The sequence below is a fragment of the Streptomyces sp. NPDC059895 genome (genome assembly GCF_042731035.1).
Taxonomy (GTDB): Bacteria; Actinomycetota; Actinomycetes; order Streptomycetales; family Streptomycetaceae; genus Streptomyces.
This window is the reverse complement of record NZ_JBHWKO010000043.1, coordinates 1-57,062: the sequence shown is the minus strand read 5'-3', so window position 1 is coordinate 57,062 and position 57,062 is coordinate 1. Positions and strand designations below refer to the sequence as shown.

Genomic DNA, 57,062 nt, shown 5'->3' with positions numbered 1-57,062 from the left:
AGCCCCTACCAGCGCGGTGCCTCCCGAAAGTCACTGCTCACCTCCCTCGACCACAGCCTGCGCGACCTCTGCACTGACCATGTCGACATCTTCTACAGCCACAGTCCCGACCCCGAGACCCCGCTGGAGGAGACGGTCGGCGCTCTGGTCTCCGCGGTAACGTCGGGCAAGGCCCTGTACGTGGGGCTGTCGAACTATCCGCCCGAGCAGGCCCACCGGGCGGCAGAACTCCTGCGGGCCGCCGGCGTGCCACTCCTGGTGCACCAGCCGCGCTACTCCCTCTTCGACCGCCGCCCGGAGCTCAACGGGCTCCTCGACCTGTCGGCACAAGACGGCTTCGGGCTCGTCGTGTACAGCCCGCTGGCCCAGGGACTCCTCACCGACAAATACCTGGGGGCTTCGATCCCGGCCGGGGCCCGCGCGCTGGACAGCGCCTTCCTGTCCCCCGATGCCATCGACGACACCTATCGTGAACGCGCCGGGGCCCTCAACAAGATCGCCCTCGGGCGCGGGCAGTCGCTCGCGCAGCTGGCACTCCAATGGGTGCTGCGGCGGCCTGAGGTGACCAGCGCACTGATAGGCGCCAGTTCGGTCGCCCAACTGGAACACAACACACGGGCACTGGAGTTCCCCGCCTTCACAGAGACGGAACTGCTGCTGATCGACAAGCACGCCGTACACGGGACTGCTCTCAAGCTCTGACTCCCCGGACGTCTGCCGTCCGGACGAGAAAGACGACCTGGACTGCCTGGTAGCCCATCAGCAGGAGATTGCGGGCGGCTCCATAGACCACTATGGGGCAAAGGCGGGCCGTCCTCCCCCTCCGACGAGCAGCTGGCCGAGCTCGCCGCACAGGCAGAGCGGGCCGCCGGCGTGGCGCATGTCCCGCTCGTCGGGCGGATCGCCGCCGGCCCGCCTGTAGTGGCCGACCAGGAGGTCCAGGCTGTCCTGCCGATGCCGCGTGCGGTAGTCGGCCACGGCGACCTGTTCGCGCTCAAACTGGAGAGCCGACAGGTTCGTTTCGGTGCAGTGTGCGAGAGCTGCGGCTGCTCATGCAGGTCGTAGCCGCAGTGAGGCGCTTCACTCGGTCGCGTGAGGTTCTGACGATTCCTCACAGATTCCAGGAGTTCTGTTTCAGTCCGAACCCGGCCAGTGAGGAGACGTGGGTCACACCTCTCCGTGTCACAGGAACGCGGGCCGTCTCGTCTCGGGGGGTGAAGACACCGACGAGCACGGAGGAGCACACGATGGACGCGCGACTCAACTACTTCGCCAGCCCGACCGCCGGGAAGGCCCTCAAGTACTTCATGTCGGCGGGCCGGGAGCTCAAGGAATCACCGCTGTCGGCCACCACGCAGGAACTCGTGGCATTGCGGGTGAGCCAGATCAACGGCTGCGCCGTCTGCCTCGACATGCACACCAAGGAGGCTGCCGCCGCGGGCGAGACCTCGGTGCGGCTGAACCTGGTCTCGGCGTGGCGGGAGGCCACGGTCTTCACCGAGGCCGAGCGTGCCGCGCTGGAGCTGGCGGAGCAGGGGACTCGGGTTGCGGACGCGGCCGACGGCGTCAGCGACGAGGTGTGGGCACGGGCCGCCGAGCACTACGACGAGGAGCAGCTCACCGCGCTGGTAATCCTGATCTCGTTCATGAACACGGTGAACCGGCTGAACGTCATCACCCGGCAGCCGGCCGGGGACTACGAGGTCGGGCAGTTCCACTGAACCGCCGCCGGCCCCGGCCCGAGCCGGGGCCGGCGGCGGTCGTGGGCCGCGGCACGCGGTCACGGTGCGCGAGCGTTGCCCGCCCCGCCCACGCATCAGATGATCTTCGAAGGATGTCTCGCTGGCGCGGATCCGGCCAGACACACGGACTGCAAGAGGGAGACGGCGTGGGCAAGGTCGAGGAGTTCGAGGAGCTGCGGCCTCTGCTGTTCTCGATCGCGTACCGGATTCTGGGCAGCGTGGGCGAGGCGGAGGACGCGGTGCAGGAGACATGGCTGCGCTTCGACTCCTCGCCGACAAGGCCCGTGTCGGTCAAGGCGTTCCTGTCAGCGACAGTAACTCGTATCGCTATCGACGTATTGCGTTCGGCCCGGGTACGGCGGGAGGAGTACGTCGGACCGTGGCTGCCCGAGCCTCTGCTGAAAGATCCGTACGAGGACCCGGCACGCGCGGCGGAGCTGGCCGACTCAGTGTCGATGGCAGCGCTGCTGCTCCTGGAGCGGCTCAGCCCGCTGGAGCGGTCGGTATTCGTGCTCCGGGAGGTGTTCGCCTTCGGCTTCGACGAGATCGCCTCGACGGTGGGGCGCTCGGAGGCAGCATGCCGTCAGTTACTGGTACGAGCGCGTCGCCACATGAACGAGGGACGGCCCCGGTTCGAGGCAGACCACCAGGAGCGACAGGAACTGGCGAAGCGGTTCTTCGAGGCACTGTCGCAGGGGGACGTGGACGGTCTGCAGAGACTGCTGTCCGCCGATGTCCAGCTCGTCGGGGACGGCGGCGGTAAGGCCCCTCAGTTGGCCAGGGCCGTCATCGGCTCCGAGAACGTAGCCAGGCTGCTCGCCACCGTCCACCCGCTGATGACCCGGGTCGACGTCACGTTCGAGCCGCACGAGGTCAACGGCCGGCCCGGCGCCGTCTTCCGCGACCGGGAGGGCAGGGTCCTCCACATCCTCGCCCTCGACGTGCTCGACGGGCAGATCCAGACCATCCGCTCGGTCATCAACCCCGACAAGCTCGGCCACCTCGGGCCTGTCGCCGACGCCTGGGCCGTCGACCAGGAAGTGAAGCAGACCCGCAAGCGGACGCAGTGACCTCAGGACCAGCCTGACAGCACAGGACCGGACGTTCCCGAACAGTTGCAGGCCAGCACCCTTCGGAGACCTGGGCCGCATGACGCTCACCAGTGGGGGCACAGTAACCGGCGAAAGCGCCTGGCCCTCCGGGGTGTTCGATGTCCCCGCCGAGGACACCGCGTCCGAACTCCCGCGTACGTTCAAGCTCGGCCAGCCCGCCGCAGTGTGGACGCGGTCCACCCGAACCGAGACTACGTGGAAGTTCCGTTCGAAGCGGGACGAGAACGTGTACACGCAGGGGATTCCTCTGCTCTTCCCGGGCTACGGCCTGGCGACCGACGGGCTCACGTCCCTTCCGGCGAAGGACGGTCAGACGATCGACCTGAGCGTCACCGGCCACGCCGGCTACACCCCCGGGAAGCTGGCCGCCGCCACGGTCTCCTACTCCTACGATGACGGCGCGACCTGGAACCAGGCCACCACCGCCCAGCGCGGCGGCCACTGGACCGCGATCGTGAACCACGAAGGAACGGACGGCAATCTGGTCACGCTGACGACCGAACTGACCGATACCGACGGCAACTCCGTCGTCCAGACCGTGACCGCCGCGTACGCCGTGCGCTGATCACGCCCTGATCGGTCCCGCCGGGCGTCCCTCTCGCAGGAGGCGCCCGGCGGACCCTTTTCATGGCGCTGGTTGGTCAGACCTTGCGACGGCGGGCAAGAAGGACGACGGCCGCGCCGAGGGCGACGACGAGGGCGCCGGCGATGGCGAGCGGGCCGGCCATGCCCGCGCCGGTCAGGGCGAGGTCACCGGAGGCGTCCGAGGCCGTGTCGGCCGGAGCCGAGGCGTCCTCGGTGGGGCTGCCGGAGGTGCTGGACGCGTTGTCGCCCGAGGATGCCTCGCTGTCCGTTCCGTCCGTTGCGGAAGAGGCGTCCGAGGAGGGGGTGGGGGCGTCGTCGGAGTCGGTCTGCGGCGTGTCGCCGGTCGCGGTGCCCGAGGGGGTGTCGGCCGACTCGCCCGTGGAGGAGTCGTCCGAGGCATCCGGCAGGCAGCCGGTGAAGGGGTAGTGGTGGGTCTCGGCGCTGCCGGTACCGGTGAGGGACCTGGCGATGACCGAGCCGTTGACCGGGCCGCCGCTGCCGAGGTCGAAGGCGGCCTTCGGGGCGAGGATGCTGCCGGGCCAGGCGTTCGGGCTGTTCTTGGCGACGGAGGTCGCCTCGGGGAAGTTCCACAGCAGCTTCGCGCGAATCTGCCCGCCGGAGGCGCTGGAGGTCTTGTCGTCATTCACGTACGTGCCGGTAGCCGCGTCGTACAGACGGAAGGAGCTGGTACCGGCGGTGGCTTGGTCGTAGGAAGTGCCGGTGACGTTGACGATGGTGACGGCGCCGACGGGCACCTTGATGCGGACTTCCTTCGCCTGGACGAGGTCGCTCGCGGGGATCACGAAGGAGTTGCTGTCGGCATCGGTGCCAGTGAGTTGCAGGACGGTGCCCGCGAGCGAGTAGGCGGCGCCGTCGGACTTGGCGCTCAGCCGGTCGGAGACGTTCCGCAGCTTCGCGAACTCGGCCGTGAAGTCGATCGGGGAGGCAGCCTGGGTGACACGGCCCTGGTGCATCTCGATCTTGCCGTCGACGATGCCAGTGTGCAGGGCGTTGCCCTTCATCACGTTGACGGTTCCCTTGATGTCACCGCCGACCACCAGCGCGTTGCCGCCGGGCAGGTCGTTGACCTCGGACGCGGTCAGCTCCTGGCCGACGGAGAAGCCGCCGGTGAAGTCGGCGTTCCCGCCGACTGCGACGGCCCCTTCCGCGTCCGGAGTGTGACGCAGGCTGGTCTCGATGAACTCGCCGTAGCCGTCGGCAACGCCGAAGGGCGATTCGCAGGTGGTGGTCGCGGCCGCCGCGACGGGTGCAGCAAGAACACCGAGGGCGAGGGACCCTCCGAGCGCGGCCGTCAGTGCGAACGACAGCTTCCTGACCGGTATGGGCATGGCAACTCTTTTCACTTGGTGCGTGTTGGTGCTGGGTGGCCGGTGCGATCGCTGCACGGAGGCCGTCTGGCCCGGGCAAATCACCGGTGGCTTGGTCGGGTCCGTTCAGGACCCGGGTGTCGGCGGGACCGTCATTGCCAGTCGGGCCGCGGCGCGCTGACGTCCCGCGGCTGGCGCTCGTAAGGGGCGGGCCGATGGCTCAGCTGTACGGCGATGGACGCCCGCTGCTGGTCGGAGGTGCCGCCGCCCGCGGGGTCTCCGCCGACGAGGATGGGGTCGAACATCACGATGACGGCCGCGAGCACGAGGAAGAGGAAGGGACCGGCGAGCATGGGGACCAGCAGGTCACCGGCGGACTGTCCCGCGCTGTGGCCGCCCGTGGTATGGAGGTGGACACTGACGGCCGCCATGCCGGTGTAGTGCATGCCGGAGACCGCGATGCCCATGACCAGGCTGGCGGCGAGGGAGGGCAGGAAGCCGCGGATGCTGACCGCGGCCCACAGAGCGGCGGTCGCCGCGATGACCGCGATCACCACGGACAGCACCACCAGCGGCACGCTGTAGTGGAGCTCGCCGCGCACTCGCAGGGCCGCCATGCCCAGGTAGTGCATGGCCGCGACCCCCAGGCCGGTGAGTACGCCCGCTGCCAGCAGGACGCGCTTCGTGGCACCTCGGTAGCCGACCATGAATACGCCGAGGCTGACCACGGCGACGGCAACGGCGAGACTGAGCACGGTCAGGGGGACGTCGTACGTGATGGGGGCCTGGTTCACCTGAAAGCCCATCATCGCGATGAAGTGCATCGTCCAGATGCCGACTCCGAGGCAGGCGGCTCCGAGCGCGAGCCAGGCGGCCCGGCCTCTCTGCGCCTGGTGCATCACCGTGCGCGTCACGCAGCGGAGTCCCAGGGACGATCCCAGACAGGCCATCAGGTAAGCCGCCACAGGTGTGACCAGCCCATAGCTGAAGCTGTCGACTGCGCCTGACATGTGCTCGTTTTCTCCTGATCATTCAGTCAACTTCGAGTACCGCTGGGAAAATTACCTCCCCTTTTATGAAGGAGGTGCGGTTACTTAGGGTTATGCACGGAATGTTACTCAAGCGTTAGGGGTCTGCACGGCGTGGGACCGCCCCACACAGCAGGGCTGCGGGCGAGCGGATCGTCATCCGCCGAGGATGGCGACGAACCCGTAGATCGGGCCCCTTTCCGCCGCACCGTCGACGACACAGCGGCAACCGCGTCGGCCTCCACGCCCAAGCGACGTCACCGCCGCTGCTCGTCTCCCAGGATCCGAGACGCGGTCTTAAGCACCTCTGATCCAGTCCTTAAGTGATCCATAAGCGGTACTGCCGCGACGGCGGTGATCCTTTTTCACGCCTCCGGATCGCTACCGTTCTCCGCAGAACACGACCGGGGACCGGGACCACGGCACAGCCGTACGGGCCGAACGCGGCAACCCTCGTACGCGGTGGACGGCAACGCATCGTGAGTGCGGCCGCCCCGTACGCGGCGGCCTGGCCACCAGATCCCAAGGAGACACACTCAATGCCGCATGGGCGATCCACCCTGCTCGCCGGCACGTGTACGGCTCTCCTGCTGAGCGCGCTCGGCTCTCCGGCCAGCGCCGAGGAGCCCGTACCGCTCGGTGTCGTCCGAGGGGCGGGCAGCCCTCACGCCATCGACAACTCGTACATCGTCGTGCTGCCGTGAGGCAACCGGGACTGATCCACTCGGAGACGGCCGTGCCGTGGCTGGGGGAGCGCGACGCTCACTGCGGGAAGTCCACATCGACGGCCAGGACCAGACGTCCGCCGTCGAACACCGTGCTCGGCCGAGCGGCTGTTCTGCCATGTCTATGGCCGGGCGTGGGCGAGAGCGGGCCAGGCGGCGAGGTTGGCCGGCGGGTCGGAGAGCAGTTCGTCCCAGCCGTGCAGGGCCGCCGTGGTGGAGGGCGTGGTGCTCACCGCTGCGGCGTAGGGGGCCGGGGCGGGGCTGGAGGTGAGCTTGTCCAGCAGGGCCCAGGTCTGTTCGGCGTCGGCGGAGGCCGGGGAGAAGTCGGGGTGCGGGCCGTCCAGGTGGGCGATGACGACGGCGGTCCAGTCGGCGGCGCGGTGGATGCCCAGCAGGTCCGGGGCCGGGGCGCCGGGCGGCAGCGCGTCGAGGACGGCGGCCTCGTGGACGTTGGCGGCGGTGAGCGGGTCGTCGTCGGGGGCCGCTTTGACGAAGGCCCGTTTGCCGTCGGCCCGACGGAGAGCGGCGGCGAGCTGGTGGCCGAAGCCGCCTTGGGGAGGACCGTGTCGGTGACGGGTGCGCCGAGGGCGTCTTCGAGGCGGGCGCGCAGGGGCGTGGGGACGTCGGTCCATTGCAGACGGCCGCTGGGGGGCGGTACAGGCATCGGGGCAGCCTCCCTCAGCCGAGATCTGGCTCACCCGTCCACAACCTCCCAGGACAGAACACCTAGGGCCCTTCTGATGGATCTCCGTGGGAGAAGGAGCGGCGTCCGGTGCGTGCTCTCGGTGTGCCGGGCGGAAGCTCGCGTACTGGTTGTACGTGGGCTTTCGCCCGGTGCGGCGAGAGGGCGTGCCGGGCGTCGCGACGCCGCGGAGATCCGTCAAAAGGGCCCTAGGGGCAGGTGGCGTAAATGTCACCGCCGAGGGAGGTCAGGGCCGGCGGCCTCGACCGGTCCTGGATCAGCTGGTGGCGCGGAAGCCGATGACGGCGATGTCGTCGCTCGGTACGTCAGGCAGGGTGAGAACGTCTTCGATCAGGTCGGCCAGGGGCAGGCTACGGGCGTGCGGTGATCCGACGCGGCCGGCGAGCCGTTCGAGGCCGTCCGTGATGTCCGTGCCGGGCACTTCCACCAGCCCGTCCGTGTAGAACAGCAGTGTGTCGCCTGTGCCGAGTTCCGTCGGCCAGTCCCTCCGCGCCAGCCCCGGGGCCACGCACAGCGGAGGGTCGGGTTCGCCGGGAGTGTGCAGGTAGCGGGGCGGGGACGAGGCGGGGATCAGCAGGGGCGGGGGGTGACCGGCGTTGCACAGCACAGCGTGCCATCGCCCCGGCCGGTCTCTGCGCAGGGCGGCGTGGATGATGGTGACCAGCGGGGCGATATCCAGTCCCTGTGCCACTTCGTCCAGGCGGCCCAGGATCTGTGCGGGATCCTCATGCGGGGTGCGGTCGTAGACCATGCCACGCAGCATGTTGTGCAGCCGGCTCATCGCGGTGGCGGCCCTCAGATCGTGGCCGGCGATGTCTCCGATGGTGAGGGTGACCGTGCCGTCGGGCAGCCGGAGTGCGTCGTACCAGTCGCCGCCGATCTCCGCGTAGGAACTCGCGGGCCGGTAGGAGGCCACGATCTCGGCGCCTTCGACCGAGGGAGGCGCGATCAACAGGGACCGCTGGAGTGTCAGCGCCGTGTCGCGGACGTCCTGGTACTCCAGGGTCCTGCAAGGGACCTCCCATCCGGTCCAGCACTTCCTTGAGGAGCTGGAGATCCGTATCGCTGAACGGCGGGTTGCCATGGCAGGTGGCGGCCGCGGCGAGCGCCACGGACTCGCCACCAAGGCGAATCGGGATCAGGGCGACACTGGTGGTCCCCGCCTTCGCCATCCATGCGGCGGAGGCCGCCGAGACCAGCTCACGCGGAGGGCCGCCGGGCGGGAAGGTCAGCATCCTGGTGACACCGTCCGCGATCGCCTTCTGCGCCATCGACCCCAGGAACATCTCCCGCATCGGGGGCAGCGGTGGCAGGCCGGGGGCCAGGGCTGTACGCCCATCGGTGTAACCGGCCCCTGAGCGCTCTCGTGACGGAGACGGGGCGGACCGGTCGAGCCGGAATATGGCGAACGCGTCCACCAGCTCGGGCACCAGGGCGGCCGCAGTCGTCTCGAAAGCCTCGCATATGTCGCGTGCCGTCGGTACCTGGCTCATCGCTGCCAGCAGGCGCTCCCGGGTCCGCAGGTACCACCTCTCTTCCGCGTCGCTGGTGGTGCCGATCCACTCCCGGACGGTCCCGTCCTGGAGCACGGGCACCGCCGTGACCTGTACATGCCGGTAGCGGTGGGTATACCCCAGTTCCTGTACCCGGACAACGATCTCGAAAAGACCGGCGGTCTCGGTCGCGGTCTGCCACGCGTGCTCCAGCCGGGGCAGGTCTTTCGGGTGCACAGTGCTCAGCCAGGTCTCGAGGGACTCCGGGTGCCCGAGCCGGACGGTGGGGTCCGAGGGGCTCCTGGCCAGTACGGTGACGAGGCCTTCGGAAGACATCGCCCACACGAGCTGCCGGGTCGCGGACAGCAGCGTCTCGTACCGCCGCAGATCTCTGAGCACGCCCTCCGACGGACGGTCGTCGACTCCCCCGGGACCCCACAGGGGATCGCTGTACGTCACACTCCGATGATCGCCCGAACTCGCCGACCGGGCACCCGCTGCACGGCGTGCGGGCCGTCTCGCGCTGCCGGCACCGAGTCGCACCGGCTTCTCGCGGGGGTCGGCAAGGACGTCCGCCGAACCTGAGACCGAGTCGTTGATCACCTGGGCCGCCATCACGCTCAGGACCAGGCGAACCACCCGCCGAAGCTCCCGCGGAGGCGGGCAACCGGGCTCTCGCGAAGCGCAACGGGACTGATCAACCTGGCGGTGGCGGTCACCACCGTCACCCTGAGGCCACCTGATCCCCGGGGCCGGACCCCGTCGTCCCGTCACCACCGTGAGGCCGTCATCGAGACCGCCGACGCTCGCCCACCTCAAGCCCTCGTTCGCATTCCGATCCGCGCGAACGCTCGACTGCCCCTCCGTGAACAGGCATTGCCACGGTGATCGCGTCGTCCCAGCTCACCTCCACGAAGGCGTCCGCGCCTCTGGCCGTGTCGTGGGCGCGCGGCAGGCCGTCCAGCCAGCCCTTGCGCACGGCGGGGCGCAACACGCGAGCGCTGTCGTCGACGGCTGTCACCATCCCGGGGCCGATAGGCGACGGCGCGGGGTCATCGCCCCTCGGTTCAATCCGGACCAACTGGCCCGAATCAACCACCGCGACAAAGCTGCCCCAGTGCGTCGCAACCGGCAGACGTCGCTCCACCATGGCCTCGGCTCTCCCCTTGGCCTCGTCGGCGCTGCGCGTGATCGGCTACTGATCGCCGCGCAGATAGCGAGTGACCATGGCCACCAGTTCGTTCTCGAACGTCTCGACCTGGGTGGTCCGCGGGTAGGCCATGAGCTTGTGCGAGTTCGCCTCCACGGTGAACACGATCAACTCGGCCGCGGCGTCGAGGTCTCGTACGTGGACGTCGGGATGGCGGGCGAGGAGGTCGCGCACCTGATCGACACGCTTCCTTTCGTGCCGGGCAATCGTGTCGAGCAGTTCCTGCGAGACCGGCGCCTCCTCGAACATGATCCGCAGCAGCTGCGGATCGTCGCGATGGTTGTCGATCGCATCGCGGACCAGTGCTCGAACCGTCGCCTCCAAACTCCCGGCGGACAGATCGAGTTGGTCGGCCTGCGTCCATCTGCCGCGGTCGATGTGCCGCACCAGCAGCTCGACGAGGATGGCGTCCTTGTTCGGGAAGTACTGGTAGAGCGAGCCGATGGAGATACGGGCGCGCTCGGCGATGCGGTTGGTGGTGCCCGCGGCGTAGCCGTGCTCGGCGAAAACGTGAGCAGCCGCGGTGAGGACGCGCTCGCGAGTGAGTTCCGCGCGCACCTGGCGGGGCATGCGACGTGGCTGAAGACGGCGGTCGGCCGACGGCATCCGGGGGCCTCCTCAAGGCGCGAAAAGCGAGTAGCCAAAGAACTGAGCTACTCCTCACAATAGTGCCATGACCTGCGAAAACAAGGCCATGCCGGATGTGGGGCGCAGGCCGTGATCCCCAAGGTGTACCCGCCCGAGCAACGCACGATGATCACGGTGGAGGTGCGCCGCCGTGAGTTCCTCACGCCGGGCTTCGCGAGCCTCACCCTGGGCGGCCCGGCCGTACGGGACCTGGTCGTCGCCGGCAACGACCAGGCGGTTCGCCTGTTCTTCCCACGCGAGGGACAGAGCGCGTTGCGGATGCCGACCGTCTCGAACGAGGCATGGATCGCCCAGCTGATGCTGCTGCCGAAGTCGGTGCGCCCGTTGGTCCGCAATCTGACGGTCCGGCGGGTGCGGCCCGCGGACGACGAGATCGACATCGAATTCGCCATGCACGGTGACTCGCCCATGTCGTCCTGGGTGCGCCGGGCCGAGCCGGGCGACCCGGCGGGGATCTTCGACATCGGCACCATGTACCGGCTGCCGGAGCACGCGGAGGGGCAGCTGCTGGTCGGCGACGAGACCGCGCTGCCCGCCATCCTGTCGATCCTCGACGGAACACCGCCCTCGTTGGCCACGGAGGTCTACCTGGAAGTGGCGGCCGCGGCCGACATCCGGTCCGTCGAGGCGGCCGCCGGCGTCCGCGTCCACTGGTTCAGCCGCGACGACGAAGATCTGCGGCCCGGCACCTTGGCGCTGGACGCGGTGCGCCGCGCGTCGCTGCCGTCCGGCCGCTTCTACACATGGGTCGCGGGCGAGTCCCGGCTGGCCACGACGTTGCGGCGGCATCTGGTCAACGACCGTGGCGTGCCCAGGCGAGACATCTCGTTCTTCGGCTACTGGCGCCTGGGCCGGTCGACCCCCGGCTGAAAGGAATCCTTGTGCAGCAAGAAAACCAGTTGAGCGCCCTGGGTCGGCTGACGACGGTGGACGAGGTCGAGGCCACCGTCGGCCGCCCGGCGTCGGCGGTCGTGCTCAAGCAGATCAGTGCCCTCGACGAGGGCTGCCGGACCGTCCTCGCCCTGTGCCCGATCGCGGCCCTCGGCTACCGGAACGCGGACGGCACCAGCAGAACGACCTTCATCGGCGGCATACCGGGGTTCGCACACGTCCACTCGCCCACACGGATCTCGTTCTCCCTGCCCGAGGCCGGCGACCCGCACGGTCCGGTCTCGTTCTTCTTCCTCCTGCCGGGCGTCGGGGAGGTCCTGCGCGTCAACGGTTCGGTGGCCGCGCGGAAGGGCGCGGAGACGACCGTCGACATCGGGGAGGCGTACGTGCACTGCGCCCAGGCCGTCCTCCGGTCCCGCCTGTGGCAGCCGCCCGCCCCGGCCGGGCCGACCACCGAGATCGCGGGGGACGGCCCGCTGTGCCGACCCGGCGTCGTCGAGTTCCTGGCCGCAGCACCGTTCCTCGCGTTGTCCACGTGGGACTCGTCCGGCGGGAGCGACACGAGTCCCCGCGGGGACCGGCAGACGGCGGCCCGGATCCTGGACAGCCGCACGCTCGTCGTCCCGGACCGCAAGGGCAACAAACGCGCCGACACGCTCCACAACCTGCTGCAGGACGACAGGCTCTCGTTCGCCGCGCTCGTACCGGGCCGCAGCGGTGTGCTGCATGTCCGCGGTCGCGGCGCGATCACCGACGATCGAGCGCTGCTGGAGACGATGGCGCTGCGCGGGATGCCCCCGCACCTGGCGCTGCTCATCGACGTCGAGCACGCCGAGGTGACCGGCAACGACGCCGTGGCACGCTCACGGCTGTGGACCCCCGGCGCACACCTCGACCGGAGCACGGCGCCGGATCTGATAGCGCTCGCGGGAGAACACCTCGCCGTCAGTTCGGCCAACGCCGAGGACGGTCCACCCGCCTTCCTGCTGAGGCTCGTCGGGGCGATCCCGGGGGCGACCCGGCTGCTACGGCTGGCGACAGACCGGCTCTACCGCTCAGGGCTGCGGAAGGAGGGCTACGAGGACGTCGAGCCCCGCAAGGAAGGGCGGCGCCGTGGCTTCCCGCGCCGACGTCCTGCCGACGACGGCGGGACGAAGGACGCGGGGACGGACAACCCGCTGCGGGAGGTGCGCGTCACCGAGGTGCGCAGAGAGACACCGACCGCGGTCACCCTCGTGCTTGAGGACGCCGGCCGGAACCCGGGACCGTTCGACTTCCGGCCCGGCCAGTTCTTCACCCTTGTCGCCGACATCGACGGACGCCCGGTACGACGGGCCTATTCGGCCTCGTCGGCCCCCGGGGCGTCTCGGCTGGAGGTCACCGTCAAGCACATCGACGGCGGCCGGTTCTCCACCCACGTGCACCGGAGCCTGCGGGCCGGGGACCGCCTCGCGGTGCGCGGCCCGTCGGGGTCCTTCCACACCGAGCCACAGCCCCCGGACGAGATCGTGCTCGTCGCGGCGGGCAGCGGCGTGACACCGATGATGAGCATGATCCGCACCCGGCTCGCCGACCGGCCAGGCCGCGACCGGATCGCGCTGCTCTACAGCAGCCGCAGCACGGACGAGATCATCTTCGCCGACGAGCTGACCCGGCTGGCGAAGGACCATCCCGACCGGCTCTCGGTCACCCACGTCCTGACCCGCCGCGACGGGCGGCTCGACGCGGACGGCATACGCCGCTGGATCACCGGCCTGGTCCCGGCCAGGGACGCTCACTACTACACCTGCGGTCCCGAACCGCTGATGGACGCCGTCCAGGGCGTCGTGGCCGGGCTGGGAGTCCCGGTCGAGCTGGTGCACCAGGAGCGCTTCGCCAGTGGAGCGGGCACCGGGACCGCGGTGACGGTGCCGCGGAAGATGACCGTCGAGGAGGACGGGGACGCCGTCGGCACGGTGGTGGTCGAGCCCGGCCAGACACTGCTCGACGCGGGACTCGCCGCGGGGCTGCCGATGCCATACTCCTGCACGGTCGGGAACTGCGGCGACTGCATGGTGCGACTCCGCAGCGGAGAAGTCACGCAGAACGAGCCGAACTGCCTCACGCCACAGCAGCAGGCCGACGGCTATGTCCTGACGTGCGTGAGCTGCCCCCTGTCGAAGGTCACCCTCGACATCGCGGACCCGTGATCGCCGGCTGGTCGCCCCACCGCGGCCACCGAAACCAGGCGCGCATGCGCTGACGCTGACGCTGACGGAGCGGGAAGGCCGATTCGTCACGGGCGGCTACGTCGCCCTGCCTGACCGGTTCGTCAACCGGTCGCTGTGCACCTCATATGTGCAACCCGCATATGTGCAACCCGCAGCAGCTGCACAGGTAACTTGGCGGTGCGTTCAGGATGGGCGGCGGTGACGTAACTGGCTGTGCCTGTTTCTTCGGGAGTCGTTTGGTGGGGACTTCGGGAGTCACCCAGGGAGGCGTCGGCTTGATCAATGTCAGTGACTTGTGATGTCACTCGGCACGCTGGCGGGTCACAAGGCGAGGCATTTGAGCGGTTTGCCATTTTGGGGCGACCGTGCTGCGTGGGCGGTCGTGTGGTACTTCGCTTCCGCCCTCGGCGGGACTGCGTAGGGCTGGGATTCAGGACGGATCATGAGGGGCTTGTGCGTCTGAAGAACGCCTACTTGGAGACCGCCGCGCAGGCCGTAGCCCTGCTGGACGCACCAGAAGTGGCCGTCTCCTGGGAGAAACCCAGCGCGTTGGCGCAGTGGACTGTCGGTGGTCTGGCCGGCCACCTCGCCTATCAGATGTTCAGCGTGGATCCGGCACTGGAAGGACCCGCCTCTGAGCAGGAACCTATCCCTGTGCGAGGTTGTCCGGCGCCGACCCGTTTTGGGTGCAAGAACCGGCCGCTCGTCCGTGGCATCGGTGCCTCACCCGTCCCGGAAAGAACCCTCCGCCCCTTTGAGGCCCTGCTATAGCACCTCCAGGGCTGGAGACCGGTCATTCCGCTGCGTAATGGTATGGCTCCGGAAAGACCTGGATATGGATGGCGCAGCCTTATCTGTCCCTGGCCGCCCATCGGTGTACAACGGAGGTTCAGCCGCGTGATCGCCGCTTCGGATGTCGCAGCGCACATCAAGGAGTTCGACGAGAAGGGGTTCCTGGTGCTTCCGGACCTTCTGCCCAGCCTTTTCGTCGGACGTCTGACACGGGAGGTCGACCACTGGGTGGATTCCGGGTTGCGACAGCGTTCCATCGACGCCTGCTTACGCCCGGATCGGTGCCCGGTACCGGAGACGGTCGAGCTGGAGATGACGGCACACGGGGAGCTGGCCGCGTTCCCGCCGCTGCTGGAGCTGCTGGAGGACGAGAACCTGCTCGGCCCTGCCTTCGTGTTCCACCACCTCCACAGTGACCGCCGCCCCTCCGGAGCCCCGGGCAAGCCCTGGCATCACGACTACGAGCAGCGACCCCAGCGGCATCGGCGGCTTCCGATGGTTCACGTTCTTCACTACATCCAAGGCCTGCGGCCGGGCATGGGCGCTCTCGCCGTGCTGCCCGGCTCGCACCACGAGGTCGCGGAGAAGGACGCCCGCAGTCATCTCGGGACGGGCGCCCTGCCGGGAGAGGTACTGATCGCCGAGCTGCCCCCGGGGTCAGCGGTGGTTCTCCACTCTGCGCTGTTCCACACCCGACGTGCCGGGGACGTGTCCGCGGCCGACGGCACCGACAGGTACATGATCGACGCGTCGTACTGCCGTACGGGCGAGCTGTGGCCGCCGGTCAAGCCGTACTGGCGCCGGATACTGGCGGTCGGCCGGGAGCGCAGGCTGGGACAGGGACGGTGGGCGGAGTTGTTCGAGGAACGTCATTTCGGCGTGTACGAGCCGGGCGACGCCGGGCGGGCGGCATGAAGGTCCTGGAGGCCGTCTCCTTCGACACGGTCCTGGGTCATTTCACGCGGCACCATCCCTACCACCCTGGGGACATAGCCAACTCCAACGACGAGGCGAAGACCCATATTCGCAACGCTCAGGCCCTCGCGGAGGGCCGCTGGCACCGGGTACTGCTGGAGGGGCCGGAGGTCAGCGGCGTGGTGCTGCCCTGGCATCTGGGCGAGGACGGGGAGGTCGAGCTGATCCCGAGGACGGGCCTCACCGTGCGGGCCGCCGCCGCCCGGCTGGCGGCACTGGGGGATGCGTACGCCGCGTCCAATCCGCTGTGCGCCCGCAAGCTGGCCCGCCAGGTCCACGCCGCGCCCACCGCGGTGTTCCTGAGCACCAGGGCAGTGGGAGGACCGGACTACGAGGGACTGTCCGTCCGGGAAGGGCTGATCCACCTGGACGGATTGCACCGGATGCTGGCCTGGGAGCGGGCGAAACGCCTGGCGCCCGGCCAACTGCTGAACGCGTACGTGGCGGGCCTATCCTCGGCCGACGTAGGGCATGGCGCTGGGCATGACCAGGACGGACTGGATGTTCACCCCGACCGGAAGGGCGGCCATGGCCCGGACCATGTCGACCACGTGCCGGATGTCCATGGTGGGCTCCACCCGCAGTGAGCCGTCGGGCTGCCGGACAGCGGGCTGCGGACGGTCGGCGGGGGTCACGTTGCCGATGTCGATCTGGCCACAGGAGATGTCGTAGCGGCGGCCGTCGAGGGAGAGCGAGCGGGTGATGCCGGCCACGGCGTGTTTGGCCGCGGTGAACGCGACCGAGTCCGGCCTCGGCATCTGGGCGGACGGGGCCCCGTTGTTGACGATCCGCCCGCCCCGGGGGGTCTGCGCCTTCATGATCCGAAAGGCCGCCCGCGAACACAGGAAGGTTCCGGTGGCGATCGAGTCCATCACCCGATGCCAGTCCGCCACGTCCACGTCCTCGGTGGGCGTGTACGGCATGACGTCAGCGGCGTTGTTGAACAGCAGGTCCAGGCGTCCCCACCGTTCCACCACTGCGGAGAACAGCGCGTCCACGGACTCCGCGTCGGTGACATCTGCGGGCAGCACCACCGCCCGGTCGCGGTCGCGGGTATCGGCGAGGCGCGCCGAATCACGCAGCCGCTCCTCTCGACGGCCGGTCAGCACGACCGTCCAGCCGTCGGCCAGCAGACCCAGGGCACAGGCCTGCCCGATACCGCTCCCCGCCCCCGTGACCACAGCCGTCCTCACCACACCGCACCACCCCTTCCTCTCACGCCGTCCATGACGCCGGTCCGAACACCCGCAAGCGTGTCCCCGGGCACACCTCAGCAAACAGGAGCAACCGTGAATGACCGTTTACAGGCGCTGCACGGCACGGACGGCAGCAGGTCGTGGTTCGAGCGTGCGCAGCACTCCCTCGCGGGCGGGATCAGTTCGTCCTCCCGCCTCACCTCCACAGGGCCGCATCCCTACCCGCTCTACATCAGCAGCGGGTCCGGCTCCCGGATCCGGGACGTCGACGGCAACGAGTACATCGACTACCTCATCTCCTACGGCAGCGCCGTTCTCGGCCATGCCCCGCCCGTGCTGACGGACGCCCTCACCCAGGTGCTGCACAGCGGCACGATGTTCGGCACCTGCAACGTCCCGGAGGTAGAGCTGGCGGAGACGATCTGCCAGATGGTGCCCTGCGCGGAACTCGTCCGCTTCGCGAACTCCGGCAGCGAGGCCGTACAGGGCGCCGTACGTACCGCCCGTGGCCACACCGGGCGCTCTCGGATCCTGAAGTTCGAAGGGCACTACCACGGGTGGTCGGACACCCTGGCGATCTCGAACCGCCCCACGGAGCACGAGGCCGGCCCCTCCGACACGCCACGGCCCGTCCCGCACTCCCCGGGAATCCCCGCCGGTGTCGTGCAGGACGTCGTGGTCTGCCCCTGGAACGACCTGACCGCGCTGCGTGCGATGCTCGACGCCCATGCCGGGGAGCTCGCCGCCGTCATCTGTGAGCCGATCGTCGCCAACAACGCCTGCACCATGCCCGAGGCGGGATATCTGGAGGCCTTGCGCGAGGAGTGCACCACCCGCGGCATCGTGCTGATCTTCGACGAGGTCTGCACCGGTTTCCGCACGGGCCCCGGCGGGGCCCAGGCCCTCTTCGGCGTGGAACCCGACCTCGCCTTGTTCTCCAAGGCCCTCGGGGGCGGCCTGCCCATCGCCGCCTTCGCCGGACGCCAAGAGATCATGGACGCGCTCGCCTCAGGACGGCTCAAGCACGGCGGCACGTACAACGCCTCGCCGCTGTGCGCGACGGCCGCCCTGGTGACCCTGCGGCAACTCGGCGATCCCGCCGTCGTCCAGCGGATCGACGACACCGGCCGCCAGGTGATGGAGACGGCACGGAAGGCGGCGCACGACCAGGGAATCCCCTGCTCCGTGCAAGGCGTCGGTGCCATGTTCCAGACCGTCTTCACCGCCGACGGCCGCCCCACCCGCAACTACCGCGACCTGCTGCGCGTCGACCAGGTCCGGTCCCATGCCTTCCGGCATGAACTCCTCAAACGCGGAGTCCACGCCAATGCCTTCCCCATGGCCTGCTGGTTCGTCTCCGCCGCGGTCACGGACGACGACCTCGCGGCCACCTGCGAGGCTGTCACGGAAGCGTTCAAGGCCCTGTGACGACAAACCCGCGATCACCCCGCTGGACCTGAACCCGGGGAGACGACGTCGGCATTCCCGTCCTTTGGAGCACACGCCGACGGCGCCGTTGACCGCCGGCTGTCTCCTTCTCCTCCTCGCAGGACCGGACGACGTGACGCAGATCGACGTGGTGGTGCCTAAGGGCTCGAGTACCGAGTGCGGTATCAGTGACGGTCAGCTGCTGATCCTCACCGGCGCTCTGGGGACCGGACGGTCGTGCAGGAGACGGGCCGTCCGGTGTTCACCCTGAATGCGGACCACCCGGCCGGGTATTACATGCGCCCGGACGACAGCCGCCACGTCCCCGACCACAGTTATCAGGGAAGGCCTACCGCATCTGGGCGTTCGGTGGGGCTGGGCCTGGAGCCTCTCGCACGGCAACGTCGGCCAGGGCGGCACGGATGGTGTGCAGACCACCGATCTCCACTCGAAAGCGGATCGGCCTCTTCGTCGGAGACGGTCGGGGAGGATGTGCATGCCCTGGTGGCTGCCTTCCCGTACCTCGTCCGTTCACTGCTACCGCTCTAGGCTCGGGTGACATCGACCGGAAGGATGACAAAAGCGTGCGTGAGCAACGGAGAGCCACGGAGGCGCAGACGGCGCCGCAGGCCACCGCCGGGCGTAGGGCGCCCCTCACCGGTATGGCCGCGCTTCAGCAGCGCGCGGGGAACGCGGCGGCAACCCGCTGGGTGCAACGCCAGGCGGGCGCCCTGAACGAGCACTACGCCACGAGGCCCACGGAGCACCCCGAGTGGGGGCCGTACCAGCAACTGACAAAGGCTGCGGGCATTCCCCAAGCCGATGCCGACGACGCTTGGCAACTCCTGCTCGGTGGGGTCGACTCGCAGCGCGCGCTGAACGATGAGGCCGCGGCGAGAACGAGTGACCGCCAGGAGCAGCGCGAGATCCGTGCGACGAACACGTGGTACCGGGAGTTCGTCAAGCTCATGACCAAGCATCTGGAGATCAAGACGCCCACCATGGCCCTGTGGGCCGGCGGTATCGAGGTCAACGATTACGCGTACGAGAAGGGCCACACACCGCTGGCGCAGACCCGGATCGGCAGCGTGCTCAACGTCCTGGAACTGCATCCGGACTGGAAGCTGACAGGGCCGATGTGGAGCATCCTGTCCAAGGCTTTCGTGTCCCTCGCCACCGGACCCGTGCACATCTTCGTGCGGGCCTACTCTCCCGACAGCATCCTCATCAGGCTGGAAGTCCCAGAGCTCCGACTGGTCCAGCGGTTGAACCCGAACGTGAAAATGATCTGGCACCCCCTGTACACCGGTGCAGACGGGCGGACGAGGGAGATCTCCAGAGACTGCCAGCTCGTCGACAACGCAGAGTACGACGGACGTGACACGTGTGTGAGCGCCCTCATCCAGTACCTCAGGCTTTTCCACGACGAGAGCAACTCCCAAGCCGCCCCCGCCCACAAGAGCATGGAGCAGCTGCTCGTCGCGAACGGCCACAAGGACGGTGTCTGAATCGGCAGCCCGACCAGCTGACCCGGTGATGAACCGCTCCGGGATCGGTGGAGGCTCTGTGCGTTGACTCCAGCCGCCGGTTGGGGCTGGTGTTGAGCGTAGTGGTTGGTCTCGTGCTCGTGGGGTGGGATGGCTCCGATCGCGGTGTGGAGGCGCGGTGTGGAGGCACTGGTTGTCGAACCAGTCGACCCATTCCGCGGTGCCGAGTTCGACGTCGGCGAGGCCGTGCCAGGGCCTGCGAGGCTTGATCAACTCTGTCTTGTAGAGGCCGATCTGGGATTCCATGAGCGCGTTGTCCAGGGCGTCGCCGACGGTGCCGATCGAGGCGTCGACACCCGCCTCGAGGAGGTGCGCGGTGAACGCGAAAGACGTGTATGGGCTGCCGGCATCCGAATGATGAACGAGGCCCGGTCCAGAGGGAGTTCCAGAGCGTTCTCGACGCCACAGGGCCATGTCGAGGGCGTCGAGGACGAGCTTGGCCCGCTTACTGGTGGCGGCGGACCAGCCCACGATCGCCCGGGAGAACACGTCCACGACGAACGCGACGTAGACGATCCCGGACCAGGTGGCGACATAGGTGAAGTCCGCGACCCGTCTCTCGTTCGGCCGGGACGCCGTGAAGTCGCGTTGCAGCAGGTCAGCTGCCCGATCATGGCCGTCGTCCCGGACGGTGGTGCGGATCTTCTTCCCTCGCCGGACGCCTTCCAGGCCCAGGTCGCGCATCAGCCGGGCGACGGTGCAGCGGGCCACCGGTATGCCCTCGCGATGCAGCTGCCGCCAGACTTTCCTGACCCCGTAGACGCTGAAGTTGTCCGTGTGGACGCGGCTGATCTGCGTCTTCAGTTCGGTGTCGCGGACTGTTCGGGTGCTGGGTGTGCGGTTCTTCGCCGCGCAATAGGTGCTCGTCGCGATCTTCAGTCCGTGGCTGATCAGGACTCGGCAGATCGGCTCGACTCCGAACACCTTCTTGAACTCGTCGATGAACACTACGAGCGCTTCGACGGCCGGTCGAGCTCGGCCGCGAAGAAAGCCGATGCCGCCTTGAGGATCTCGTTGGCCCGCCGAAGTTCGGCGTTCTCCGCCTTCAGGCGCTTGATCTCTGCAGCCTCGTCCGAAGTCACGCCAGTCACGCCCGGGCGCTGGCCGGCATCGACTTCGGCTTTGCGGACCCAGGTCCGGACCGTCTCAGCGGCACCGATCCCGAGCTTCGCGGCGACCGCCTTCATCGCGGCCCACTCGGTCGGGTAATTCGGGCGGACCTCCGCGACCATGCGCACCGCACGCTTACGAAGCTCGGCAGGATAGGGGGACGGACGTGCCATGACTCGATCCTCTCAGGGAATCGAGCCTCCACCAGCCCCGGAGCGGTTCACACACCTGCCTGGTTCACGCCCAGGCCCGCCTCGACGCCGTCGCACGTCACAGCGACGTCGACGGACCAACCGGCACACCCTGAAGGGCCGTCAACACACCTTCGCCCGTGTCGACTTCCGCCCGCCCAACACACACCTGTCAAACCACTGACACACCAGCGATGAAGCACCCGCGACAAACACAGAAACACGATCGACCTGTGATCGACGACACACATGTGAGTAGGCTGTGTCCTCATGTGAATGAGTACGATCCAGCTTGTCATGCACCATCCATCCTCGGATGCCTCTGCTCAGCGAACCGCTGTCAGCGATGGGCGGTGTCCGCCTCTCATCGCAGGGCGGACAGCAGAGGCCAGTGCACACACCCAAGGGCCTTGGCCTACTCGGCGTGCTTCGAGCTGTTCGGAGCCATCATCAGGAGGGTCAGTTGCGACAGGAGTTCCTTCGAAGAGGCTGGCACATAGCCGGTGCCGCGCTCGTCGCAGGCTTAGTGGGGTTGTTCTCGGCGCTGGCCGCCGTGCAGATCGCCCTGCGCGTGGTGATCGCGCACAGCAGTACGTATCTGGACGTTCTCGTAGCCGAGCATCTCGCCCCGGATTGGTCGGGCACCGTGTCCCAGGGTCTCGATCACAACAACACGACGTCCTCGGCCGACTGTCGTGATCAGTCCGATCTGGACAACACCAACGCGTATTCCCGGCAGCGGTGCAATTCGGGGTGGTGTGTCTATCTGTATGACTACTACTTCGAGAAGGACGTGGCGGTCGAGAACGTCGCCGATGCCGGAGGGCACGTCCATGACTGGGAGCACATCGCGGTCTGGGTGAAGGACGACCTGCCGCGGTATGTGGCCGTGTCTGCGCATGGCTCGTACACCGTGAAGCCGTTCAGTGAGGTCCGTTGGGAGGGCACTCACCCCAAGGTCGTGTATCACAAGGACGGCGGCATGACTCACGCCTTTCGCTTCGCCGAGGCGGGCGACGAGCCGCCGGAGAACTACTACCACAACTGGCGGCGTCCGGCGCTCGTCTCCTACAACGGCTTCCCCAGTGGGCTGCGGGAGAAGCTCTATGCCGCGGACTTCGGCAAGGCGACGATGGGTACCAAGGACTCGGCGTTCGCGGGCAACCTCTCCGGTGCCATCCCGTCCGTTCCGGGTGAGTGCCATAACGTGCCTGATGGTGCAGGCACGAACTGTGATCCTCCTGTCCCGGTCTTCTCTTTCGACTACAACGCTGATGACGGCTCTCCGGGCAACCCGCAGAGCATGACCCGCATGGTCTTCGACATGAAGCACCAGACGAGCTCCGCCGCTGCCGTGCAGGTGAGAGGTGAGGGCGGGGCGCCGGCCAACGACGCCGACGCGGACGACGCATATGACCAGAGTGGCGTGGTCCACACCTTCTTCAAGGACAAGTTCGGGCGTAACAGCATCGATGGCGGCGGCATGGCGCTGAAGTCGTATGTGCACTACGACTCGAACTTCCGGAATGCCTTCTGGAACGGTTCGTTCATGACGTACGGCGACGGCATGCTGTCGCAGGACGTCTCTGGTCATGAGATGACGCATGGCATCACCGAGAACACCGCGGGCCTTCAGTACGCGTTCCAGTCGGGGGCGCTGAACGAGAGCATCTCCGATTTCTTCGGTGAGATGACCGAGCGAGCGGCAAAGGGGCAGAACGACTGGCTGGTGGGTTCGGACATGGCGGTCATGGAGCCTATTCGGTCCATGGCGGATCCGACCGCGTACGCTCAGCCGAGGCACATGAGTGCGTATGTGCAGTCCTGCTTCGACCATGGTGGTGTGCACACCAACAGTGGAATTCCGAATTATGCGTTCTACCGCATGTCCGTTCTCATGGGTGCCGACACCACCACCAATATCGTGTGGCGGGCGCTGACGCAGTACCTTTCTCCGACGTCGACGTTCGCCGATGCACTGACGGCCATGGTGACTGCTGCCTCTGATCTCTATGGCGCGTCGTCTCGTCAGGCCTCTGTGACCAGCAGTGTCTGGACGAATGAAGTCGGGATCGAGTCGAGCACCCCGGACCCGCGGCCTGAGCCCTGCGCCGGCGGCATCACCGTTTCGTGTCTGACTCTGCAGCAGGTGTACGACAACTCCCAGGCGTTGGCGGCTGATGGTGCCTCGCTGGAGGACGTGGCCGGTTCGCTGATTCACATGTACGAGACCGGTGCGATCTCGCAGTCTCCCGCCGTCGTCTACTACGAGAAGCTCTTCCTGGACAACAGGGAAGATGTGGATGCCACGTTGGAACTCAGTGGCCCGTTGCTGGATCAGTTCGTGCAGACGATCCAGGACTGGGCGCCCGTGTTCCAGGTGGTGGGCACGGAGCAGGCCGACACGGTCGTGATGACGCAGGAGCAGGTCGATTCGGCCGATGCCCTCATGGAGGCGATGGTCACCGCGGCCGGTGAGGAAGGCAAGACGCGACTGGCCGAGCTGATCACCAAGGAGTGGGCGAGGATGGACGCGCAGCACCTGGTGGGCCTCAGCGTCACCGCGGGCATCCACTACCTCGACGGCATCGCCGAGCAGGTGCCCGCTCCTGCTCCTGGACCGGCTGCGCCGTCGCTGGCTTCCACGTTCGACAACGTGTCGGTCACGCAGGACACCGCTACCGATGCCGGTGACATCGACGGTGGCGGGACCACCTTCTCCGCGCAGGCGCTCGCCGCGTCCGGGGTGACGCCGGGTTCCACGGTCGCCCATGACGGTGTCCCGCTGACCTGGCCCGCCACGGCCGGCGCCGGGGAGCCGGACAACACGGTCGCCTCCGGTCAGACCATCGCGGTCAGCGGCTCGGGTGACACGCTCGGCTTCCTGGTCTCGGCCAGCTACGGCCCCGCGGGGGGTAGCAGGCGCTCGGCGATGCCGGGGTGACCGCGGGCTCGACCGTCTCCCACAACGGGCTCGACTTCTCGCCGCCGAGCACCTCGACCACCGCGGCCGCGACCTCCTCCGGCCCGGCGGGCGGCATGCGCGGGTACCGACTCGACCAGGGAGTGTGCAAGCGGGCGGTCCCGGCTGCTCACACACGTGTGAGGGGCGATGATCGCACGCGACGGCAGCCGCCTGGAGGAACTGGTCGGCGCCCTGCGGCACGCTTTCAGGCCGTCAGCTGTCGTCCGGTTCCGCGATCAGCGCGGCGGCGGCCTGCTGCGCGAGCCAGCGCTCGGTCTCGTCCCAGGACCAGCCGCGTTCGGCGACGAACAGACGCCAGGACGGCAGCCCGAGCAGGAACCAGAGCATGTCGGTGGCGCGTTCAGGGCCCAGGCCGGGGCGCAGGGCGCCCAGTTCCGCGAGGCGTTCGGTGAGCACGCCGAGCGCCTGGCGGTAGGCGGTGGCGACCTGGGTGAGCGCTTCCTCGACGTGTCGCTCCACCGCGGCGGCCGTGATCATGACCTGGACGATGTCGAGGTGGCGTTCGTTGTCCAGGCGTACGCCGTGGGCCATGGCCGCGACGGCCGCCCGGGCGTCGGGCGCGGTGCGGACGGCGTCCAGTGTCCGTTCGACGACCGGGTCGTCCACCCCGCGGTTCATCAGGACGGTCAGGATCGCCGACTTGCCGCCGGTGCTCGCGTACACGGTGGGTACGGCGGTTCCGGCCTCCCGGGCGATGTCGCCGATGGTGACCTTCGCGTACCCGTGCTCGACGAAGAGCCGCAGGGCGGTGTCGAGAATCGTCGTCCGTGTCACCGCGGCGGCTTGTGCCCGTCTGTCGTTGCGGTACGGCCGCCGCCGCCCGTCGGCCTGTGCGCTCACGCTGTGCTCGCCGGGTACGGGCGGACGCGTTCTCTGCTGTCCATCCGTCCATGATGCCCTGCCGCACGGGCACGCACCGAGGGGGCTGTCTGTCCCCGCGCAGGTCAGGGACGTGATCACAGGCCCAGGTCGACGGCGAGACAGGAGGAGATCGCCACCTGCCAAAGCGGTGATGGATGAGAGGGGCGGACCGTGTTTCACTGGTGCGGGCCCCCACACGTGTGCCGCCGCCCCCGTCGCCGCGGGCGCCTCGGCGGTCGTCCGCATTTCCCGGAGGAGACCATGTCCGTGTCCACCACCGACACCCCCGTCGAACCGCCCTCGGGCCACCGGGCCGTCGAGAACCTGATCGCCCGCTACGCCGAGCTCGCGGACGACGGCGACTTCGCCGGGCTCGGCGTACTGCTCGCCGACGCGGTCTTCACCGGCAGCGGCGCTCCCGTGACCGGCCGCGACGCGATCGACCAGATGTTCCGGGACACGCTGATCGTGTACGCCGACGGCACGCCCCGGACCCAGCATGTCGTCACCAACGTCGCCGTCGAGGTCGACGAGGCGGCGGGAACCGCCCACGCGCGCTCCCGTGTCACCGTTCTGCAGGCGACGCCCGACCTGCCGTTGCAGGTCATCGCCGCCGGCCGCTACCACGACGGCTTCGAGCGCCGGAACGGCCTGTGGCGCTTCGTGAGCAGACGTGTCCGCATCACCCTGGTCGGCGACGTGAGCCGCCATCTGCGGCGTCCGTCATGACGGTCTCGTCATCACGGTCTCGTCATCACGGTCTCGTCATCACGATCTCGTCATCACGGTTCACCTCCGCTCGGACACACATGTGCGCGCTGCCGCCAGGCGTCGGGTATCCACCTGAACCTGACAGACCGCCATCGGCACATGTGTCCCGCGGGGCCGGTGCTGTACAAAGGTGCCGGTCCCGCGTCCGGACCCGGCTGTCCGGAACGCAATCCGTCCCAGGAACATGACTCGCGCGGGGGAACGTATGGCACGCCGAAGCATCGCAATCACCTACCGGACGATGGCCGCGATCGCGCGGCCTCTCGTGATGCTGCTGTTCCGGCGGGACTGGACGGGTGCGCACCACATTCCCGCCGAGGGCGGGTTCATCGCAGCGGTCAACCACAACTCGTACATCGACCCGGTGGCATACGGATGCTTCCAGTACTCCGCCGGCCGTCCGCCGCGTTTCTTCGCCAAGGAGGGCCTGTTCCAGGGGGCGTTCGGGCGGCTCATGCGGGCCATGAAGCACGTCCCGGTGGCCCGTGGCGGTGCGGGGGCGCTGCGGGCCCTGGACCTGGCGGCCGCCGGGGTACGGGCGGGCGAGGGGGTCGTCTTCTATCCGGAGGGCACCCTCACCCGTGATCCGGACCTGTGGCCCATGGCGGGCCGGACGGGGGTCGCGCGGGTCGCGCCGGCGACCGGGTGTCCGGTGATACCGGTGGCGCAGTGGGGCGCCCACCTGCTGCTGCCGCCGTACGGGCGGATGGGCCGGCTCCTCCCCCGCCGGACCCACCGGGTGCTGGCCGGGCCGCCGGTGGACCTTACCCGTTTCCAGGGCCGGGAGCCGGGGCCCGAGCTGTGGCGGGAGGTGACGGACGTGATCATGGCGGCGGTGACGGCACAGCTGGCGGAGCTGCGGGGTCTGCCCGCACCGACCGCCGCCACCACCACGTACGGGCCGTGAGGCGTCAGGCGTCAGGCGTCAGGCTGCGAGAGTTTCGCCAGCTGGGTGAGCCACAGCTCGTGCAGGCGCTGGGCCCACGCCTGGGACACGGTGTCGAGGGACTTGGGGACGCCGGCCCGGACGACGTTCTCGACCACGACCTCCGTGCCGCCGTCGACCTCCGTGAGCAGCCACGCCTGGTACAGCTGGACTCCGGCGCCGATGCCCAGCCAGCCGATCCGGCGGGGTGGCACGGACTCCCCCACGAAGACCTCGAAGTGATACCCGGCCCAGTGCACGTCGAAGGTCTGGGTGAGGCTCATAGCGCTCACCTCCCGGCACTCAGGGACCCCGTTCGGCCACTCCGCCACGTCGGTGAGCACCCTGAAGGACCGCTCCGGCGGACCGGGTACGACGGCTTGCGCCCGGTGGAAGCTGTGGGCTTCGGCAGGTGAGAACCCGGACGGCCAGTGGATGTCCGGGTGGCTCTGCGAGGTGTCGTACATGCGCGTTCTCTCTCGGGCTGCTGCTCGGCCCGGGGGGCGGGCCGGGGTCTGGCCGGGGTCGGGCCGGCGAGGGGGCGAGGGTGTCGAGGGCGCGACCGTCACGGGGCGTTCCCTCACACAGTGTGCGGGTGGGCGGGTGGTCGCGCATACGTCATCCGACCGGCTCCGCTCAGCCGACGTCCTCCAGGTCGAGGGCGGCCAGGGCGTCCCGCAGGGCGGCTCGGGAGTTGATGCCCAGCTTGGGATAGATCTGGTACAGATGTGTGCCGATCGTCCGGTGCGACAGGAAGAGGCGTTCGGCGATCTGCTTGTTGGTCAGCCCGGTCGCGGCCAGGGTCGCGATCTCCAGTTCCTGGACCGTGAGCGCGCCCTTGCGCTGCGCGGTGACCGCCGCCGTGTGGCCGCTCGCCCGCAGTTCGGCCGCGGCGCGTTCCGCCCAGGGCCTCGCTCCGAGCCTCTCGAACGCCTCGGCCGCCGGGACGAGTTGTCACGGGCCTCCTTCGTCGCGCGTCGGCGCCTGAGGCATTCGCCGTAGAAGAGCCGGACCCGTGCGACGTCGAACACCCAGTCCTCGGGGTCGACCTGGGACAGGGCCCGCTCGAACAGGTCCAGGGCGTCGTCGCCGGGTGTCGTCAGGGCCTCGCAGGCCAGGACGAGCATGTGCAGGCGCGGGGAGAGACGCGCCATCGCGGAGTCGCGCAGGGCCGCCGCGTGGGTGGCCGCCTCGGCGGGGCGGCCCGACCTGACGGCGGCCTCCACCAGGTCCAGGGCGCCGGTCATGGAGTGCGGCCGGAAGGGGGCGAGGGGGGGGTGAGCGGGTTGATGGCGGTGGCGTGCCGCAAGGCGGTGTCGAAGTCGCCGGTGCCGAGGGCGGCCAGGCACCTGGCGTGGAAGGCGAGGGCGCGGGCGCCGTGGGCGCCGTGGGGCACGGCCCAGCCGACGATCTCCTCGCACAGCGCGTCGCTGGTCTCCGCGTCGCCGCGGGAAGCGGCCACCAGCGCCTGCACGAACTGGAACTTGCAGGCGAAGAAGGGGTAGCCGTAGTCCTCGCACAGGCCGAGCCCCTCGGCGGCGAACTTCACGGACTCGTCCCAGCGGCCCTTGTAGAAGTCGTCGAGGCACGGGTGGATCAGGGCGGACAGGTGCCTGCGGACGGGTGCGGTGCCCGCGCGGCCCTGTTCGACCAGGCGCAGGGAGGCCTCCCGTACGTCTGCAAGCCAGTCCGGGTAGACGGCGCAGGTGCTGACCCGGACGGTGTGGGTCGCGTCGCCCATGTCGGCGAGGAGCGTGTCCAGGCGGTCCAGCGCGCGGTATCCGGTGCGGGCGGGGTCGGCGAAGGTGTGCGCGCACACCCACAGCAGGTCGGGGGGTGCGGGGGTCATGCGGTCCAGGGCCCGGAACAGCGGTTCCCACTTCCGCGGGTCGCCGCTGTACCAGCACAGGGTGATCAGGGTGAACAGGGCTTCGACGAGAGAGTCGTCGGAGGCGTCGTAGCCGTGTCCGCCCGCCTCGACCGCGCCGACCAGCAGCCGGTGGGCGGTGTCGACGTCGCCTTCCTCGTTGATCAGCAGGAGGGCGGAGGCGGCCGCCGCGTGCAGGGACTCCTCCCGGGTGGCGGGGTCGGCGCGGCGGGCGCCGACCAGCAGGCTGGAGGCGTCCGCCATGCCACCGCCCGCGTCGGTGCCGATGTAGGCGGCCTCCGCCAGGCGGCGGCTCCCGTCGGCCGGGGACGGGCTGAGTCCGGCGGCACGGGTGAGGGCGGCCATCGCGCCGAGTGCGTCGCCGCGTTCGAGACGCAGGCGGGCGGCCTGTTCCAGGAGTTCGGCGACGTTCTCCTCCGGTCCGGTGGTCGCTTCGCCGAGGCGGTGGGCGCGGCGCTCGGGCTGGTCGGTGAGGACAACGGCGAGTGCCTGGTGTGCTCTGCGGCGGTCGGCGGCCGACGCCTGGGCCACCACCGCGGCCCCGATCAGGGGGTGCCGGAACGACAGTGTCCGGGAGGTCGCCGAGATCGCCACCAGCCGGTCGCGCTCCGCAGCCTCCAGGGCCTCCACGGCGGCGCCGCCTCCCGCGGCCGCCTCGACGACGGTGAGGGTCGCCGAGGCCTTCGAGTGCCGCGATCAGCAGCAGTTCCCGGCCGGCGGCGGGGAGGTCGGCGACGCGGGCGGCGAACAGCGCCTGGAGGCGCTCGCTGAGCGGCAGGACCGAGGGCACCGCCGACGGCGCGGTGCGCTGCTCGCGGTCGAGGGCGGTGGGCAGTTCCACCAGTGCGAGCGGGTTGCCGTGCGCTTCGGCGGTGATACGTCGTCGTATCGCGTGGGACATGCCCGGGTGGGCCTCGGCGAGCAGGGCGGCCGAGGACGCTTCGTCCAGCGGCTTCAGGCGGTGCTCGGTGAGACCGCTGGAGGCGAAGAAGCCGTCGGAGGTGACGCGGGAGGCGGCGAGGAAGCTGATACGGCTGCCGACGAGCCGCCGGGCCACGAAACCGAGGACCGAGCTGGTGGGCCGGTCCAGCCACGGCAGGTCGTCGACGACGATCAGCAGCGGGTGTCCTGGGCGATGCGGCGCAGCAGCAAGGCCGCGGTGGAGATCAGCAGCCGGTTGGGCGGCGGGCCGCCGCCGATGCCGACCGCGACCTTCAGCGCGTCGCTGTGGCCGGGGTCGAGCAGGTCGAAGGTGTCGAAGAGGGGGACGAGGAGCTGGTTGAGGCCGGCGTAGCTGACGTCGGCCTCGAACTGCACGCCGTTCGCCCGCAGTACGCGGGTGCCCTCCGCCCTGGCCCGTGCCACCACCGCGTCGAGGATCGCGGTCTTGCCGATCCCGGCCTCTCCCGACAGCAGCAGGGCGGCACCGTGGACGGAGCCGTTGAAGTGGGAGCGTACGAACTCCAGGTCCTCCTCCCGCCCGATCAGCCGCGTCGAGGCGGGTCGGGCCGGGTGGTCCAGGTCGTTCATCGAGCTGCTGTCTCCAAAGCGCCGCGGTCCGAAGGCCCTTTGTGGGCCCTTATGGGGCCGTGTGCTGTACGCCGATGCCCCCTGCGTCGACGCTCGGCTTCGCACCATGTGCATTCGTCCGTCCGGGCACCGTGGTGCCCGCATGCCGGTCTGATCGTCTCAGGATACGACTGATGCCGGGATGGTCAGGTCATGGCGTCGGCATCCAGGACCGCCGCGGTGAAGGCCGCGGGCTGTTCCTGGGGCAGGTTGTGGCCCGCGTCCGGGACGACATGGTGGGTCCAGGGTCCGGTGAAGTGGGCGGCGTAGCCGCTTCCGTCGGTCGGCGGGATGACGCCGTCGGCCTGTCCGTCGAGGATGACGGCGGGCACGGTGATCCTCGGCTGGTCCAGCAGCCGCCGCTCCAGTTCGGCGTAGCGGGGGTCGCCGGGGGCGGTGGCCAGGCGGTGGCGGTAGCTGTGGATCACGACGTCGACGTAGTCCGGGTTGCCCCAGAGCCGGGCCGCCTCCTCGAACTCGGCGTCGGTGAACCGCCACTTCGGCGAGTTGCGGTGCCAGACGACCCGCGCCAGGTCCTCCCGGTCGCGCTGGAGTCCCTTCCGGCCGCGCTCGGTGGTGAAGTAGAAGAAGTATCAATAGCCCTCCTCCAGGGCGGGTGCCAGGGGCTCCCGGGCGCGTGCGAGGTTCTGGACGAGGTAGCCGTTGACGGAGACCAGGCCGGTGCAGCGCTCCGGCCACAGGGCGGCGGCGACGTCACCGGCCCGGCCGCCCCAGTCGTAGCCGGCGAACAGGGCTCGCGGGAGGTGCAGCGCGTCCATGAAGGAGATCAGGTCCTGGCCGAGCGCGGCCTGTTCACCGGAGCGGAAGGTGTCCGCGCGGCGGAAGCGGGTCTGTCCGTGGCGGCGCAGGTAGGGGACGTAGCAGCGGTAGCCGCGGTGGGCGAGCGCGGGTGCCACCTCGGCGTAGGAGCCGACCGGGCTGAAGGGCCAGCCGTGCAGGAGCAGTACCGGTTTGCCGTCCTTGGGGCCCACGTCGTGGTAGGCGATGTCGAGGAGGTCGGTGCGAGTGAGCGACATGATCAGCAGGCGACGACCCACCCCGCACGGCCTCGGCCCCCCTCCGGCACCGTCAAGGAGCCGCCACGTGTTCCCGGCACCCGGGTGCGCATACGCATATGCGGGAAGGGTGTCGCCGTCGTCACATGTGTGCGGTGGCCGGTTTTGATCTCCACACACGTGGTTGAACGTGCAAGAGTTTGACGCCTGCTGCATTCGACCGAGCAAGTCGCGCCGATGCCCTCCCCCGGCGGCGGCGCACACAGGAAAGGGCGGGTTGCATGGTCACCTCCAGAGCGGGACTGCGTACCACGGCGGTTGCCGCCACCATGACGGCGACGCTGATCGGCCTCGGTGCCGGAGCGGCGAACGCCGCCGGCTGGCCTCCGTTACAGGAAGGCGCGTACCTCTATTCCGGCACCACCGGCACCGGTTCGGTGACGGAGGTCGACCTCGGCGACCTCGGCACGTGTCACACGCTGTCGCGGGCGGCGAAGTCGATCCAGATCGCCGACGGCTCCCGATCCGTGGAGCTGTACCCCGCGGCGGGTTGCTCCGGGGCCACGTCCTGGCGCAGCGGGACCCTGACGCAGACCGACCTTCCGTGGTCGATGCTGAGCTACCGGGTGGTGCCGGCGACGTGACGGAGCCGGGGAGACCTCTTTTCACGCACGGGTGATCGATTACGGGACTTTGTTCCAGAACTCGGTCCCTCTGGTCCCTTCGGTCCCTTGATCCGCACGTGTCGATCCGCACATGTGCCCGCGCCGGACGCTTCCGGCGCGGGCACACTCCTCGCGGGCCGGGTGGCTCAGAAGGTCAGGCTCCAGCGGTCGAGGTAGCCGCCCTCGGAGGGCGGGATGCCGGGCACGGCCGGGGTGTAGTCGGTGACGCGGCGCTTCCAGACGCCGTCGGCGGGCAGCGCGGAGGCGTCGACGGTGAACGTGCCGTGGAGTTCCGTGCCGGTGTCCCACTCCAAGTCCTTGACCAGCAGGACGGTTCCGTCAGGGCCGATCAGCTGGACGACCTGGGCGCCGATGAAGGTGTGGACGATGTCCACCGAGACCTTCAGGTCGGCCGGGGCGTTCCCGGTGCGGCCGGTGACCGTCAGCGGTGTCTCGACGCTCTTCCAGGCGGCGTAGTCGTGGCGGTCGGGGTCGACGAAGAAGTCGCCGCCGGAGGCGATCACCGTCCAGTCGAAGGTGAACTGCCGTTTTTCGTCGGCCGAGTTGGTGAAGGTGAGGGTCGTCGGGTAGGTAGCGGCGGCGGTGGGTGTGCCGGAGATCATGCCAACGGACTCGTAGGCGTCGCTGGCGGTGCCGAACAGGTCGGACGCGGCCTGGAGGGTGGCGGTGCGCGCACCGGCGTAGTCGGTGGTGCTGGTCATGGAGTGGGTCAGGGCCTGGTACCAGACGTTGGTGGCGTTGTGCAGTCCGAGGCCGGAGACCGGGAGCCCGTCGTAGCTGGGGCTGTCGTTGTCGACGCCGCTGATCGTCTTGTGGCCGCTGCCCTCGGCGAGCAGGTAGGAGAGGTGATTGGCGACCCCGGCGCCGAAGTGCGGGTCGAGCAGGTGGGTGCCGGGCGTCCAGTAGTCCTGCGAAGTGCCTTTCTTGGAGGCGTCCTTGGAGGGCTGGTCCATGTACCGCAGGGGCTTGCCGGTGCCGCGGACGTCGGCGAGTTCGCCGATGGTGCAGTCGGGCGCGTCCTGCGGGTGTTCGCGTAGAACTCGACGGCGATGCCCAGGATGTCGCTGGTGGCCTCGTTGAGGGCACCGGACTCTCCGGTCTCCAGCAGGCCCGCGGTCTCGGAGGTGAGGCCATGGGTCATCTCGTGGGCGGAACCGGTTCCGTACCGGGATCGAGAACCGTACGAAGGTGTCCGGCGGGGCCATCGACGACTACGCGGCCACGGCCGGCGCCTTCCGCGCGATGATGGGCAGCCTCACGCCGGAGATGTTCCCCGGGGACCCGGAGCGGGCCGCCGAGGCCATCCACCAGGCCGTCAACGCGCCGGAGCCCGCCCACTGGGTCGTCCTGGGCAGCGACGCCCAGCGGCGTATCGGCGTCAAACTCGACCAGCTGCGGACGGAGTTCGAGGCGGGCCGGGAGCTGGCGTCCAGCACGGACTTCCCGGGGGCCGCCGAGAACGCGGTGCTCTGACCTCCACCCGCCCCCGCGCCCTCGCGTCGTGTCCCGTACACCGGGTCAGACGGTGATCGTCTTGTACTCGGTGTACGTCCCGAGGCCGACCGCGCCGTACTCGCGGCCGAGGCCGCTGGCCTTGAAGCCGCCGAACGGGCCGTCGAAGGCGACGGAGGCGCCGTTGACGGTGATGGTGCCGGTGCGGACGCGGCGGGCGACGGCCAGGGCGTGTTCCTCGTCGGCGGACCAGACCCCGCCGGACAGTCCGTACTCGGAGTCGTTGGCGATGCGGACGGCGTCGTCCTCGTCGTCGTAGGCGATGACGACCAGGACCGGGCCGAAGATCTCCTCCTGGGCGATGCGCATGGAGTTGTCGACGTCGGCGAAGACGGTGGGGGTGACGTAGTTGCCGTTCTCCAGGCCCTCCGGGATCTGGGGGCCGCCGGTGACGAGGCGGGCGCCCTCCTCGATGCCGAGCCGGATGTAGTTGCGCACCCGCTCCTGCTGGTCGGGGCGGATCATCGGGCCGATGAAGGTGTCGGGGTCGTTCGGGTCGCCGACCTTGAGCGACTCGACGAGTTCCTTCAGTGCGGCCACGACCTCCTCGTACCGGCCGCGCGGGGCGAGGATGCGGGTCTGGGCGATGCACGACTCGCCGTTGTTGAGCAGGGAGCCGAACCTCACGCCCGCGACGGCCTTGGCGATGTCGGCGTCGGGCAGGATGATCGCGGCCGACTTGCCGCCCAGCTCCAGGCTGACGCGCTTGAGCTGCTCGCCGGCGATCGCCGCGATACGGCGGCCGGCCCGGGTCGAGCCGGTGAAGGCGATCTTGTCGATCTCCGGGTGCGACACCAGGTGCTCGCTGGTCTCGCGGTCCGCGGGCAGGACGCTGATCACGCCTTTGGGCAGGCCCACTTGTTCCAGCAGTCCGGCCAGGAAGCCCATGCTCAGGGAGTTCTCCGGGGACACCTTGAGGATCACGGAATTGCCCGCGAGCAGGGCGGGGATGATCTTCGAAGTGGCCGAGGAGAAGGGCGAGTTCCACGGGATGACCGCGGCCACGACGCCGACGGCCTCGCGGCGCACCACGCTGCGCACCGGGGCGGCGGGGTCGGAGGGCGTCAGGGTCTCCTCCCAGCCGAACTCCTCCGCCGCCTTCAGGTAGGCGTTCGCCTGCCGGGTCAGGCCGGGCTGTCCGGCACGGGTGAACCAGCCGGCCGAGCCGTTCTCCAGCGAGATCAGGTGGGCGATCCGCTCCGCGTTCTGCTCGCGCAGGTCGTTGAAGCGGCGCAGGGTCGCGATGCGTTCCTTCGGCGGGGTCAGCCGCCACTCCCCCGCCTCGAAGGAGGCGCGGGCCTCGGCCACCGCGCGGTCGACGTCCGCCGGCTGGGCCTGGGCGGCGCGGCCGACCACGGACCGGTCGTGCGGCGAGGCGATGTCGAGCAGTTCGGGGTTGCTCGGCTCGACCCAGGAACCACCGATGAACAGACGGTCGTAGGTGATCATGTGCTTTCTCTCTTCGCGCTTCGGTTCAGGTCTTCGCAGTCTTTGCAGGCCTTACAGGCCTTACAGGCCTTGTGGGTCGTGCGGGTCTTCGAACGCGCCTTTAAAGTGACACTTTAATGTAGCACTTAAATTCTCTAGAAGCACTCTATTGACGCGCTTAGGGAGCAATCAGCCTCACCGTGGGCACTGCGGTCGAGAGGCTGGATCCGGTGCACCGCACCGTGCTCGACACCGTCTTCGGGCGCAGCGGCGGCAAACCGCCGTCGGTGATGTCGCTCGGCATCGCCGTCCTGGACCTGCTGTCCCTGTCCTCCTCGACGCGACCGCTGCTGCTGGTCGTCGACGACGGGCAGTGGCTGGACGCCTCCAGAGTCGCGGTGCTCGGTTTCGTGGGGCGTCGGCCGGCAGGGGTCCGGTGAAGCTCGCGCTGGGACCGCGCTCGGACATCGCGTCGGACCTCGACACCGCCGCCCTGCCAGAACTGCAGGTCAGGCCCTGCCGGAGGCGGACGCGCGGCTGCTGCCCGACCAGTGCCACCCGGGCCTGGACGCGCCCGTGCGCCGTCTGGTGCTGGAACAGGCCGGGAAACCCGCTGGCCCTGCTCGAACTCCCCGCCCACCTGCGTGTCGGACCCGCGGAACTGGCGTCCGCCGGGGTGCTGGGGCTGCGCGACGCCTCGCTGCCGTTGTCCCGGCGCCTGCAGCATGTGTACGGCACACGTGTGAGGGCGCTCCGCGACGAGGTCCGTACGGAACTGCTGCGCGGCGCCCTCGACGGGGCCGGGGCGACCCCCCGCAACCGGGCCCGCACCCGGTCTCGGGCGCTACCGCATGCGCGATGTCGACGAGGCGGTGACGGCGGGCCTGCTGTGGATCGACCCGGTCAGCGGCGACGTTGTGTTCCGCATCCGCTGGTGCGTTCCACCGTCGTGCAGACGGCGACCCCCAACCAGCGCCGTACGGCACACGCGGTGCTCGCCGGGGTGCACCACGACGATCTGGAGCGGCGGGCCACGCATCTGGCGGCCTCGGCCGGCGACCCGGACGAGGATGTGGCGGCCGTACTGGAGGCCGCCGCCGAGTCCGCGACCCGGCGGGGCAGCGCGGTGGCGGCCGTGGCCTGGCTGACCCGGGCCGCGGAGCTGAGCGAGGGTCATCAGGAACGGTCCCGCAGGCTCGGCGACGCGGCGTTCGCCGCCGGTCACGCCGGGCTCTTCGACCAGGCCCAGCGGGCTGGTCCGGTCCGACCGGGCGCCGGGCCCGGCTGTGCGTGGCCGCCTATCACGTGGACACCCTCAGCCGGTACCGGCCGCATCTGCAGCGTGCCGTGGACCACGACATCGAGACGGGGTTCGCGCGAAACACCATGACCCCGCAGCACCTGATCAGTTGCTTGCTGGTCAGAGCCGCCGAGACGTTCGAGCGGCTGGGCGCCGCCGCCTACGCCGAGCGGGCGCGGGCCGCGCTGCGGGCCACGGGGCCGGCCACCCGCGCGGTGTCCGTGCGGCCGGCCGAACCGACCTGGCAGGAGCGGCGGATCGCGGATCTCGCGGCGATCGGTCTGACGAACAAGGAGATCAGCGAGCGCATGCACCTCTCACCCCGCACCGTCAGCTCACACCTGTACCGGGTGTTCCCCAAGCTCGGCATCGCCTCACGCGCCGCCCTGCGCGACGCACTCGGCAGGCTGGAGGAGGACAGGCCGGCTGAGCCGTCAGGGCATCAGAGGCGCACCGTACGTCTGATGACGGTGTTCGAGCCCTACCGTCAATTGACTGATGTGTCCGTTTTCATCACGGACGAGAGTGTGTGCCGCGGCCACGCTCGCGGAGCTGAACGGCTTTGAACGTGCCGCCCGCACGGGCCGGGAATTCATCTCGTCACCTGTTTGACAGGTGACGAGATCCTGTGTCAAGGTCGTCGCGCCAAGAGCAGCGGTGACCCCGGCGCCGATGCGAGCAGGCGGCCTGCCGGGCGCGGACCGGTCACCGGAAACGCACGAGAGGGTTTGACATGATCAACAGGCGTTCCTTCAGCAAGGCAGTCGGCCTGGGCACCGGAGCAGCCGCCGTCTCGCTGACCGGCCCGCAGACCACCGCGTCAGCCGCGCCGACCGCGCCCACGGCGGGCAGCGACTCCGCCACTCCCGTCGTGCCCACCATCACCCCCGGCACCCACACCGGGTTCACGACGCTGAAGCACGTCAAGGCGGGCGCCCTGAACGTCGGTTACGCGGAGCTCGGCCCGACCCACGGCCCGGTCGTCCTGCTGCTGCACGGCTGGCCCTACGACATCCACAGCTTCGTCGACGTCGCCCCGCTGCTCGCCGGCCAGGGCTACCGCGTCCTCGTCCCGTACCTGCGCGGACACGGCAGCACCCGCTTCCTGTCCCGGCACACCCCGCGCACCGCCGAGCAGTCCGCCGTCGCGCTGGACATCATCGCGTTCATGGACGCCCTCGAGATCCAGAAGGCGACCCTGGCCGGCTTCGACTGGGGCTCGCGCACCGCCGACATCATCGCCGCCCTGTGGCCCGAGCGGGTCAAGTCCCTGGTCTCCACCAGCGGTTACCTCATCACCGACGTCAAGGCCCAGCTGTCGCCCGCCGCTCCGGCCGTCGAGCACAACTGGTGGTACCAGTGGTACTTCGCCACCGACCGCGGCAAGCAGACCATGGAGGACGAGACCAAGCGCATCGCGCTGTGCCGCTACGTGTGGACGCTGGTCTCCCCGAACTGGAATTTCTCCGACGACGTCTTCGACCGCACCGCCGAGGCCTTCAAGAACCCCGACTACGCGGCCATTGTCCTGTTCAACTACCGCTGGCGCATCGGCCTGGTCGAGGGCGAGCGGCGCTACGACCGCTACGAGAAGCAGCTCGCCGCCCAGCCGCCCATCGGGGTGCCCACCGTCACCCTCGACGCCGCCCTCGACCCCTTCACCGCGCCCGGTGACGGCACCGCCTACCGCAGCCACTTCACCGGCGCCTACCTGCACCGCACGATCGCGAACATCGGCCACAACCTGCCGCAGGAGGCACCCACCGCCTTCACCCAGGCCGTGGTCGACGCCGACCGCCTCTGAGCTCCCCCTTTCCCTGGAGCACGGCGCCTTCGCCGACGGCTCCAGCTGGAACGGCGTCATCTCCCGCCTGCGCGCCGACGGCTACCCGGTCGTCGCCGCAAAGCCGCTGCACGGCCCGGCCGCCGACGCCGCCGCCCTGCGCACGGTCCTCGACCACGTCAAGGGCCCGAAGATCCTCGTCGGCCACTCCTACGGCGGCAACGTCATCAGCCAGGCCGCCACCGGCGACCCCGACGTCCAGGCGCTCGTCTACGTCGCGGCGTTCCTGCCCGCGCCCGGCGAGAGCGCCCTGGAACTCACCAACAAGTTCCCGGGCTCGACCCTCCCCGAGGCCCTCGACCCGGTCACCTACCAGCAGGCCGACGGCTCCACCGCCACCGACCTGTACATCCAGCAGGACACGTTCCGCCACCAGTTCGCGGCCGACGTGCCCGCCAAGGAGGCCGCCCTGATGGCCGCCGCGCAGCGGCCCATCGCCCAGGCCGCCCTGGAGGAGAAGGCCACCACCGCGGCCTGGAAGTCCAAGCCCAGCTGGGACATCGTCACCACCGAGGACCTCAACATCCCGGCCGCCGTGCAGCGCTTCATGGCCGAGCGGGCCCACGCGCACACCACCGAGGTCGCCGCCTCGCACTCGGTCGCCGTCTCCCAACCCCGTCTGATGGCCGACGTCATCGAGCAGGCCGCCCGGGCCACCGTCCGCTGACACCTTCCGGAGGACGGCCGGACGCTGCGTCCCGCCGTCCTCGGCAGTGCCACCGATCCCCCCACCCGGCACACCCCACGCGTGTGCGGTTCGCAGGGAGAATGAACGTCATGGCCGCACACTCCGACCCCCGCAGGCTCGGGGAGTTCCTCAAGGCCCGCCGCCCGGCTGGACCCGGGTGAGTGCGGGCTGCCCGAGACGGACTCCGCCCGCCGGGTCACCGGACTGCGCCGCGAGGAGGTCGCCCAGCTCGCCGCGATCAGCGTCGACTACTACACCCGCCTCGAACAGGGCCGTGTCCGCGCCTCCGCCCCCGTGCTCACCACCCTCGCCCGCGCCCTGCGCCTCGACGACGACCAGCAGCGGTACCTGTACGAACTCGCCGGACGGAGCGACGCGCGCCCCCGCCGCCGGCCCGCCCAGCGGACACGTCCCGCCATGCGCCGCCTGCTGGACCAGCTCACCGAGACACCCGCACTCGTCCTCGGCCGACGCCTGGACGTCCCGGCCTGGAACCCGGCCGCCGTGGCCCTGTACACCGACTTCGCCGCGATCCCGGCCGACCGCCGCAACTACCTGCGTGTGCTGTTCACCGACCCGTCGGTCCGCGCACCGCACCTGGAGTGGGAACACGACGCCCGGGACGCCGTCGCCGCGCTGCGGATGGAAGCCGGGGCCGACCCCGACGACCCTGAGCTGGCCCGCTTGGTCGGTGACCTGTCCGCTCAGGACGCGGACTTCCGCGGATGGTGGGGCGAGCACCGGGTCAACAGCGCGACCTACGGCACCAAGCGCTACCGCCACCCCCTGGTAGGCGACCTCACCCTCGACTGCGACACCTGGTCCGCCCCCCGACGACTCCGGTCAGCGCCTGATGGTCCTGACCGCACAGACCGGCAGCCCCTCCCACGACGCCCTGCGCATCCTCACCTCCTGGAACACGGAGCGACCGGGCACGGAGCGACCGAGCACCGAACGGCCGGACGCCCCGGCGCGCGACAGCACCACGCGGCCTCGGAGCGGATGAACCAGCACCCCGTTCCCGCTCGTAACCCTGGTGTGGGAAGAGGTGACGCACTGGCGTACGACATCCGGGGCAGCGGGCCCGGGCTGGTTCTCCTGCCCGGGATCGGGGGCTGCCCGGCCTCCGGTGTCTGGGGAACCGTGCCGAGCGCGCTCGCGGCCGAGCACACCGTGCTGCTGCCCGACCTGCCCGGATCGGGGCGCAGCGCGCTGCCCGCGGGCGAACTGCGCACCGACACCGTGGCCGAACAGGTCGTGGAGACGGCACGGGTGGCCGGGCTGCGGGACTTCGTGATCGCGGGGACCTCGCTCGGCGCGGCCGTCGCCGTGACGGTCGCCGCCCGCCATCCCGACCGCGTCCGCGGCCTGTTCACCCTCGCCGGTTTCGCCCGGCCCCGTACCCCGCTGTGGCTCAGGCTGGAGCAATGGGCCGCGCCGCACACCCGCGCCGACGACCGCGACCGGCTGAACGACTTCCTGGCCTCGCTGCTCTACTCCGAGTCCTATCTGACCGGCCTCACACCGACAGCCGCCAAGCGGCTGACCGCTCGGCTGGCGGCGGCGCCCACGCCCGGCACCGTCCGGCACCGTCCGGCACCGTCCGGCAGATCAGGATGGCCCTGGGCCTCGACGTCCGCGCCGACCTTCCCGCCGTCACCGCTCCGACACTGGTCGTCGCCACCATGGCGGACCGGTTGGTGGCCCCGGAGCACTCCGTGGAACTCGCGGAAGGCATACCCGGCGCACGGCTCACCGCGGTCGAGGGCCGACACACCGCGGCCCACGAACAGCCGGAGCGGACGCTGAAGATCCTCACCGGCTTCCTCGACGACATCCGCCCCACCCGCACCGCCGGCCGGCCGGCCCCTCACCTCGGGCCGCCCCCACCGGCGCTGAAACCCGCACCGAGCCGCTACCGGTCACTGCGGGGCCGCACCCGTACCAGGCCGGGCGTGGCAACGCTCCCTCAGTCGGCCCGCCGTTCAAGAGCCACGGTCGCGACGCGGAGCGCGGCGTGCAGTTCCGTCACCTCGGTGACGGTCGGGGACACGACGCCGGACCAGTCGCCGCGCAGCCCCGGCCAGACGGCCAGCAGGACCTGGGTGCGCGCGAGGCCCAGGTGAGCGGTGACGTCCATGCGGTCGTCGCCCGCGGACGTCCAGGACAGCCGGACACGGCCCTGCGGGACCCGGGACGGTCCGCTGACCGGCATCCAGGTGGCCATGAACCGACCGTGCTCGGGCGTCACCAGGGCACCCAGGACGTCGGCCGGCATGGGCTCGCGGGTCAGGGCGGACAGTTCGACGGGCATCCGCTGGGCCTCGGAGCCCCGTACCAGGGTGAGAACCGGTCGGCCCGCCCGGTCGCCGCGCTGACGCCGCGCGGACGGTGACGGGACGGCTCGTGAGCGGCCGTGACACGGCCGGTCGGACCTGTCGTACCTCGTCATGCGGTCTTCCTTTCATACCGGCGACGCGCCGCCTCCGTCCGGACGACGGGGCGGTGTAGGTTCCCTTCAGAATACGTGTGAACCCGAGATACGTGTGTCCTGTACCGTCCTGCCGGACGTGGCAGGACGGACGGGCCGGGTGCCATTCACCCTTGAGGGACCGGAGCATGATGAGATCGGACGCGCGCTCCAACCGTCAGCGCATCCTGGAGGCGGCGGCGGAGGTGCTCGCCGTTCCCGGCGACACCTCGCTCAAGTCCATAGCGCGCAGGGCGGGCGTGGGCCAGGGGACGCTCTACCGCCACTTCCCCACCCGTGAGTCCCTGGTGCTGGAGGTGTACTGGGAGGACGTGGAGGCGGTGGTGGATGCCATGCCCGGCCTGCTGGCCGCCCTGTGCCCGTCCCTCGCGCTGCGCGCCTGGCTGGAGCGTCTGCTGACCCTGGGCAGGTACGAGCCGGAGTTCGCGGACGCGCTGGCGGGCGTGGCCGCCGGTGTGCCGACGGAGCAGTGCCGACAGGCCTGCCGGCCGCTGCTCGACGCCCTGACGGCGCTGGTGGACGCCAACGAGAAGGCCGGGACCATTGAGGGGCCTCGCGTTTTCCGGACAGGCTTCTGACCGTTTATTTCACGCGGCGATTCGCAACTTCTCGTGCTCGGCGTGGACTTCGCACGGAGGGCGGTAACCCACCGCCGAGTGGAGGCGTTTGCGATTGTACCAGAATTCGATGTAGCGAGTGATGTCCTGCCGGGCGACCTCGCGGGTCAGGTAGGTCACCCTTGATACGCGCTCGTTCTTCAGGGCGCCGAAGAATGATTCGGCCATGGCGTTGTCGAAACAGATCCCGGTGCGGCCGGCAGATCTGCGGAGCCCGAAGCGGTCCAGCGTCCTCCCGAACTCGGCTGACATGTAGTTACTTCCGCGATCCGAGTGAAATATAGCGCCGACCGAGAGGTTCCTATTCCGTGCCGCGTTACGGATCGCCCTGGATATCAGCGGGGTTTGGTAGTGGTCGTCCATCGCGTAACCGATGACTTCCTTCGTGCAGCAGTCGATGACCGTCGCGAGGTACAGCCAGCCTTCCCCGGTCGCGATATACGTAATGTCACCGACGAGCTTCTCGCCGGGCGCATTTGCGGTGAAGTCGCGGCCGACGAGGTCCGGGACCTGGCCGGCCGCAGCCTGAGTGAGGTTGAACCTCTTCGGCCGTGGCTGGCAGGGCACCAGACCCAGTTCGCACCAGGCGGCGGACCAACTCCACGCCCGCGGCGATCCCCCAGCGGTGCAGCTGGGCCTGGATGCGCCGGTGCCCGTAGGTGCTGTCGGACATGTCGAAGGCTTTCTCGATGAGCAATTTCAGTTCTTCGCGCCGCTGAGCTGTCGCGGATTCCGGGCGGGATCGCCAGTCGTAGTAGCCGGATCTGGAGACGCCGAGTCGGCCGCACATGAACTCGACGCTGTATGCGTACTTCTCGGTGTCGAGCCGCATCTCGTCGATGAACTCGTACTTGCTTGCTACCGGGGATCCTTCGCGAAGTACGCTGCGGGTCGGGTGGCCCGGGGGAATTTCACCCCCGGGCTCCCACAGATCCCGGCGTGACAGTCTCCCGTCACCGGGCTCCTATTGTCCTGATCACCAGATCGAGTGGACCCATTTCCAGTGGGCGAAGAAGAGCGGGTACGCGGTGGTGACCTGCTTCCATCGCCGGTGGAAATTCTTGAAGGTCTTCAGCCGCCGGTATTTCTTGCGGACCCAGCGCATCAGGTAGTAGTTGATGCGCTTGAGGAGGGGATACAGCTCGGTGCGGTAGAAGGCACCGTAGTACTGCATCCAGCCGCGGATGATGGGGTTGAGCCATCGCGCGAACTCGCCGAGGGTGTAGCCGATGTGCATGTGGAGCCGCCAGGAGCGGACCTCCGTGCTCATCTTCTTGAGGGCGTCCTTGCTGGGCGCCGGAAGGAATGAAGTGAAGATCTTTCCGTTCCGGTCTCGCGCTGGACGACGCTGGAACGTGAAACCGAGGAAGGTGAACGACGTTGCCACGAAACCGTCGTGGCGCCCGTCTCTTCCGCAGTACACGATCCGGGTCTTGGCCGGGTGTAGTTGCAGGCCGACCTCTTCCATCCTGTTCCCGATCGCCTTCAGGACCACACGGGCCCGGCGCTCGGCGTCGCAGTGCACGACCGCGTCATCCGCATAGCGTTCGAACTGGACGTCCGGAAAGCTCCGGGAGAGCCACAGATCGAACGCATAGTGCAGAAACAGATTCGCCAACACGGGAGAAACCGCCGATCCCTGTGGGGTTCCGCGATCCCGCTGCCGCAAGGTGCCGTCGGGCAGTTGCAGTGGAGCGGCAAGCCACCGCTTCACATACAACACGACCCACGCGGCATCGGTATGGGTCTCCACCGCCTTGATGACGAGGTCCCAGCGGACACTGTCGAAGAATTTGGAGACATCGAGATCGACGGCCCACTTCTTCTTCCAGCACCGCCGCCGGCATGCCTCAACCGCGTTCAGAGCCGACCTGCCCGGCCGGTAGCCGTAGGAGTCCGGGTGGAACACCGGCTCCACCTGCTTCTCCAGATGAGCGGCCACCACCGTCTGGGCGATTCTGTCCGCGACCGTGGGCACACCGAGCAAACGAACCCCGCCGCCATGCGACTTCGGGATTTCCACACCTTTCACCGGAGGGGGAAAGTAGCTTCCCGAGGACATTCGATTCCAGATCTTATAGAGGTTCCTCTTCAGATCCTTCTCGAACTCCTCGATCGTGCAGCCATCCACCCCCGGAGCACCCTGATTGGCCTTAACCTTCAGGTACGCCTCCCAGACCTCCGTCTTTGATATCTCGAACGACTTGATCTGTGACTTCAGCTCGCCCACGCAGCTCCTCCCAGGGAGTTCCTGGTTGACCGAACAAACGAACCACGGACAATCCGGCCCCTTCGCTCCGCTCCCACCGCGCCCAGCAGGAGGTTCACCGCTACTACGAACCGGTCCGCCAACACACTTCGCATCGGTACTCAGTTCCTCACGGGTTGTCCGCTTGGAAGGCTCCCTTTCACAACACCGCGTAAAACACGCAGAGTTGAGGCATCGAAGTGTGTCTTCCCACGTTCCGCACGAAAGCAGCAGACCAGATTCACGTCGCCTCCACGCCGGGCACCATCCGGCCAGTAAACGGGTTTCCGCCAGACTCATCCCGGGCCAAAAAGTAACACCCGGTTCTGATGCCATTTCATCAATAACGACGCGTCAACAGCGATCCCCTGCAAGGGGACTGCGCTCCGTCTCCCTGATCCCCACCTGACGCCTCACGGACGCCTTTTCCACAGTCGCTCACCACGGTCGCGTCACCGCTTCCGCAGCATGTGGCGGTTTGAAGCCTCCCCCCGCAGGGCGACTCCGAAGGGCCGAAAGTCCTTCATCTCTCGTGCAGCACCGCGTTCAGCTACTCAACTACCGCAAGCAGCCTCCCGCGTTCGTGGCACACCTTTTTTCAGGAAGGTAACTTCCATCTCCAACTCGCGGTTGCGTCGTTCGAGTTCCTTCAGGCGCGCCCGCTCGTTCACCGTCAGTGCCGCATCGGGGGCCGGTTCCTGCTGATTCTGGTACTTCTTCACCCAGCCGCGTAGCGTCTCCGAGTTCAGCTCAAGCTCCCGGGCGACTTCGGAGATCGCCTTGCTTGACCTCAACGCGATCTGGACAGCTTCCTCGCGGAACTCCGGCGAGTATTTACTGGGTGGCGCCACTTCTTCCTCATTTCCTTGTTCAGGACAACCCTATTGGGTGCCTGTCCGGAAACTTCGTGGCCCCTCACACCTTGTAGTAGCCCTCGGGCGGCTTCGCCACTGCTTCCTCCTCCGTGTCGTCAGGCCGCCAACTGCGGTCTGATCTCTGGGAATTGGTGTAGCAGCGGGCACTGACAAATCCGCCGGTTTGATCAGCGGAGGCCTTGGCAGTGCCTCGAAAACGCGCCGTGATGCGGTCACGGGTCCGGCGGTGTTCGAACATGCGGGACAGTGGTTCTCGGATCTGCGGAAACTCCTGTCATGCGGACTGGACTGGCGTGTTCTGGTACGGCTGCGGTGGCCGATGCAGGTGCTCATGCACCGCAGTGCTCTGTTTCCGTCACTTCGATCACATGCAGAAATGGCATGAAGCAGTACGTGTTCGATGCGCTCCTTCTGGGAGGCAGGTCGGGTGCCTTCAGGGATGGGCGGCTTTCGACGCGGGAGCGCTGTGGGGCTGCCTTTCTCGGCGGGGCCGAGAGGGGTACAGGCAGCCCCGGCGGTTGTGGCTACGCCTTGGGCCGACGGCAGGTTGAAGATCAGTGAGTGTGCGCGGCGTGGGGCTTGCGTTTCGTCGGCGAGGGCGGGTCCGGCGTCCGTCGTGGGGTCATTCGGCCGCTTCGGTCAGGTGGGTGAGGGTGGAGCCGTCGATGTTCTTGGAGATGTGCAGGCGTTGGGTGATGCGGCGGCGGAGTTCGGGGACGTGGCTGATGAGTCCGACGGTGCGGTCGTGGGCGCGTAGGGAGTCCAGGACGTCGAGGACTTGGTGGAGGGTGTCTTCGTCGAGGGTGCCGAAGCCTTCGTCGATGAAGAGGGTGTCCAGTGCCTGGCCGCCGGCTTCGGCGGTGACGATGTCGGCCAGGCCCAGGGCGAGGGCCAGGGAGACGTAGAAGGATTCGCCGCCGGAGAGGGTGTCGGTGTGGCGTTTGTGTCCGCTCCAGGCGTCGAGGACCTTGAGGTCCAGGCCTGATTTGGCGCCTCGGGCGGCTCTGTCGTCGGAGTGGACGAGGGTGAAGCGGTGGTGGGACATGCGTGACAGGCGGGTGTTGGCGGCGTCGACGACGTCTTCGAGGCGGGCTGCCAGTACGTAGGACTCCAGTTGCATGCGGAGCTGGTTGCTGGGTGAGCCGCCGCTGATGAGGCCGTGGAGGTGATCGACGGTGCGGTAGGTGTCCTCGAGGGGTTCCAGGCGCTGGATGTGGGTGTCCAGCTGAGCGGTGAGGGTGGCCAGGGCGGTTGTCCGGTCGGCGGCCTGGGTGGCGAGGGCTGCCGTGCGGGAGTGGGTTGCGGTGGCAGTGTTCAGTTCGGTGACGGCGTGCTCGAGGTCGGCCGGAGGCTGGTCGATGGCTGCTTGCAGTTCGGGTTCGGCGAGCCGGGCGGTCAATACGAGGCACTGTTCACGCCAGTGGGTGATTTGACTCTCGATCGCGGTGAGTTCGTCGTCGGGCAGGCGGGCGGCCGAGGCTTCGGCCGGGGAAGTGAAGCTTGCCGCGTGGGCTGCCTGCTCCGCGAGAGCGGCGGCGCTGTGGCGGCTTGCGGCGGTTGCTGTCACGGTGGCCGCGCACGCGGCGGCGGCCTCGAGGCGGCCGGCGTGCTGGGTGAGGTCGGTGATGCGGTCGGCGAGTGTGGCGTGCCCGTTGAGGGCGGTGGCGAGGCGGTGGGTGAGCTCTTCGCGCTGCGTGTGCAGGCTGTCGTAGGTGGCGTCGGCGGCGCCCAGGCGTGCGGTTGCGGTGTTGCGGGTGTGCTCGGTTTCGGCCTGTTCCTTTTCCAGGAGGGCGAGTTGTTCGCTGGCCGGTCCGGCGTCGGATGCCTGGGAGAGGGCGTCGGCGAGGTGTTGTTCGAGGGTTGTGCGGTGGGCGGTGAGGTCGGCGAGGGGGGTGTCGCCGCCGGCTTCACCGCGTGCCGTGGCGGCCTGTTCGTTCAGGTGGGCCAGGGTCTCTTTGGCCTTGTTCTCGCTCTGCTGGGCGCGGGTGTGGGCGGCTTCGGCGGCCTGTTCGTCGGCGGCGGTGGGCTGGCCTGGCTGGGCGGTGGCGGGTGTGGGGTGGGTGGGGGAACCGCATACGGGGCAGTCTTCGCCGTCGACGAGCCGGCCGGCGAGCTCGGCGACGATGCCGTCTGTACGACGGCGCCGGATGTCGATGTACGTTTTCGCGGCTTGCTCGGAGTCCTTCTCGGCCTGGCTGAGGACTTTGTGGGCGGCGCTGATCTGCTGGTCGAGGGCGTCACGGCGTCTGGCGGCTTCCAGCTGCTTTTCGACGAGGTTGAGGGTGGGGGTGAGTTCGCGGCTGGTCTCCTGTGCGCTGCGGGCGTCTTCCAGGCGTGCGGCCAGGGCGGCGCGGCGTTGGGGAAGGGTGTTGAGCCGTTCCTGGGCGTCGGTGAGGGTTTCGGTGAGCTGCTGGCGCTCGCGGTCGAGTGCGGCCAGTTCTGCCGTGTGGCGCTGGAGGGTGGCCTCGTCGGGCAGCAGCGCTTGGACGGCGCCGGTGTCGGCGTGCAGTTGCTGCGCGGCGTGAGTGAGGGCGGCGGCGTCGAGGGATGCGTGTTCGGGCAGCAGAAGGGCGCGGGCGCGGCTGTCGTCGTCCAGGGCACGGGTGTGCTTGAGGTCGGCGGTGTGTGCGGTCTCCAGGACGGATTGCAGTTGCTGGGCTTTCACGGCGCGCTCGCGGCGGTCGGCGAGGCGGTCGTGGTGGGCGGTCTGCTCGTTGAGCAGGCTGAGGTCGTGTGCGGTGGTGCGGTGGGTCTGCTGGAGACGGTGGAGGTCGCGGACGGCCTGTTCTGCGATGCGGGCTTGCACCAGCTGCTGCTCGGCGGTCTCGGTGGCGGTGGTTGCGGTGTCTTGGAGGGTGAGGGCCTGGCGGTGCAGGGCGCTGGCCCAGGCGCGGGCGGGTGCGGTGAGGGTGGCGGGGTCGTCGGCCCGGGGGGCGTCTTGGGCGGGTTCGAGGTCGTCGCCGGCTGCCTGCTGGATGCGTTCGGCCAGGCGCAGGACGTCTGCGCGGGCCTCGTCGCGCGTCTTGGCTGTGAGGGTTTTGCGGGTGGCGAGGAATTCTTCGATGAGGCCGAAGCGGCGGGTGCCGAAGAGGGTGCCGAGCAGGATGCGGCGTTCGGATGCGTCGGCGCGCAGGAACTTGGTGAACTCGTTCTGCGGGAGCAGGACGACCTGGCAGAACTGCTGCCGGGTCAGGCGCAGGAGGGATTTGATCTCTTCTCCGGCTTCCTTGTGGGACTTGATGATGCCTTCCCACTGGCCGTGTCCGTGTTCGTCGAGGACCCACTGGTGCAGGTAGGTTTCGGCCTTCTGGTCGACGAGTTCTGCGCTGTTGCGCAGGTGGGGTCGCTTCTGGGCGGGGATTCTGCGGATCTGCAGGCGCTTGCCGGCGAGGGTTACTTCCAGGGTCACTTCGGTCAGCAGGTCTGCGGGAGCGTGATCGCTGCGCAGCCGCATGTTGCGTTCGTGAGGCGGCAGGCCGTAGAGGGCGAAGCAGATGGCGGCGAACAGGGTGCTCTTGCCGGCGCCGGTGTCGCCGTGCAGGAGGAACAGGCCGTCGGCGGACAGGGCGTCGAAGTCGACGGTGTGCCGGCGAGCGAAGGGGCCGAAGGCCTGCAGGCGCAGGGAGTGCAGACGCATGTCAGACGGTTTCCTTCTCCTGGGCGCGCACGCGCATGTCGTCGACGGCCTCTTGCAGGAGGTCTGCCTCTGCGGTGGTGGGTGGGGTGCCGCGCACGGCGGTGATGAAGTCGTGGGCGATGTCGAGGTCGCCGCGGCCGCGTACCCGTTCGCGGTAGGTGGGGCTGTCGGTGGCCTGCGCCGGGATGCCGGCGGGTACGTGCCGCATGTCCAGCGTCTTGGGGAAGCGCTGTCTGAGTCGTGCCATCGCCTCGTACGGGAGGGCGGTGTCGGTGAGGGTGACCTGCAGCCAGGCTTCGCTGTGAGGTTCGTGTGCGGGATCCGTTAGCAGGTCTTCGATGCGGCCGGTCAGCCGTGCCAGCGGCAGGTGGAGGCTGGCCGGGATGTCGTGGCGGGTGATCGTGGGGGCGCCGTCGGCCGACAGGTCGGCCAGAGTAAGGGATTTGGTGTGGTTGGTCTCGGAGAAGGAGTAGGCCAGTGGGGAGCCGCTGTAGTGGATGCGGTCGTTGACGCTCTGCGGGCGGTGGAGATGGCCCAGGGCGGTGTAGTTGATGCCGTCGAAGAGGTCGGCGCCGGCGTGGGCGATGCCGCCGACGCTGATGTCGCGTTCGCTTTTGCTGGTGGTGGCGCCGGTGATGAAGGCGTGGGCGAGGACGACGGAGCGGGTGCCCGGTCGGGTGGCGAGGTCAGCGCGGATGCGGTCCAGTGCTGAGGTGAGAACGGCCTGGTGGGAGGCTGTCTCGGCGTCCAGCTGGGTGCGTGCCAGGGCGGGCTCGAGGTAGGGCACTCCGTAGACGGCGACGGGTCCGTGCTCGTCGTCGAGGAGGACGGGGCGGGCAGCGTCGGCGGGATCGGTGCGCAGGTGAACGCCGGCTTTGGCGTACAGGCCGGAGCCAGTACCGAGACGGTGGGCCGAGTCGTGGTTCCCGCTGATCATGACGGTGGGGATACCGAGGTCGGCAAGCTGGTGCAGAGCCCGGTCAAACAGGCGTACCGCGTCCAGGCTCGGAATGGCACGGTCGTAGATGTCGCCCGCGATCAGCAGGGCGTCCACCTTCTGGGTGCGGGCGGTGGCGCAGATGTGGTCCAGGACCTTGCGCTGGTGGTCGATCAGATCTTCCCCGTGGAACCGGCAGCCGAGATGCCAGTCCGAGGTGTGCAGGAACCTCATGGGCACAGACCGTAACCAGAGTGGTGGGAGCTACGGGCGGTTTTCCCGATAAACGGTCTTGTTTCGGAGGCGTGGCACGCGAGGGAAAGGTTTCTTCGTATGCGCCGCCGGGTGGCGGAGCCGGACGCGGCTCGCAGGGTGATTGTCAGTGGCAGGAGGCAAGATAAGCAGTGGGGGAAGGAGGATGTGATGTCGTTATCGCGTTCTGCCAGGACCGAGCACACTGTGGCGCCCGGAGGCTGCCGGTGGTGCGGAATCGAAGCCCGCGCGCACGCGCGGCAATGGACTGCGGAGGCCGGATGGCACGCCTGGACGGCGCCGACCACTGAGCAGCGCAAGGAGCGCATGCTGCAGCGGCGAACGCAGCAGCAGATCAACAGGCGAGGGCCTGCACCTCGGTGAAGATGTCCCGTAGCTGCTGGGGGACCTCTTCGGGGGTGGTGAGCATGGACACCAGTGCGTAGAGCATGTCGGCCTTGCCGTTGGGGCTGCTCTCTGCGGCTCGCTGTTTGATCATGTAGAGGATGCGCTCGCTGAACTTGCCACCCCGGTGTTCGGTGAAGTCGTCGGCGCTCCACAGCTGGCCCTGGGGGCGGGGCCAGTGGGCGTTGGCGGCGGCCGCCCACTGGAGGTCGCTGAAGAGCTCCTCCAACTCGTTGTAGCCCTCGCTCTCGCCGACGTAGGCGACCTGCTTGGTGAGGTCGAGGCCGGCTTTGATGAGTTTCTCGGTCTTGAAGTGCTTATTGGTGCGGCTGTCGGCGTCGACCATCAGCATGACGGTGCGATGGTGCTTGGCGAGGTAGCCCGCAAGGTGGAGTGCTCCTTCGTTGTTGTCGCAGGCCCACAGGGCGATGCCGGCCGCCTGCAGGGGCAGTCCCTGCGAGAGGCGGAAGAGCAGGGGCACGCACTGCTGCTCAGTGGGGCCCTCGACTGCCAGGAAGCAGCGTTCGTGTAGCAGGACGGAGTTGCGCAGTCCCACCGCGGCGGCGATCTGTCCGAGGTGGAAGTCGATGCCGTCGTGGGTGTCGCCGTCGAGGCGCTCGACGAGGGTGCGGCCGCTGTCACTGAGCTTGAGGTGGACGACGTCGGCGATGTCGACGCCGTCGATGAGGTTCATCGAGTGGGTGGCGACGATGACGCTGACGTGGGGCAGAGCGCACTGCTTGCGGATGATGTCCATGACGGTGCGCTGGTGGCGGTAGTCGAGGTGCGTGTCCGGCTCGTCGTAGACGACGATGGTCTGCGTGGGCTGCGGCTCGTCCTGCTCGCCTGTCGCTGCGAGTTCGCTGCTCTCGAGGAGGCTGCTGGTCCACTCCCACACGGCGAGGGCGATGCGCCGGGTGCTGCCCTGGCCCGAGCGGGTCAGGTCCACGGGCTCGCCGTCGGCCTTGGAGACCTCCAGCGGCATCGTCCGGGCTCTCGTCCTTACCGCCGAACGCCAGCAGCCGCGGCAGCCGTGCCTCAAGGTCTTTCGGCAGCGGATGCCACTGGTCGGTCTGCGGGACGGTCGTGGCGTGCGCGGCGAGCGCGGCCAGCAGGTCTTCCTTCAGCATGCCCGACGGGGCAAGTCCGAACTCGGCGACCAGTTCGGCCAGGTCCTTCTTCATCAGCCGGCCCAGGCCCTGCAGACGGCTGTCGGCGGGCTGCGATCCGAAGAACTCCCAGCACGCCGCCTCACCGGCCCGTGAGCGACGCCGGATGCGCAGTTCGGCCGGTAAGGGGGCGGCTGCGGCCTGCTCGGCCGTGTCCAGGCGGAAGGCACCCTCCACCCATGTCTCCGCGCAGCGCTGCCCCTTGACGCCCTCGTCCTGCTGATAGGTGCGGTCCTCGTCCGTCAGACGGTGCTCGCCCAGCAAGAAGGCCAGCGCGGCCAGGACCGCGCTCTTGCCGCCGTCGTTGCGGCCGGCCAGGATCGTCGGGCTGCTGACCGGGATGTCCTGCACATAGGTCAGCGAGCGGAACCCGCACGCGGAGAAGCGGATGAGGTGCACGGTCGAGCTGCTCCGTATCTCCCCGCTCCGCCGGGCGACGGACAGGGGTGTGGCGTGCGGGCGTTACGCGTGCGGATGAGACGCCTGAGCACTCATCGCAGGCAGTCATCCTAGAGGGACGCAAAGCAACAGCTCCCCTTTTTAGGCCAGTTAGCGTCTCCCTGCTGTGAGGCTCACGGTCGGGCGATCACTGTGCGTACAGGCCGGGCGCATGCCACACGGTGGTCATCTCACGGGGCAAGTCATCAGGACCACACCGTACGGCTGGACCGGCGTGACCTATGGTGGCCGAGGGAGAGGGGCCGGGTGGGGAACGACAACGCCTACTGGGACTGGCGCGATGAGCAACTGAAGGCCAGCGAGCGCGCCAAGGGCGGAGAACCGTGTCAAGTCTGCGGGGAGCCGGTCCCGGCCAGGGCGCACTGGAAGCACCGCGACCGGCACGTGTGCTCGCCCCGCTGCAATCTGACTCTCAATCGGCGCTTCAACCGCCGCATCGAGCGCGGGGAAATCACCCGGCCGCCCGTGTTCTCACCCGATCCTCAAGGCGCCCGGCCTGCGCGGGCGTTTCGCACTCTGCCTGCTGACTCGCTCTTTCCGTATGAGATCCAGGGCTACTCGCCCAAGCCGGGCGACGTGGTGGAACGGCACGGCTCCGTCGTCGCCGTCCACCGCGCCGTCGATCTGCCGGATTACGCCATCCCCTGGCAGGTGAGACCGCACAGGGGCAGCAGCTGGCAGCTGGAGCAGGTGGCGCTGTCCGTCCACGTGCAGACCGGCGCGGCGTTCTACTACGTCACCGACCACACGTGGACCCCGACGTCTTTGATCCTGGGGGCCTTCCTGGGCCTGAAGCCACTGGATGACACCTTCGGGCCCTTCCAGGCAGAGCGCGGGACGTGGCGTTGGTACACGGAAATCATCCGTGATGTGGACGAGGCGGACCAGGAGTACACCTGGACAGCCTTCGTATGCGGCAAGGAGTCCGTACCTCGGCTGTGGACACCGGCCTACGCAGCCCGGTCCGAGCGCCTGCAGCGCGTGTCGCGTGCGGCCGGCAGCTACGCCGCCCGGATGCGCGAGCTGGGCCTGGAAGCCACCGTCGAGCGTCTGGATCCTCTCGCCGTGTACGAACGCGACGGCTGGATCTGCCAGATATGCAAGACGGCCGTCGAGCGTGAACGGGCCTGGCCCGACATGTGGTGCGCAACCCTCGATCACCGCATCCCGCTCACCGCAGGGGGCGAGCACACGCTGCTCAACGTCCAGCTCGCCCACTGGATCTGCAATCTCCACAAAGGCGACTACTTTCCAGTGGACTTGTAGTCCGTCTGCCGGACGGCAGTCGGCCGGGCACGGCCAAGGAGGCCGACCAGCTCGCCTGGCGGCGACCGGAGCGGATCTCCTACCAGCCTCGTTCGCAGAGGTCCGAACTGTACGACAATCAGTGCCGGGCCTCTCGTGCAGCCCATCGAGTTGCGGACGGCGCGGAGGTCGTGCCGACGCTCAGTCCGCGCACCTGCCACTCCCGGTCCCCGAAGCTGCCACGCCGACCACACCCCACCGCCTTCTTCACTGTGTGCAGGGCTGAGCGGCCGCTGAGGGGATCACGGCCCCGACACGCCCGCGTATCCATGGTGACCTGTGCCGATACGGCGGCGGCGCCAGGCGGGAGAAAACAGATGGCGCGGTGAGTATCGTCCAGGAACGCGAAAGAGCCCGGATCGTGTAGATCCGGGCTTCTTCGGCAGTAGCGGGGACAGGATTTGAACCTGCGACCTCTGGGTTATGAGCCCAGCGAGCTACCGAGCTGCTCCACCCCGCGTCGGTGTCCCCTACCGTACGCCATCCCAGCAGGCGCCGAAGACCACGTTTCGGCGCGGGCTCTATGCGGCGAAGCCGACATTGGTGACGTACTCGTACTGGCCCCACTGCGAGCCGAGGTCGACGATCGTGTCCTGCCACGCGGCGTCGAGGCCCTGATGGTCGCCGGCCGCCCAGGAGCCGACGATGCGGTCCCAGCGGCGCACGTTCATCGTCCGGTACTCCACCACGCGCTGCAGCTGCTGCGGCACCTGGGACTGGTTGAGCGGGTGGATCTCCACCCGGGTGCCGCGTCCGTCGCGGTTGAGGCGTCTGAGGAGATGGCGGGCGACGTTGTGACGGCGCACCGTCCGGTACGCCTGGTCGATGCGTTCCAGGCTGGTCTTGGAGGGGCGGCGTTTGCCCTCCAGCCAGGCCTTCAGCGTCCGGTGGGTCACGGTGAGTCCGGCGTCCTGCGCGGCCTTCAGGGTCTGGGTCGACTTCGTCAGGTAGTGCAGGCGCGCCATCCAGCCGCGCTTGGCGGTCACGGGAGTGGCGATGCCGCCCGCGAGTTCATCGAGTTTGCGCGCGACGGCGTCGCTGCCCTTGATGCCCTGGGCGCCGAACCGTCCGAAGTCGATGTTCTTCTGCGGCACTACTCCCCCTCGCCTTGGTGCTCAGCGGCGTCGGTTCCGGCGGTGTACGTGTCCTTGACCTTGACCTCGGTAACAGCTCGGCCTTCGGGGAAGACACGGCGCCAGTCACCGATGACGTGGAGTTCGTCGGTGCCCATCGCCCGGACGACGGCCAGGCCCTCGTCATGGGCCTTGAGTGCCTTGAGCCAGAGGTTGGCGAAGGCCTGGCTTCGGATGAGGTGCATCCAGTCCGGGCGGTAGAGCTCCCGGTTGTAGTTCGATTCCCCCATGGTGGAGACGAACTTGGAGTACATCGCCTTCACGTACTCCAGCGTCACCGTGTCGCCCTGCTCGATCGCCGTGTCGCGGGCGTCCTTCAGGGCGATACGGAACTTCTCCAGCAGGTTCTCCGTGGCCCCGGAGGTGTACGACTCGTGGATCTGAGGAGGCTCGCACAGCTGGTGCCTGGGGCCGGACAGGCGCAGCAGGAGGCGGAGCGTCGGCTCGGTGACCCACAGGGGACCGGGCTCGTCCCGCTGGCCGATCGGATTGGGCAGCACCGCCTCGTGCTCCCACTCGGGCGGGGTGATCAGGTGGACTCCGGAGCGGCGGCGGTCGTGAGCGAGGCCGGTGGAGTGCTCGAGCTGGCCCAGAGGGAGGTGCGTCTTGAGGGCGGAGAGGTAGGCGCCGTTGATGTCGAGCGCGGTCACCTGATGCCGGCCGGGCGGGAGTTCGTGCCGGGTCCACTTGGGGCGGGCTTCCCAGATCTGGTCCGCGCCGCGCGCGGTCTGCTTCTTGAGGATGTCGGGGATCCAGGGGTGCGCGATCACGTCGTAGCGGGCGCCCTTACGAGTCTTGTCCAGCAGTCGCATCGCGTCCGGGATGGCCCGCTTCACCAGCGCCACCGTGGCTGCGTCGACGTCGCCCCGGTGCTCGGCAAGCGCACCCTGCACGGCCTCGCGGATCAGGTCGACCGGGCCGGACGTCTCCTGGAACGCGTGGCGGGCCGGGCCCTTGGAACGCTCCGCCGCACGTGCCGGACGTGGCGTGCGCAGCGACGCTTTCAAGGTGTGCGTCGTGGGCTGTCCGGCTGGCGGGGCAGCTGGGGCCCCGGTGGCGGTGGGCCGGCAGTCGGCCGGGGTCAGGTGCTGAGCGAACCCCGCCACGCGTTGTCCGGCGGGATGGCCGCACAGCACACAGGGCTCGGGGGCGACGAGCAGCTCCACGTCGTCCCCGTCCTCGTCCTGGCCGAGGTCAGGCGAAGACAAGGGGGTGGCGGTCGAGGCCGTGCCTGACGTGACGGGCTGCTCCGCAGCCGGTGCCGCCTCGGTCTCGGTCTCGGTCTCGGTGGCGAGCTTGGCGTTCAGTCCGTCCAGCAGGTAGGCGTATTTGGTGCGGATCTCGCCGGCCGGGTCCCGGCCGCTTTCCCATCCGCTGAGGGTTGAGGGGCTCACGCTGAGCGCGCGTGCCACCTGTGCCTTGGACAGCCGAGCCCGCTCCCGCAGCTCGCGGCGCACGTGGGAGGGCGGGAGTTCGGCCTGGGGGCCGACGGTGTCAAGCAGCGAGTCGATCGCGTCGAAGTCGCTCACCGGTCCGTCCCCCTCGCTTCGGTCCGCACGGTACGGCGCCTGTCGGCGGGCAGCGCCTCGCACGCTCTGGTCGGACCCGCCAGGAGATCCAGCGCGCCGATGCCGTAGTGCTCGGCCAGGACGTCGACGTCGCGCAGGCTCCAGGAGATGGCGCCCGACTGCCGGCGCGACACCTGTGTCTGCGTCAGTCCCAGCACCCCCGCGACCGACCGCTGCGATTCACCCGTTACCTGCATCAACGCGGCCACCGTCAGCCGCAGCGACTCCTCCAAGTGCAATCCCATGCCACCATCTTACCCGAATCTATGCAACTTCCGCATCTGAATCAGCTTTTCACTGTCATCAATGCAGAAAAGCTTTCAGTGTTCTGAGGGAGCTGAAGATCTCGGGCACCCGGTATGTCAGCGATCCACGCCGCCGGGATCATGCGGAAGCCGTCGCGCCGCGCGCCGGGCTTCCCGATTTGCCTGGCGCGCCTGTTCCACCGCACGATCGGACAGGCACCGCGGGCACACGAGATCCACGACACGGCGGCGCAGGGCCCGGCGCAGCCGGAGCCCGGGCGGTGGCGGCCACCCACGGCAGTGGCGGCGCACCGTACGCACTCCAGTGCCCAAGAGCGCGGCGACCAGGGAGGCGTTGCCGGCGTAGCGGGCCAGGAGGAACGCCATCTGCGCCTGGTGGCCGGCCGGGAACCGGGCCGCGAACTCGGTGCGCTCCTCGGGCTGGAGGAGGGCATCGTGGCGTTCGCAGCGCGGCGTCTTCTTGTTGTGCCGGGCGATACCCGGCGAGCTGATGTCCATAGCTCAAGAAGCCTGCCGGGGCCTCCTGTGGACAGCGGGCGGCCATTGAGCAGTGCGCATCGTGAAGTTGCTGGTCACGGGTCTGGTGTGTGCGGGGTTCGGGATGCTCGTGGTGGTCGTGGGTGGATGACTTCGGTGAAGATCGTCGGTCACCGGGAAACTTCGCGGTTTGTGAGGACGCGCAGGGGCCTGACCAGGGCGGTCGCCCACGTCGGGTCGGTGCGGACCTTGCCGAGCACGCGCCAGTTCTTGAGGTGGGCGAAGCCGTGCTCCACCGGTGCCCGGACCGCTGCCAGTGCGGTGTTCGACAGCTTCTGGCCGCGGGTCAGGGGCCGGTTCCGAGCGGCCTTGTAGCCGGTGATCACCGCCAGGTCGGCGTCGGGACTGCTGTCGTCGAGCCCGACGAAGCCCAGGTCTGCGATGGCGCCGAGGCCGGCCGCCCGCAGCTTGGCGGTGAGCTGGTCGTGGCGGCAGGCAGTGATCTCCGAGGTGCGTCCGGGCCGGACCGCCGAGACCCAGAGCAGTCGGCCGCGGCCGTCGGTGAGCGAGATGACGAGCAGGCCATGGCATTTGCTCTTGCCGGAGTAGTTCTTCCGGTTCTCTTTACCGGTGCGCCGCCGGGTGCGATTCAGCGTGCCGTCCAACAGCACCACCCCGCCACCCTTGTGGGCGATCTTTTTGAGGGCGCGGTCCAGGCGCGGGGCGCGGGCGGCCAGCAGGCCGGGGCCTGTCCCCGAGTGGTGGACACCTCTGATCCCGGCCCCGGTAGAGGTCGGGTAGGAGGCATCTTTTATGGTGATGAAGGTCTACTCGCC

At 69.0% G+C, this 57,062-nt stretch carries 51 protein-coding genes, 1 tRNA gene and 6 pseudogenes (1 of these 58 running past the window's edge); 27 read left to right on the top strand and 31 right to left on the bottom strand.

The window, feature by feature from the left end; all coding sequences use genetic code 11:
* From ACFV9M_RS33665 to ACFV9M_RS33650, 4 genes are all read left to right on the top strand, one after another.
* Positions 1–702 carry the 3' portion of an aldo/keto reductase gene (locus tag ACFV9M_RS33665; protein WP_385078649.1) on the top strand. 336 nt of this gene lie to the left of the window's left edge, so only the last 702 of its 1,038 coding nucleotides appear in the window; the start codon falls outside the window, past its left edge; its stop codon occupies positions 700–702.
* Positions 703–1,247: 545 nt separating this feature from the next.
* Entirely contained in the window at positions 1,248–1,721 is a 474-nt protein-coding gene (locus ACFV9M_RS33660) for a carboxymuconolactone decarboxylase family protein (protein WP_100572579.1), read from the top strand.
* A 167-nt stretch (positions 1,722–1,888) separates the two neighbouring features.
* Positions 1,889–2,812, top strand: a complete 924-nt coding sequence (locus ACFV9M_RS33655; protein ID WP_385072996.1) for an RNA polymerase sigma-70 factor — start codon at positions 1,889–1,891, stop codon at positions 2,810–2,812.
* 79 nt (positions 2,813–2,891) lie between these two features.
* Entirely contained in the window at positions 2,892–3,419 is a 528-nt protein-coding gene (locus tag ACFV9M_RS33650) for a hypothetical protein (RefSeq protein WP_385072998.1), read from the top strand.
* 76 nt (positions 3,420–3,495) lie between these two features.
* On the opposite strand, the gene ACFV9M_RS33645 is transcribed toward ACFV9M_RS33650, so the two are convergent.
* Entirely contained in the window at positions 3,496–4,788 is a 1,293-nt protein-coding gene (locus ACFV9M_RS33645) for a choice-of-anchor A family protein (RefSeq protein ID WP_385073001.1), read from the bottom strand.
* A 131-nt stretch (positions 4,789–4,919) separates the two neighbouring features.
* Positions 4,920–5,777, bottom strand: coding sequence for an MHYT domain-containing protein (locus tag ACFV9M_RS33640; RefSeq protein WP_385073004.1), 858 nt, complete (start codon positions 5,775–5,777; stop codon positions 4,920–4,922).
* A 557-nt stretch (positions 5,778–6,334) separates the two neighbouring features.
* On the opposite strand from ACFV9M_RS33640, the gene ACFV9M_RS33635 reads away from it, so the two are divergent.
* On the top strand, positions 6,335–6,499 hold the full coding sequence (locus ACFV9M_RS33635; RefSeq protein ID WP_385073006.1) for a hypothetical protein: 165 nt from the start codon (positions 6,335–6,337) through the stop codon (positions 6,497–6,499).
* Positions 6,500–6,642: 143 nt separating this feature from the next.
* Here the strand turns inward: ACFV9M_RS33635 and ACFV9M_RS33630 are convergent, their stop codons facing one another.
* From ACFV9M_RS33630 to ACFV9M_RS33615, 4 genes are all read right to left on the bottom strand, one after another.
* A complete protein-coding gene (locus tag ACFV9M_RS33630) occupies positions 6,643–7,152 on the bottom strand; it encodes a hypothetical protein (protein WP_385073008.1) in 510 nt (169 codons plus the stop codon).
* Positions 7,153–7,479: 327 nt separating this feature from the next.
* Complete coding sequence (locus tag ACFV9M_RS33625) at positions 7,480–8,175, bottom strand: PP2C family protein-serine/threonine phosphatase (RefSeq protein ID WP_385073010.1); 696 nt, start codon at positions 8,173–8,175, stop codon at positions 7,480–7,482.
* A gap of 1,328 nt (positions 8,176–9,503) precedes the next feature.
* A complete protein-coding gene (locus ACFV9M_RS33620) occupies positions 9,504–9,866 on the bottom strand; it encodes a hypothetical protein (RefSeq protein ID WP_385073013.1) in 363 nt (120 codons plus the stop codon).
* Positions 9,867–9,911: 45 nt separating this feature from the next.
* Positions 9,912–10,532 carry a TetR/AcrR family transcriptional regulator gene (locus tag ACFV9M_RS33615; RefSeq protein ID WP_385073015.1) on the bottom strand — a complete coding sequence of 207 codons (621 nt, stop codon included), beginning with the start codon at positions 10,530–10,532 and terminating at the stop codon, positions 9,912–9,914.
* Positions 10,533–10,643: 111 nt separating this feature from the next.
* Here ACFV9M_RS33615 and ACFV9M_RS33610 point away from each other — a divergent pair, with 111 nt between their 5' ends.
* The 4 genes and pseudogenes from ACFV9M_RS33610 to ACFV9M_RS33595 all read left to right on the top strand — a co-directional run.
* Positions 10,644–11,444, top strand: coding sequence for a siderophore-interacting protein (locus ACFV9M_RS33610; protein ID WP_385073018.1), 801 nt, complete (start codon positions 10,644–10,646; stop codon positions 11,442–11,444).
* An 11-nt stretch (positions 11,445–11,455) separates the two neighbouring features.
* The gene (locus tag ACFV9M_RS33605) at positions 11,456–13,654 is read left to right on the top strand and encodes a 2Fe-2S iron-sulfur cluster-binding protein (protein WP_385073021.1); all 2,199 of its coding nucleotides are present in this window, start codon (positions 11,456–11,458) and stop codon (positions 13,652–13,654) included.
* A 918-nt stretch (positions 13,655–14,572) separates the two neighbouring features.
* On the top strand, positions 14,573–15,382 hold the full coding sequence (locus ACFV9M_RS33600; RefSeq protein WP_385073024.1) for a phytanoyl-CoA dioxygenase family protein: 810 nt from the start codon (positions 14,573–14,575) through the stop codon (positions 15,380–15,382).
* Positions 15,379–15,852: pseudogene (locus ACFV9M_RS33595) on the top strand (DUF6309 family protein); the annotation flags it as partial. The gene ACFV9M_RS33600 and the pseudogene ACFV9M_RS33595, both read left to right, overlap by 4 nt.
* Positions 15,853–15,891: 39 nt before the next feature.
* Here the strand turns inward: ACFV9M_RS33595 and ACFV9M_RS33590 are convergent.
* On the bottom strand, positions 15,892–16,638 hold the full coding sequence (locus ACFV9M_RS33590) for an SDR family oxidoreductase (protein ID WP_385073026.1): 747 nt from the start codon (positions 16,636–16,638) through the stop codon (positions 15,892–15,894).
* A gap of 93 nt (positions 16,639–16,731) precedes the next feature.
* Here ACFV9M_RS33590 and ACFV9M_RS33585 point away from each other — a divergent pair, with 93 nt between their 5' ends.
* A complete protein-coding gene (locus tag ACFV9M_RS33585; protein ID WP_385073030.1) occupies positions 16,732–18,066 on the top strand; it encodes an aspartate aminotransferase family protein in 1,335 nt (444 codons plus the stop codon).
* Between the two features lie 662 nt (positions 18,067–18,728).
* Complete coding sequence (locus tag ACFV9M_RS33580) at positions 18,729–19,574, top strand: hypothetical protein (RefSeq protein WP_385073115.1); 846 nt, start codon at positions 18,729–18,731, stop codon at positions 19,572–19,574.
* 92 nt (positions 19,575–19,666) lie between these two features.
* On the opposite strand, the pseudogene ACFV9M_RS33575 reads toward ACFV9M_RS33580, so the two are convergent.
* Positions 19,667–20,896, bottom strand: a pseudogene (locus ACFV9M_RS33575) (IS3 family transposase); the annotation flags it as partial.
* A 481-nt stretch (positions 20,897–21,377) separates the two neighbouring features.
* Between ACFV9M_RS33575 and ACFV9M_RS33570 the strand changes: the two are divergent.
* Entirely contained in the window at positions 21,378–23,858 is a 2,481-nt protein-coding gene (locus ACFV9M_RS33570; protein WP_385073033.1) for an NPP1 family protein, read from the top strand.
* 234 nt (positions 23,859–24,092) lie between these two features.
* On the opposite strand, the gene ACFV9M_RS33565 is transcribed toward ACFV9M_RS33570, so the two are convergent.
* Positions 24,093–24,740 carry a TetR/AcrR family transcriptional regulator gene (locus ACFV9M_RS33565; RefSeq protein WP_385073037.1) on the bottom strand — a complete coding sequence of 216 codons (648 nt, stop codon included), beginning with the start codon at positions 24,738–24,740 and terminating at the stop codon, positions 24,093–24,095.
* Positions 24,741–25,022: 282 nt separating this feature from the next.
* On the opposite strand from ACFV9M_RS33565, the gene ACFV9M_RS33560 reads away from it, so the two are divergent.
* Positions 25,023–25,490, top strand: a complete 468-nt coding sequence (locus ACFV9M_RS33560) for a nuclear transport factor 2 family protein (RefSeq protein ID WP_385073039.1) — start codon at positions 25,023–25,025, stop codon at positions 25,488–25,490.
* Between the two features lie 247 nt (positions 25,491–25,737).
* On the top strand, positions 25,738–26,439 hold the full coding sequence (locus ACFV9M_RS33555; protein ID WP_385073041.1) for a lysophospholipid acyltransferase family protein: 702 nt from the start codon (positions 25,738–25,740) through the stop codon (positions 26,437–26,439).
* 11 nt (positions 26,440–26,450) lie between these two features.
* On the opposite strand, the gene ACFV9M_RS33550 is transcribed toward ACFV9M_RS33555, so the two are convergent.
* The 6 genes and pseudogenes from ACFV9M_RS33550 to ACFV9M_RS33525 form a co-directional block, all read right to left on the bottom strand.
* The gene (locus ACFV9M_RS33550) at positions 26,451–26,741 is read right to left on the bottom strand and encodes a hypothetical protein (RefSeq protein ID WP_385073043.1); all 291 of its coding nucleotides are present in this window, start codon (positions 26,739–26,741) and stop codon (positions 26,451–26,453) included.
* A gap of 352 nt (positions 26,742–27,093) precedes the next feature.
* Positions 27,094–27,228 carry a LuxR C-terminal-related transcriptional regulator gene (locus tag ACFV9M_RS33545; protein ID WP_385102616.1) on the bottom strand — a complete coding sequence of 45 codons (135 nt, stop codon included), beginning with the start codon at positions 27,226–27,228 and terminating at the stop codon, positions 27,094–27,096.
* Between the two features lie 11 nt (positions 27,229–27,239).
* Positions 27,240–27,704, bottom strand: coding sequence for a hypothetical protein (locus tag ACFV9M_RS33540; protein ID WP_385073045.1), 465 nt, complete (start codon positions 27,702–27,704; stop codon positions 27,240–27,242).
* The gene (locus tag ACFV9M_RS33535) at positions 27,701–28,975 is read right to left on the bottom strand and encodes a hypothetical protein (RefSeq protein ID WP_385073048.1); all 1,275 of its coding nucleotides are present in this window, start codon (positions 28,973–28,975) and stop codon (positions 27,701–27,703) included. Before ACFV9M_RS33535 ends, ACFV9M_RS33540 begins: the two co-directional genes overlap by 4 nt.
* A 483-nt stretch (positions 28,976–29,458) precedes the next feature.
* Positions 29,459–29,875 (bottom strand): AAA family ATPase, encoded by a 417-nt coding sequence (locus ACFV9M_RS33530; protein WP_385073050.1) that lies wholly within the window; start codon positions 29,873–29,875, stop codon positions 29,459–29,461.
* A gap of 185 nt (positions 29,876–30,060) precedes the next feature.
* Positions 30,061–30,951, bottom strand: a pseudogene (locus ACFV9M_RS33525) (alpha/beta fold hydrolase).
* 260 nt (positions 30,952–31,211) lie between these two features.
* Between ACFV9M_RS33525 and ACFV9M_RS33520 the strand changes: the two are divergent.
* Positions 31,212–31,574, top strand: coding sequence for a hypothetical protein (locus ACFV9M_RS33520; protein ID WP_385073052.1), 363 nt, complete (start codon positions 31,212–31,214; stop codon positions 31,572–31,574).
* 167 nt (positions 31,575–31,741) lie between these two features.
* On the opposite strand, the gene ACFV9M_RS33515 is transcribed toward ACFV9M_RS33520, so the two are convergent.
* Entirely contained in the window at positions 31,742–32,218 is a 477-nt protein-coding gene (locus ACFV9M_RS33515) for a proprotein convertase P-domain-containing protein (protein WP_385073103.1), read from the bottom strand.
* A gap of 63 nt (positions 32,219–32,281) precedes the next feature.
* Positions 32,282–32,757, bottom strand: a pseudogene (locus tag ACFV9M_RS33510) (M4 family metallopeptidase); the annotation flags it as partial.
* A gap of 47 nt (positions 32,758–32,804) precedes the next feature.
* Here ACFV9M_RS33510 and ACFV9M_RS33505 point away from each other — a divergent pair.
* Positions 32,805–33,089, top strand: coding sequence for a hypothetical protein (locus ACFV9M_RS33505; protein ID WP_385073054.1), 285 nt, complete (start codon positions 32,805–32,807; stop codon positions 33,087–33,089).
* Positions 33,090–33,134: 45 nt separating this feature from the next.
* Here the strand turns inward: ACFV9M_RS33505 and ACFV9M_RS33500 are convergent, their stop codons facing one another.
* Entirely contained in the window at positions 33,135–34,577 is a 1,443-nt protein-coding gene (locus ACFV9M_RS33500; RefSeq protein WP_385073057.1) for an aldehyde dehydrogenase, read from the bottom strand.
* 179 nt (positions 34,578–34,756) lie between these two features.
* Here ACFV9M_RS33500 and ACFV9M_RS33495 point away from each other — a divergent pair, with 179 nt between their 5' ends.
* From ACFV9M_RS33495 to ACFV9M_RS33465, 7 genes and pseudogenes are all read left to right on the top strand, one after another.
* On the top strand, positions 34,757–34,996 hold the full coding sequence (locus ACFV9M_RS33495) for a hypothetical protein (RefSeq protein WP_385073059.1): 240 nt from the start codon (positions 34,757–34,759) through the stop codon (positions 34,994–34,996).
* 494 nt (positions 34,997–35,490) lie between these two features.
* Positions 35,491–35,946, top strand: coding sequence for a hypothetical protein (locus ACFV9M_RS33490; protein ID WP_385073062.1), 456 nt, complete (start codon positions 35,491–35,493; stop codon positions 35,944–35,946).
* A complete protein-coding gene (locus ACFV9M_RS33485) occupies positions 35,904–36,422 on the top strand; it encodes a LuxR C-terminal-related transcriptional regulator (protein WP_385073063.1) in 519 nt (172 codons plus the stop codon). The genes ACFV9M_RS33490 and ACFV9M_RS33485 overlap by 43 nt, the downstream gene beginning before the upstream one ends.
* A 167-nt stretch (positions 36,423–36,589) precedes the next feature.
* Positions 36,590–37,660 (top strand): alpha/beta fold hydrolase, encoded by a 1,071-nt coding sequence (locus ACFV9M_RS33480; RefSeq protein WP_385073066.1) that lies wholly within the window; start codon positions 36,590–36,592, stop codon positions 37,658–37,660.
* A 13-nt stretch (positions 37,661–37,673) separates the two neighbouring features.
* Positions 37,674–38,366: an alpha/beta fold hydrolase gene (locus ACFV9M_RS33475; RefSeq protein WP_385073106.1), complete on the top strand. Its 693-nt coding sequence runs from the start codon at positions 37,674–37,676 to the stop codon at positions 38,364–38,366.
* Positions 38,367–38,476: 110 nt separating this feature from the next.
* Positions 38,477–39,393, top strand: a pseudogene (locus ACFV9M_RS33470) (helix-turn-helix domain-containing protein).
* Positions 39,390–40,196: an alpha/beta fold hydrolase gene (locus ACFV9M_RS33465; RefSeq protein WP_385102614.1), complete on the top strand. Its 807-nt coding sequence runs from the start codon at positions 39,390–39,392 to the stop codon at positions 40,194–40,196. Before ACFV9M_RS33470 ends, ACFV9M_RS33465 begins: the two are co-directional and overlap by 4 nt.
* Before the next feature lie 160 nt (positions 40,197–40,356).
* Here the strand turns inward: ACFV9M_RS33465 and ACFV9M_RS33460 are convergent, their stop codons facing one another.
* On the bottom strand, positions 40,357–40,839 hold the full coding sequence (locus ACFV9M_RS33460) for a hypothetical protein (RefSeq protein WP_385073069.1): 483 nt from the start codon (positions 40,837–40,839) through the stop codon (positions 40,357–40,359).
* A gap of 167 nt (positions 40,840–41,006) precedes the next feature.
* Here ACFV9M_RS33460 and ACFV9M_RS33455 point away from each other — a divergent pair, with 167 nt between their 5' ends.
* Positions 41,007–41,456 carry a TetR/AcrR family transcriptional regulator gene (locus tag ACFV9M_RS33455; RefSeq protein WP_385073071.1) on the top strand — a complete coding sequence of 150 codons (450 nt, stop codon included), beginning with the start codon at positions 41,007–41,009 and terminating at the stop codon, positions 41,454–41,456.
* A 9-nt stretch (positions 41,457–41,465) separates the two neighbouring features.
* Here ACFV9M_RS33455 and ACFV9M_RS33450 read toward each other — a convergent pair whose 3' ends face one another.
* Positions 41,466–42,071, bottom strand: a complete 606-nt coding sequence (locus ACFV9M_RS33450) for an IS3 family transposase (RefSeq protein WP_385073112.1) — start codon at positions 42,069–42,071, stop codon at positions 41,466–41,468.
* Between the two features lie 73 nt (positions 42,072–42,144).
* Here ACFV9M_RS33450 and ACFV9M_RS33445 point away from each other — a divergent pair.
* A pseudogene (locus ACFV9M_RS33445) lies at positions 42,145–42,384 on the top strand (hypothetical protein); the annotation flags it as partial.
* Between the two features lie 87 nt (positions 42,385–42,471).
* On the opposite strand, the gene ltrA reads toward ACFV9M_RS33445, so the two are convergent.
* From ltrA to ACFV9M_RS33420, 5 genes are all read right to left on the bottom strand, one after another.
* The gene (gene ltrA / locus ACFV9M_RS33440; RefSeq protein WP_385073074.1) at positions 42,472–43,725 is read right to left on the bottom strand and encodes a group II intron reverse transcriptase/maturase; all 1,254 of its coding nucleotides are present in this window, start codon (positions 43,723–43,725) and stop codon (positions 42,472–42,474) included.
* 572 nt (positions 43,726–44,297) lie between these two features.
* Positions 44,298–44,594 carry a transposase gene (locus ACFV9M_RS33435; protein ID WP_385073076.1) on the bottom strand — a complete coding sequence of 99 codons (297 nt, stop codon included), beginning with the start codon at positions 44,592–44,594 and terminating at the stop codon, positions 44,298–44,300.
* 646 nt (positions 44,595–45,240) lie between these two features.
* Entirely contained in the window at positions 45,241–48,255 is a 3,015-nt protein-coding gene (locus ACFV9M_RS33430; protein WP_385073079.1) for an AAA family ATPase, read from the bottom strand.
* Between the two features lies 1 nt (position 48,256).
* Positions 48,257–49,426 carry an exonuclease SbcCD subunit D gene (locus ACFV9M_RS33425; protein ID WP_385073082.1) on the bottom strand — a complete coding sequence of 390 codons (1,170 nt, stop codon included), beginning with the start codon at positions 49,424–49,426 and terminating at the stop codon, positions 48,257–48,259.
* Between the two features lie 373 nt (positions 49,427–49,799).
* Positions 49,800–50,834, bottom strand: coding sequence for an ATP-dependent endonuclease (locus ACFV9M_RS33420; protein WP_385073083.1), 1,035 nt, complete (start codon positions 50,832–50,834; stop codon positions 49,800–49,802).
* Here ACFV9M_RS33420 and ACFV9M_RS33415 point away from each other — a divergent pair.
* Both ACFV9M_RS33415 and ACFV9M_RS33410 read left to right on the top strand, forming a co-directional pair.
* Positions 50,815–51,114, top strand: a complete 300-nt coding sequence (locus ACFV9M_RS33415) for a hypothetical protein (protein WP_385073085.1) — start codon at positions 50,815–50,817, stop codon at positions 51,112–51,114. The genes ACFV9M_RS33420 and ACFV9M_RS33415 overlap by 20 nt on opposite strands.
* Before the next feature lie 609 nt (positions 51,115–51,723).
* Positions 51,724–52,743 (top strand): HNH endonuclease, encoded by a 1,020-nt coding sequence (locus tag ACFV9M_RS33410; RefSeq protein WP_385073087.1) that lies wholly within the window; start codon positions 51,724–51,726, stop codon positions 52,741–52,743.
* Between the two features lie 425 nt (positions 52,744–53,168).
* Here ACFV9M_RS33410 and ACFV9M_RS33405 read toward each other — a convergent pair.
* The 6 genes from ACFV9M_RS33405 to ACFV9M_RS33380 form a co-directional block, all read right to left on the bottom strand.
* Positions 53,169–53,242, bottom strand: a tRNA-Met gene (locus tag ACFV9M_RS33405).
* Positions 53,243–53,303: 61 nt separating this feature from the next.
* A complete protein-coding gene (locus ACFV9M_RS33400) occupies positions 53,304–53,876 on the bottom strand; it encodes a transcriptional regulator (RefSeq protein WP_385073089.1) in 573 nt (190 codons plus the stop codon).
* Positions 53,876–55,444, bottom strand: a complete 1,569-nt coding sequence (locus ACFV9M_RS33395; protein ID WP_385073092.1) for a helix-turn-helix domain-containing protein — start codon at positions 55,442–55,444, stop codon at positions 53,876–53,878. Before ACFV9M_RS33395 ends, ACFV9M_RS33400 begins: the two co-directional genes overlap by 1 nt.
* Positions 55,441–55,728: a helix-turn-helix domain-containing protein gene (locus ACFV9M_RS33390; protein WP_385073093.1), complete on the bottom strand. Its 288-nt coding sequence runs from the start codon at positions 55,726–55,728 to the stop codon at positions 55,441–55,443. Before ACFV9M_RS33390 ends, ACFV9M_RS33395 begins: the two co-directional genes overlap by 4 nt.
* Before the next feature lie 117 nt (positions 55,729–55,845).
* A complete protein-coding gene (locus tag ACFV9M_RS33385) occupies positions 55,846–56,247 on the bottom strand; it encodes a hypothetical protein (protein ID WP_385073096.1) in 402 nt (133 codons plus the stop codon).
* A gap of 149 nt (positions 56,248–56,396) precedes the next feature.
* Entirely contained in the window at positions 56,397–56,897 is a 501-nt protein-coding gene (locus ACFV9M_RS33380) for a transposase family protein (protein ID WP_385102611.1), read from the bottom strand.
* Between the last annotated feature and the right edge of the window lie 165 nt (positions 56,898–57,062).

Excerpts from the sequence above, each read along its gene's own strand:
- ACFV9M_RS33660 (WP_100572579.1), top strand. The coding sequence starts at position 1,248 with ATGGACGCGCGACTCAACTACTTCGCCAGCCCGACCGCCGGGAAGGCC.
- ACFV9M_RS33650 (WP_385072998.1), top strand. The coding sequence starts at position 2,892 with ATGACGCTCACCAGTGGGGGCACAGTAACCGGCGAAAGCGCCTGGCCC.
- ACFV9M_RS33645 (WP_385073001.1), bottom strand. The coding sequence starts at position 4,788 with ATGCCCATACCGGTCAGGAAGCTGTCGTTCGCACTGACGGCCGCGCTC.
- ACFV9M_RS33640 (WP_385073004.1), bottom strand. The coding sequence starts at position 5,777 with ATGTCAGGCGCAGTCGACAGCTTCAGCTATGGGCTGGTCACACCTGTG.
- ACFV9M_RS33635 (WP_385073006.1), top strand. The coding sequence starts at position 6,335 with ATGCCGCATGGGCGATCCACCCTGCTCGCCGGCACGTGTACGGCTCTC.
- ACFV9M_RS33630 (WP_385073008.1), bottom strand. The coding sequence starts at position 7,152 with ATGGACCGACGTCCCCACGCCCCTGCGCGCCCGCCTCGAAGACGCCCT.
- ACFV9M_RS33620 (WP_385073013.1), bottom strand. The coding sequence starts at position 9,866 with ATGGTGGAGCGACGTCTGCCGGTTGCGACGCACTGGGGCAGCTTTGTC.
- ACFV9M_RS33615 (WP_385073015.1), bottom strand. The coding sequence starts at position 10,532 with ATGCCGTCGGCCGACCGCCGTCTTCAGCCACGTCGCATGCCCCGCCAG.
- ACFV9M_RS33580 (WP_385073115.1), top strand. The coding sequence starts at position 18,729 with ATGGCCGCGCTTCAGCAGCGCGCGGGGAACGCGGCGGCAACCCGCTGG.
- ACFV9M_RS33560 (WP_385073039.1), top strand. The coding sequence starts at position 25,023 with ATGTCCGTGTCCACCACCGACACCCCCGTCGAACCGCCCTCGGGCCAC.
- ACFV9M_RS33555 (WP_385073041.1), top strand. The coding sequence starts at position 25,738 with ATGGCACGCCGAAGCATCGCAATCACCTACCGGACGATGGCCGCGATC.
- ACFV9M_RS33550 (WP_385073043.1), bottom strand. The coding sequence starts at position 26,741 with ATGAGCCTCACCCAGACCTTCGACGTGCACTGGGCCGGGTATCACTTC.
- ACFV9M_RS33540 (WP_385073045.1), bottom strand. The coding sequence starts at position 27,704 with ATGACCGGCGCCCTGGACCTGGTGGAGGCCGCCGTCAGGTCGGGCCGC.
- ACFV9M_RS33530 (WP_385073050.1), bottom strand. The coding sequence starts at position 29,875 with ATGAACGACCTGGACCACCCGGCCCGACCCGCCTCGACGCGGCTGATC.
- ACFV9M_RS33520 (WP_385073052.1), top strand. The coding sequence starts at position 31,212 with ATGGTCACCTCCAGAGCGGGACTGCGTACCACGGCGGTTGCCGCCACC.
- ACFV9M_RS33515 (WP_385073103.1), bottom strand. The coding sequence starts at position 32,218 with ATGATCTCCGGCACACCCACCGCCGCCGCTACCTACCCGACGACCCTC.
- ACFV9M_RS33500 (WP_385073057.1), bottom strand. The coding sequence starts at position 34,577 with ATGATCACCTACGACCGTCTGTTCATCGGTGGTTCCTGGGTCGAGCCG.
- ACFV9M_RS33480 (WP_385073066.1), top strand. The coding sequence starts at position 36,590 with ATGATCAACAGGCGTTCCTTCAGCAAGGCAGTCGGCCTGGGCACCGGA.
- ACFV9M_RS33465 (WP_385102614.1), top strand. The coding sequence starts at position 39,390 with ATGAACCAGCACCCCGTTCCCGCTCGTAACCCTGGTGTGGGAAGAGGT.
- ACFV9M_RS33460 (WP_385073069.1), bottom strand. The coding sequence starts at position 40,839 with ATGACGAGGTACGACAGGTCCGACCGGCCGTGTCACGGCCGCTCACGA.
- ACFV9M_RS33455 (WP_385073071.1), top strand. The coding sequence starts at position 41,007 with ATGATGAGATCGGACGCGCGCTCCAACCGTCAGCGCATCCTGGAGGCG.
- ACFV9M_RS33430 (WP_385073079.1), bottom strand. The coding sequence starts at position 48,255 with ATGCGTCTGCACTCCCTGCGCCTGCAGGCCTTCGGCCCCTTCGCTCGC.
- ACFV9M_RS33425 (WP_385073082.1), bottom strand. The coding sequence starts at position 49,426 with ATGAGGTTCCTGCACACCTCGGACTGGCATCTCGGCTGCCGGTTCCAC.
- ACFV9M_RS33420 (WP_385073083.1), bottom strand. The coding sequence starts at position 50,834 with ATGCCGCTGGAGGTCTCCAAGGCCGACGGCGAGCCCGTGGACCTGACC.
- ACFV9M_RS33390 (WP_385073093.1), bottom strand. The coding sequence starts at position 55,728 with ATGGGATTGCACTTGGAGGAGTCGCTGCGGCTGACGGTGGCCGCGTTG.
- ACFV9M_RS33385 (WP_385073096.1), bottom strand. The coding sequence starts at position 56,247 with ATGGACATCAGCTCGCCGGGTATCGCCCGGCACAACAAGAAGACGCCG.